This window comes from Pseudoramibacter alactolyticus ATCC 23263, assembly GCF_000185505.1.
GTDB lineage: Bacteria > Bacillota > Clostridia > Eubacteriales > Eubacteriaceae > Pseudoramibacter > Pseudoramibacter alactolyticus.
Map to the genome: position 1 here is coordinate 903,412 of NZ_GL622359.1, position 56,035 is coordinate 959,446.

Genomic DNA, 56,035 nt, shown 5'->3' on the forward strand with positions numbered 1-56,035 from the left:
CACCATACACAATGTATTTGCAATCCGGCCCAGTTTAATCTCATTGTGATGAAAAACAGCGTCAAAAAAAGTCTGGGCCGGCAACATGTCAATAAAAATTGTGATACCAACATATCTTTTTAACGGGATGCGTGAATAGGCAATTACTTCTTTCCCCAGATCCGTAACACTTACATCTCCCTTACCAATGAAATAACTGTCCCCTTTTTTTAACATGATTTCATAACAGCCATCTATACAATAATCGATCTGCAAAATCCCATTCCGCGCGGGGATTTCTTGATAAGATGAATTCATATTAAGATCGTTGAAACTCAGCTGAATCCCCTGCGATAAATCATAACATCGCATTTCACCAGCACCCGTTTTATTTTTCAGTCTATATATCTTGCAGTTCTCATCAATTTTCACTTCCGAAAAATGATAATTTTCATAGGCTTTATCGATTGCACTTTTATCTTTTTTGCGCACAAAATCACCTTCTTTCATTTTAACTCAGTTATTGTGTAGATTTTCGCCCGAAAAATGCCATCTTAACAAATATCAAAATCCGCATAATTTTACCTTTCGTATTGGTCAAACAAAGACAGAATATATCCTCGTTGTAAAGTTCCTTGTCAAATGCTGGTTTTGATTTCTCAGTTCATGAGAATCGTTAAATATTCAAATTCTACATTCTGAATCTCAATATGCTACTAATCGCGTATCCGGTTTTTGCAAATAGCACCACAATAGACAGAGCACAATAGCATTCGCAAAAGTTGAATCGCCGGAAATACGTTGAGGTTCATATGGAGTGATTGCGGCCAAACAAATTTTCTCACGAATCCTTTCTATTCGTCATCCTTAGCTAATGTGGATCTACACTAAAAAAGTGGGCCAAAAATAAAACTTGCCACATTAATCAAAACAAAAAATGGCGATACCATGTTAGCCAAGCAAATCAAAAATTTGCAGAAGCGAAATGCACAGCTTGAAGAGGAAAATCTTATCTTAAAAAAGCGATTGTCCTATTCACGCCACACGCAGACAACGATTAGAGGCTGCACATAAGCTCTGCTTTAGGTATTCTATCAAAACCCTTTGCAGAGTCTTAAATATTAACCGCAGCACATATTACGAGTACTTTTCAGATATCTCTGCTCCTCGTATCAAAGAAAATCAAGAGATTGCAAAAAGATTCTGAAAATATATTCTGACAAGAGGCTATCCTTTTGATAATGCCTGCCGTGAATCTTTCTTTAAATACCTGAAATGGGATTATTAACACCAAATGAAAAAGAAAGAACTTACTGGGAAAATTTATGCTAAAACTCTCAGTCAATTTTATTCAAATTCGTCAAATTCGTGTCTATTTACTTAACTATAGTCCAATGTCGAAACCTTTAAACCAAATTTTTCTTATATTCCTTGATTTGTGCATAAGTCGCTTTGCTTTCACCCCTTGTCAAATCAAGCTCATCCAGCTTAATTTCAACATCTATATGCTTATCGACATCAAATTTGGACAATAATGCTATCGTCTCCACATGGCTGGGAGTACGGCATTGATAAGTTTCAAAAATCAGATCATGAGAACTTGTTCAGAGATATTTTTGAACCAAAAATTGCTTACGCGTCGACTTGTTTCCATGAACTTCTGAGTACTGTCTCTGATGCAAACCGGAAGTTAGCATTCTAAAAAATCAAGGATATATCACCGTGCAGCGAAATCCTGATAATTCCAATAATGATAAGATGTGCCGGATAATATATATAGAAGAACCACTTCATACCCTTCCAATTTCCGCGCTGTCCGCTGTACATCGACAAGATTGGAATGGAGAGGAAAGTGAATATCTGCAGCAATCCATATGGCTTATTGAGAAATATAAAATAAACAGCAGCATATATGGCAGACCAAATTACGATATCCAATGCCTGCTTTTTAAAGTTATCACGGTGTAAATAAATAAAAAACGAAGCCATTACAGCTATGCTTGACCAGTCCGAAGGAAAAGACACAAGACATATTCCGATTATCGACATCCATTTCACTCCGTTATTTATCTTCTCATTACTACATATCACCATGAGCACAACGGCCCATGCCAATGACCACATAACGCTCGTTTGATTAAAAACACCAGTCGAAAAAGGAATCATAGGAATGCCGAATGCAAAATCATAAGCAAAGTGAGATATCACCGCAAAAACAAAGAGCCTTGAAATGTACTTTTTTATGTTATGCGTATAGTGATATCCCTCAGCGATAAAGAACCACATGATCGGTGCAGTCAGTCTGCCGATAATGTGTAGGCAATATACATACCAAGCGGTATTGAGTCCGGGAAAAAATGCCCACGTCAAATGATCTATTGTCATTGCCATAATGGCAATAAACTTTATTTGATTTGAATTTAAACTTACAGACTTCTTTATCTCTTCCATTCCAATCTCCAAAAATTCAAATTTATATACACACGTCCACTACCGATCTTATCCAATCAACGACGAACATTTTCCGCATCCCGAACAGCCGTTGCAGGCACTCCTCCATACCCCATTGCTGACAATGTTCCCCAAAATAGGGTTGATATCATCTTTCTCCCGACATTGGATAACCCCAGTCAGCCATGAGCCTGAAATCAATTGGTTTTCCCTGAGAACTCAGCCCGGATTTATATATGCCTGCTAATTTTGAATACCACCTTCCAATTGATAGAGTTTTCCATCTTTTACGAATCGTCTGCCCGCACCGCGAAATACAAAACTCACGTTGTAAGCCACATATTCATCCTTAAGTGATTTTACCCACTCATAATGACAAGGGCAGGCTCCATCATAATTCTCTCCATTATATTATGCAATAAGGATCACTTCGCTTTATGATTGAATTTCTAATTGTTCAGAGAGTACATCCGCATGTACTGCCTCACATCGGCTCCGACTTCAAGATATCGAAGCAAAATTTGAGCGCATGCCCGGCTGTCACTTGCCGCCTGATGGTGGGCAAGGTTTATACCGTAATAATCGCAGAGCACATTCAGCTTATGACTCATTCCGGGAATGATGCGCCTTCCCATTTGCACGGTACATAGATAACGTACGTGCGGTTTCCACTCTATCCGATAATCTCTCAGGCATCTTTTCAAAACGCCCATGTCGAATACCGCATTGTGCGCCACAAGCAGTCCGCTTGACAGCATGGGGGCGATCGTTTTCCATAGTTCCGGAAAGGTCGGCGCATTCCATACCGCATCTTCACAGATTCCGGTAAGTCGTGTGTTGAAATAATCAAAATAGGTTTCGGGATTAACCAGGGAATAGAACTCGTCTGTGATCTTTCCATCTTCAATAACGGTGATCCCGATGGCGCTCATCCTGCGGTTTTCCCGGTTCGGCGTTTCAACGTCAAACACAACAAATCGTGTCATTGCCGAACCTCCTCATTTTTTCAATGCCTCACTTAAAGAGCGCGGTATCTCTCTCGGCCTTCTGATTGCAAAAATGCCGTATTCATCCTTAAGTCTCTCAAACGAGAAAGCTGCAGGCTGATACGTTTTCTGAAGTGCTATCCGCATTAACGCGGTGATCGTCAGACTGCCATCACGATAGTCATACGGAATATCCGTCTCTGTGACCTTGCACTTATAGAGAATTGCCGAAACCGGTGCTGCCGCATACAGGAACACCACGTCTCCGGCTTTTATTCCCCGTCCCTGTTTACAGTCAATCACGTTTGTTTTATCAAAGGCATGCTCAATATCATAGTATTTTGGATTTGCCGGAACGATTCACTCTTTTACAGGCCGGAATGACCTGCTTTATTTTTTTAGATGCCGTTACAGCATGGCTTTCATCGATCCGTCGGCAGATTTCTTCCAATGGCACCGTATCATCAAGCAGGATCGAGCTGCGGCTGATATGATATCCATATTGCAGCGGTTTTTTGCGACATCTATGATCTCTGCCGGGTCAGTAATTCCGGGAAATTATCGGAGAGATAAAACATGTCGTCTGCACCCCAGCATCATAAAATATTTTCATGCGGCAAGACGTCTCTCAATACTGACTCCATGATCCATCGCCTTACAAAAGTCCCCATCCAGCGTGTTGATTGACCAGCTCACGCGGGCATTCGGAAATGTTTTGATCAGGTCGATATCGCGCAACACGAGATCAGACCGTATCGCGATGCTGACGCTGATGCCGCTGCCCTGCAGTTGTTCCAGCAGCGCCCGTGTTCTTCCGTATTTTTTTTCATACGGTTAATAAGGACCGGTCACAGAACCGATGAAGGCTTCCTTGCCTGCGTACTTCTGCGGATTCTCGATCTCCGGCCAGTATTTTACTACGTCCACAAAACTGACCCACGGCTCCGGATGATTGGTAAAGCGCTTCATAAAACTAACATAGCAATACTTGCAGCCGTGAGCGCAGCCAATATACGGATTGACCGAGAAATCCGCCGCCGGCAGATTGAATTTCGTCATGACACTTTTGACTTCAATTTCTTTAATAGGTATCGCAGATGTTCCTCCCGCTATAGCTTGTAATAATCCCGCATCGACTGAAACCCGATACTTTCATAAAGAGCTTTTGCCACATCGGAACTTTCAAGATATATCTTTCCCGTCTTTCTTATTTTTGCGTCCGCGATCAGGTATTCTATGATCTTTTTGCCGACTCCGCTGCCCCTTACTTCCGGAACAGTATAGATATTCATCAGATAACCGCAGGTGCCCGTCAGGTTGTCCGGTGACGGCATCTCCGTCTGATAGCAAATACCACCACAGCCGATGACACTGCCATTCTCATCGTACGCAAAGCATGGCGTGTGTGTTTCACTCTTCAAATGTTTCTTGTAATATTCAATATTCTGGGATCTGATGACATCCCAGTCTACATTCTCATAGTCGGAAAATACTTCTTCAAGAACCCTCATCCGCCATTCCATCAAAAGCGGAAGATCGAATATTCCGGCATTTCTGATTTTCACACTCATTCCCGTCACGCTTTCATCACCACCGGCATCCTGCCCATATCCGGCTTGCCATTTGAATTGAGCGGGATCTGAGGCATCTTTACGATAAACTCTGGGATCATGAAATCCACAAGGTTCTGTGAAAGTTCTTTTCTCACATCGGAAACCTTCAGATCCGCTTTCGCCGATACGATATACGCTGTCATATAAGAAAGCCCTTCTTCATCCGTGAACGCGCGCACAATCGCCTGCTCAACACCATGACACTGGTACATTTTGGACTCGACCTCCATCACCTCCACCCGCTTGCCGTAAATCATAACCTGGGTATCTTTCCGATGCAGGAAAGCGATGTTTCCGTCCGGAAGAATATAACCGAGATCTCCGCTCCGGTACATCGTTTCTCCGTCAGGAAGTTTTACAAAAGCTTTATTTTCCTCTGCGTGATCACCGATATAGCCCTTTGATACACCGTTTCCGAAAATACAGACCTCTCCGCTTTCTCCGTTCGGAAGCTCGCGTCCGTCGGGATCCAGGATCTTTATCACAGCGTCTTTCACAGCCTTACCGATGGGATAAGTGCCATCTTCCAATACGTTCCCGCCGTTGCAGCGGTAATAAGACGCGCAGACCGTAATTTCGGAAGGTCCGTAGGTATTGTATACGAGTGCCTGACCCAACAGACGGTCCACATGATGGCCGCGCAGCACATCGCCTCCGCTGATCAGCAGGCGGAGCGAGGAAGGAATTTTATCAAGGTGGTTCATTTCCGCAAGCAAGTATGGAAATCCGGAAAGCATCGTAACATTATGCTCTTCGACAAAGGCCATCAGACGGCCGATATCCGCTTTGTCGTCATCCGAGGGAATGGCGATGGCCGCTCCGTTTAGGAGGCTTGCGAACACTTCCTCCACAAAAATATCGAAAGAACACACAGAATACTGCAGCATGATATCGCCCTGCTTGTTGTCAAATTCATGATGGAATGCCCGTGCGTAGTGGCAAACGTTAGCGTTCGTCACCGAAACGCCTTTCGGCCTGCCTGTCGTACCGGAAGTATAGAGAACATAGGCAAGATCCTGTGCATTCCGAGTGTAGGTTCGTCTGGGTCTGCACTTGGCCGCTTCACAGATCTTGCAGTCGGTAAACTGGGTCTTAAGGCCGTCCAGCTTGTCCGCAAACTGCATGTCCGTCAAAACAAAGTCCACCTTTGCTTCCTCCATCATATAGTGAATCCTGCCCACCGGGAAGGATGGCTCCGCAGGGACGTACATGGCTCCGCACTTGAGTACCGCCAGCATGGCGGCAATCATTTCGGCGCGGTGCGTCATGACCATGCCTGCTGCCTTCAGATCATCGGGGAAGGTCTTGGCAATCATATCCACCATCCCGGACAAGTCAGCGAAGGACATCGTTCTGTTATTTTCTATCACAGCCGGCTGATCCGGGTATGTATTTACCACCTGCACGAATTTTTCGTAGATAATATTTTCCATTTTTATTTGCTCCTTTATCTGAGAATCGCCGCAATGCCTTTTGCGCTGCGAAGCGCCGCGTCCTTGAAATGATTTCCTTCATTTAGTTCAAAGACTGTTTCAATTCCTTTTTCCCGGTAATATCCGGCAAGGTACTCGGTATTATCCTGCACTGTCCTGATCACCGGATTACCGACTCTCGCTTCCCTGTCTCCGAGAGACATGTAAAGTCTGTCCGGCATTCTTCCAATCTTATGAGACACTGCATATTCCCTGAAGTCAGGGTACCAAAGCGACCCTGACATGCTGGCAACGCGAGAGAATCTGTTCGTATGGTACATCGCGTACAAAGCAAACAATCCTGCAAGGGAGTAACCGGCAATTCCGGTAAATGAAGGTGTTCCGGGCAGGTGCGCAAGCGTTTTCGGCAAAATGTCATCCAGCAGAACTTTTAGGTAGTCATCCGCTCCGCCGGTGCATGGCGTATCGTTCTTGCTGAGTGGTGGACAGTACCAGGGCGTCATATCATGGTCCCATTTCAGATTTCCGACAGACAGGATGCTGCAATCCACGCATCCGATGTCTTTCATTGCTTTTACCACGCTGCTGCCATCACCCGAATAATTATTCAGAACGATCAGCGGAGAGACTTCCTCATTCGCGAGATATAGTGTCGCCATTTTCCCGGCAACGCTGAAATCAATTTTTTTCTTCATACGTTTTCCAATTCTTTCCGCAGATTACCGATAATCCGACGCAGTACAGCATCCAGCTGCTGAATCTCAGTTTCATCAAATCCTTCAAAATATACGTTGTACATTTTCCTGGAGACCATTTCATATATCGGCTTTAGACGCCTTCCTTTTTCGCTCAGGCAGATCCTGTACTTCCGTCTGTCATTCTGATCGGGTTGGCGTTCGCATAGCCCGTTTTTCCCAATTCGATCGATCATGCCTGTCAGAGTATTCTGAGCAAGGCCGCTGCGGTTCGCCAGTTCCTGCATGCTGATGCCGTCCTCATTCCAAAGGATCGCAAGCACTCGTCCCTGTGCGGCACTGAACGAGTCAGTTCCGCTCTCGGCAATCAGCTTGTCAATAGTGCGTATCGTCATTTGATTGATTTGTGACATCAGTATTCCTGTCTCGCTCTTCATAGTTCACCTCCGATATTTAAATATATGATTATATCGTATATGAATTTTATTTGTCAATACTGTATTGTAAATATTTACAGAATCAAAATAAAAAAGCCGATCGCATTTCCGACCAGCACAGTGACACTCAAAAACGAAACCCCTGCGGTCAGGCAACCTTATTTTGCATCAAATTTTGCGTCTTAATTTCGGTTGCCGTGTCTAATTTGATACAATGTAATGAATTGCAATTTCTATCCCGTAACGATGCACACGCACATGATGCACCGTTACGGGGTAAGGGATTCGGTTTTAATGATGTCTGTGCGTACAATTTGCTCATAGAAAAAACTGGGATTTACAATTCAAATGATAAAGTTTACCACGCCAAAAATAACATGGCATACAGTAAATATCATAGCAAGGATCAGTGTGGGATAATTTCTACGGTATATCGCGAAAACTATGAATGCCAGGCTTGGAGCAATGCACAAATCAAGTATGGTCAGCAATCCGATATTTCCCATATAATATGCGATCCATCCTAAACCATACAAAACCACCAGCAAAACAATTATTAACAGAAGACTTCTCTTGCCGGGCTTGTCATTATCGGATCGCTTAATAATACACAGAGTAATTATCATGGTCACTTGAGCAATGGAGGCAATCATATCAATAACCGGAGTTATAGATTCCGTTCGCAGCACGTCATTCTCAGCCGGAACCGCAAACCATATAAAGTTTGGAATCATTATGATGAAGAACAGCACAAGGCCCCAGACATCAAATCCGAATCTATATTTATCAAGAACTCTCAAATATACACTCCTCTACAAATTCAAATCTGTATAGTTCAATCGTAATCTATGCGCTCTATCTTAAAAATGACAGGTCTTGTGCCGTCTGAACAGCAGGCTATCATCTCATTTTCTTTGTCCATCCAGTCCTGCATAATAGAGCCTCCCTGCAGCCCGGTATAGATATACCTGCTGATAGCATCCCAAAGTTCCGAACAGAACGGCATCTTTGGACCACCAGCAGCAGTATCTGGATCGCCATCCGTATGAATCAACGTATTCAGTCCGCAATGCCAGAAGTCATCCCGTTTCTCATCACGATAGAACTCAAACACGTCACCTACATTGTAGCAGGGGCAGGCACCAGAATTAGGATAAGAACAATACTCCTGCTGAAGTTCTGTATAAAGCTTTTTGTCAATAACTGTTAATCTAACCTTGTGTTTCATATTACCCTCCACAAATTCTGATGTGCTTTCTTGCATCTCTGCCTTTGAAAGACATCCCTGCAAATGTGCCGTATGCACCGTTACGGACTAAAAACAAACTATATTGCCGAGTGTACGCACCTCGTCCAATTTAAAAATTTTCGGGATGTCATTGTGCAGGCAAAACAGATGATCCGAAAGACGCTATCTCCATAAATTCATCGATTGCCTTCAACACCGGAGTCGCATACTCCCTGCCACCGAAAAGCCACTGCTCATGTTGCATATTGAACTCCCTGATTTCCGGATCATAGAAATACTTCCTGTAACGCTTGAGATATTTCTCTCCCATCCTGTTCGCATAAATAAAATGGACTTTCGTATTCTCTACGTTGATATCATTTTCAAGATGTGTAAGAAGATCTGTGTAATATTCATTGCGTATGGATTCCGGACTGAACTTTGCAAAGCACGCTATAAACAGACTGGCGTGTTCATCGTCCATCTCGAAAACCTTCTTAAGTTTGTCTTTTAATTTCTGTTGTTTCTTCTCACTACCCGTAAAACTTGTAAGAATCGGCACAACGAGCTTTGACTGGAGCCACGCGGAAAACTTTCCGCTCTGATCCAGATCCGGGCTTCCAAAGATTCCGTGATCAAGATGGACATTTCTTCTCTGTATGAGTTGTCCTACGAAGCTCGAACCTAAAGAGGAGCCGATGGCACCGTCGATTCTTCCGCCATGGGCTTCTTTAATATACTTCTCTATCTTCTCCGTGACAGTAATCATGTCGGGGAAAATCTTATCGCTCCCGTCAAATCCATCATAGTTGACACAAATTCAGATGATATTTCTTCGAGAGTTCGTCTATAACCGCGCCAAAATTCGTTTGATAATCACAGCACGTTCCCGGAAGGAGCATGAGTGTTTTTCCGTTATCAAGTCCCATTTCTTCAAATTGCATGTAATCTTCACCCCCTTACTCAAATCAGAATTTGAATTGCATTCATCAACTTTCTGAATCCCACCGCTCAATAAGTACTTTGATTCGTTGGTCAACATCCATACGGGTGTGTTTGCATTCCCTTGCATAACCCTTTGCTTCTTTGAAAACAACAGGAAGAACCAACCTGCCAAGGAATCCAGGAATCATCTTAGCAAGCATGGTCTCCGGGAAAATAAAGTGTGTGCAGTGTTCATAAGTATGAGCCTCGACCCGGCATTCGGAGTTTGCCTTTTCGATTCGGCTCTGCATTCTTCGGATACTTCTGCATGTGTCCCAAAGTACATCATCTTCACTTCCGGCAAGAAACAAGTATCCCTTAATATTCTCAACAGGAATAACCTCAAGTTCTGTCACAGGATGACGATTCTCAGCTTCATCAAACAGATTTCTGGCTGCTGTCAGATCTCCTCTGCGTTTTTTCTCTTTAACAGCTGCTTCCCAATATTCCGGATGTCGATATGGAGCAGGCATACAAGGAACCGGTTCGCCTCTCCAGGTAAAAGCAGATTCTCCCTCAGCCGGGCGTTCTCTGCTTCCGTCAAGGCCATCCTGCAGATAACCCCAAAGCACATAATCCACAGGAGTCAATGCAATCGTGAGAGTGATATCAGGAATACGGGATGCTGCATTGAGGGCAATATTACTTCCGGCTGAAATACCTGCAATCCCAAGCTTACCATAACCCTTCTTTTTCAGATATCCGACCGCTTTTTCAACATGCTCCAAAGGCCAGCTGTGAAGACCTTTTGTTTGTTTATTAGGCGACACAGAAAGCGCTGATATACCCATGCTCTGTATCCATTTAATTCCTGCCTTTGCCAAAAAATCATCTGCACTATCATCAACTGTCAGGATAATTGCGGCATTCGTTTTCAATGCAGGAAGGTAACAACCGTAGAAGCCTTCACTATGCTCGAGGCAAATATTATGTTTCATTTTGTTTTCTCCTACACCTCCGAATCAAAAAACATAAACACAGATTGCAGCGAATGCTGCACTAATAAGAGGGACTATTATAATTTTCGATATCTGGCTTTTTGCATTAAAGCCGAAGGAATCAAGACCTTTTGCCCCTTTCAAGGAAGGATACAGCTTCTCAATAAAATGCATCTTTGTCAGCATAAAGTAGTCAAAGAACACGATATCGTAAAGCTTATAGACCTCCAGCATAATCACAAAGCGCAGGAAGGTCTGCCAAAAATTCATATCCGTGCGCACCGCATCCCATCCGCCCCAGATAAAGAGACCGATAATACAAAACGCAATGAGTATAAACAGAACAGTCCCCAAGATGTTCTTCCATCTGGGCTGATCCGGCATTTCTTTTACCATTTCCTGGATATCAGAAGGCGCTCCAAAATGAGTCGCCCCGAACTTTGGAATCATTACGAGAAATACTGCCATGGCCGCCGTGGCCAGAATGCAAAACATAAGTGTCAGGAAGATTGTCAGTAACATTTACACGCTCCTATCTTAATAATTTATCGCTTTCTCTTCTCGAAACGAAACATTCCGTCAGGAAACTGCTCGTCCAATTCCTCTGCCATGTCGGGATCATTGGGATCCGGATAATGGCTGTTATAGAACTCCACGATATGGAATCCGCAGCGGTTCACATAAAAGTGGATGTTCCGCCTCTCGAAATACGGCGTTACCGTTTCCCATACAGAGACTTCCGGATGCAGCTTCTCAACGGCGCACCACGCAGCATAGCCAATGCCCTTGCTGTGCGCTTTCGGAGAAACGAACAGCAGATCAAGATCTCCTCGCTCTCCTGTAACCTTGATAACTATTCCGCCGACCGCATGACCGTCCTGTATGATCCGATAAGTTTCGCCGCCGTCAATAGACTCCTCAATGGTCTCGCGTGAAATGATATTACCGTCCTCTTCAAAGTGATCATCTCTGCGTCCGAATTCTTCTAATGCACCGTAGTTAAATGCTTCCTGATTATCCAAAATAAACTGTTCTCTGTCTTCGGCTTTCAGAGGAACAAGCGTTACGTCTGCCACCGGCTCCCTTTGATAACAGTTTTCTGATGGTGGTTCATAATCATTCTTCGTCCATTCACGAATTTTCGGCAGCATCTCCAAAAAATGCCTGCCAATCTTCTCTGCATCGTACCCATAGGCTTCGATGAGAAAGCGCAGACCGTCAGGAGTCAGAATACGGCCATTCAGTCTGTCGCGCTTATATTTTCTGAACTCGTCATATTCCTTGTTTGTTATTTGTTTCATCGTGAATCCTCATTCTCTTTTTTATCAATTCTCCTCGCGCTTTACATAGGTTAGTTGGATATCATAGCCGAGAGCTTCGAGCATCTGCACAAAGGTCTTATTCACAATGGAATCCTCCTTCTTGATAAGCCGATTTACATACTGCCGTGAGACAATGCCTTTGATGACAAAGGGGTTCGATTTTTTGAGTTTAGAAACCGTCCACGAAAAAATGCTTTTAGGGAAGTTGTCCACGAGCGTTCTACAGGCCGACAAACTGGAATTTTATTAGCTGCTATAATTTGACTGATTTTGTAGCTATATATGTTTTTATATTCATTTCATGAAGTCTTCCATAACCATTCGTATCCTCATATAGATCAAGCAACATAAAGCCTGCTTTCAGCTGTCCGCCTATCTGCTCCGTCATATTATGTGAAAACTGCATTCCGCAGTCTTCTTCTATCAAATGTTGTCTGGCTTTTTCGTCATTTAACGGATTAAATGGCATTTTCCAAACGATTTCCTTTTCGTCATCGTCTACCATATAATTGATTTCATTATTTAATCCTGCCAAAAACAATCCGCCTTTTTTCAATATTCTGTATGCCTCATTAAATACATGCTGCACATCTTCAACATAACAATTGGAGACTGGATGAAACACAATATCAAATGTCTCATCGTCATAAGGAAGAACCTTTGTCATATCCCCCTCTATGGCATCTACTTTGTATCCTTCACTTTTTGCAATTCTTAATTCTGACTCGATTTGTTTTGAAGAATAGTCTATCACACTGAACTCTGCACCCAGTGCAGCGAATATAGGTATTTGCTGTCCTCCACCTGATGCCAGTCCTAAAACCTTCTTGCCTTTTAAGTCCCCAATCCAATCATGGGGAACAGGTATCGTTGGAGTAAGCAAAACATCCCAGATGCCATTTTTGGCATTGACATACTCCTCATGAGAAATGGATTTTGCCCATTCCCATCCTTGTTCCACCCACTTATCAATCGTTTCTTTGTTTATATCCTGATATGATTTCATGATTTATTAACCTCTCAAATTCTAATATGTCAGTGTAATTCTAAAAATCTTTTTAAATGTTTCACCCATCTTATCTTAATCATATAGCTGGCATGGTTCTCTCCAGGTAATATGAGCATTTTACTATCAGCTATTGAACCTGCTATAAATTTTGCCTCGTCCACAGGCACGATTGGGTCTTTATCTCCACTTACAACCAGTACTGGACATTTGATATTGGCAAGTACCTTATTTGTTAAATCTGAACTTTCTGTCATCATCTTCTCGAACTTTTCGTTAGAAGCTTTTCCCGGATACCAGGGTATTTTCTCAAGAAATGAAGCATATCCTGGTTTTCTAATAATGCTGGTTCTAGCTAAACCACTGCAAATGACCAACCCTGATAGATTTGAAGAAAGCCTCATTGCAAGTAGTAGGGCAACTCTTCCACCTCCACTGTGACCTAAAATAAATGGCTTATCGATTTTTAAAGTTTTAATAAATGCTGAAATATCTTTTACCGTTTCAGAGTAGCTTAATTCACAATTTTTTGTGCTCTTTCCGCTTCCACGTCGGTCTATCACATATACTTTATATTCGCTCGCAAGTTCTTTTCGCATGAAATTCATATAAGAGGTATTTCGCATGTTGCCACCAAGTAACAATATTGGTCGTCCTTCGCCAAATATCTCGTAATGAAGAGTTATACCATTAACACATAAGTTCATTTCCCGTCCCCACTAAATTCAAATTTACTTAAATAAAATCCACTCTGTTTTTGGTAGGCAGGTTATGTGTTCTGTGCGAAGAACTCCTTCCAATGCGCATGGAACGTTCTCTTTTGTATGATGATAAAGAAAACCGCATTTTTCCTGAACCCTCTTTGACTTTGTATTGCCGTCAAAATAACCGCACCATATTTTTTCCAGATTCAGGTCATCAAATCCATGACGCATTATCTCACGAACTGCTTCTGGTATAAGACCCTGACCCCAATACGGAACTCCTATCCAGTAACCAATCTCCCCCTCAGTATCTGGAAGACCGATATTACTTGCAGAGCCTATCATCAATCCTATGCTGCCTACTGGCTGCATTGTCTCCTTCAAAACCACAGCGTAGGTCTCAGGTGCGGAAAGAACACTTTTTATAATCTCCCTGCTGTTTTCAACGCTGGTATGTATAGCCCAGCCTGCAATCGGGCCCACCTCCGGATTACCGGCATATTGAAACAAATCGTCCGCATCACTTTCTTCCCACGGGCGGAGAATCAGCCTTTCTGTTTCTAAAATCATTTTTCCCTCTACAAATTCAAGTTGCTAATTTAATCCTATAATCCATTTGTCAAGAAAAGCCATCTGCTCTTCTGGATGAAACCAATGCTCCCCATTTTCCATCACCGTAAGTGTCGCGCCGATTTTCTCGGCAAACTCAGAAATTTCTTCTTGAAGATATGAAACTATCTTTCTCGCCGTATAGAATATGGGTAGGCGTCTTCCAGTTTATTCGCTGATTCCTGGCATAAGAAAGATACTCTCAGGATATGTCGATCGTACCCGCTTCACGCAGTTCATCCTCACTCACATTTGCAAGCCGCATCATATTCTCAATGAGATTTTGCATGTTTACGACAGGGAAGATAAAAAAGGCTTCATCAATATTCTTCTCCGCCAGGGCACTTATAGCAAAATAAATCCAAGACTGCTTGCGATGAGCTTTACTGATTTATACTATCCGCAAACAGCATCAAAGAGCATGGGGAACTCCACCTTTGCTTCCCACAGAGTTATTGACTGATAGTTCAGACCAATGACTTCCCAGTTTTTAAAAAACAATGTGTAATGCCTTGCTTTTTCTGATTTTCCGCCTTGCCCATGAATGTATAGAACAACATAATCCATAACAATTTTCTCCATAGTCGATCTGGCATCTATCTCGAATATCTTGAACTCACAACCCTATGACATCTAATCCGCTAACTCAACCCCTGACATCTAATCCGGTAACCCAACCCTGTCATATTTTGACCGAAAACCAGCTTTGATAAGTTGCCCCAGAGCGATCAGCACATTGACCATTTAAAAGCGATCGAAACCCAGAAAGTGCCTGAGATAAAGGGCTTTTGCACATCTTAGTTATTCACCTTTAACATCAATACGACCGTCTCAACATGTCCGGTTCCAGGAAATAAATCAAAAGGCGTCACTTCTTCCAAACGGTAGCCAGCGTCGGCAAGACAGCGGCAGTCCCGCGCTAAAGTCGACGGATTGCAGGAAACATAAACGATTTTCGGCACACCGCTGGCGACAATGGTTTCAAGAAGTAACCTGGCACAGCCTTTGCGCGGCGGATCCACAACCACCACATCGGCCGCATCACCGGCGGCCAGGCGTTCCGACATGATTTTCTCTGAACGACCGCAAAAAAACTGAATGTTATCAATATTGTTTCGACGGGCATTTTCTTTCGCATCGGCAATCGCTTCCGGCACCGCTTCAATCCCCGTGACTTTTCGGGCGCGATCAGCCATGCAGATGCCGATGGTTCCCGTGCCGCAATACAAGTCAAATACCGACTCCTGCCCGGTCAAATTGGCATAACGAATCACCTGCCGATACAATTTTTCAGCCTGCTCGGTGTTTACTTGGAAGAAGGAAGCCGGCGATATCTGAAATTCCCGGCCGCATAACGTTTCTGAAATGGTCGGCGCACCAAAAATCACCCGGGTCTCTTCCCCCAAAACGCGATTGCCCCGATTAGGGTTGATGTTGATTGAAAAACTGACCAATTCCGAAAGACTTTCCTGCAGCCGGCGGGCCAGTCTTTCCGTATTCACGCCGGAAAGGGTTTTCGCGATTAATGTCACCATGATATCACCGCGGCGATTGGCGCGCACCAGGATTCCCCGCAAATTGCCTGTACCGCTATCTTCCCGATAAATCGGGATTTGCGAATCCTTTACCCATTGATTTAAGATCAAAATCAAATCATCATTCGGCGTCATCTGATTCAGACAGTGCGCAATCGGAATCACTTGATGGCTGCCCTTCGCATAGAAGCCGATCCCCTCTTCGCTGATTTTAAATTGTGCCTTGTTGCGATAATGCACAGCCGAATCAGCGCTCACCGTGGCGCACACTTTATCTGCAATATCCGTAAAACCGCCAATGTGCACGAGATCGCCCATCACCCGCCGCCGTTTTTGTTCGGCCTGAGCCGCGGCATTCAGATGCAGCCACTGACAACCGCCGCATTCGGGGAAATAATCACAAGGCGGCGTTTGCCTGACCGTCGTCCTCACTTGAATCGCTTCTAACGTTCCCACCAAATATTGCTGCTTAACCACGGCAACCCGGAGCTGAACCCGTTCTCCCGGCAAGGCGCCACCCACAAAAACAGTCAGCCCGTTGTGATGGGCGACCCCTTCACCGCGGGCTGTTAAATCTGTCACATCGACGACCAGACGATCGCCGATGCGATATGCGTTTTTTTTCGTTTTATGCTTCACTTTTCTTTGGATGATCTTTCATGAATTTTTTCATCTGACCAAAGGTTTCTTCGGAAATGATATGTTCGATGCCGCAGGCATCGTTTTCGGCCACAACCGGAGAAACGTTCAGCGCTTCTTCAAAAAATTTCGTGATGGTCACATGGCGGTCATACACACGCTTTGCCGTTTCAAGCCCTTCTTCTGTGATGTAAATCCGTCCGTAGCGCTCGTGTTTCACAAGGCCGCGTTCCTTCATCTTTTTAACCGCGTCCGTCGCGCTGGCCTTGGTCACGCTCATGGCTTCTGCCAAATCCGTGATGCGCACGCCTTCATTTCCTTTTCGGTAATTCACATAAATTTCTTCGATATAATCCTCGACCGACTCTGTATAGCTGCTGCTACTTCTTCCGCTTGTTTCTGGTTTGTAAACCATATCGCTTACCTTTTGTTTCCTTTCTTCTGATGCATTGCTTCCATATTTGGTTCTGATCTTAGCTGTCCGTTTTTCGTTTATCGTACTTTTTATGTTTTGGCTGATTCGTCTGAATGCGTCCCGGCGGTACCGGCGCGATCAATGCGTGTCATCCGCAGCCGATCAAGGCGGTTCGCCCGCAGGCTGTCAGCACTTCTTTAACCCATTGATAATTTCGAGGATCCCGGAACTGCAACAAAGCGCGCTGTAATTTTTCTCCCACCCTCTGGGTACGTGAATTTCCTCCATCGTGAGCGGATCGTATCCCGTGTAATACATCGCCGTCGATAAAGACCCCGGCGTCGGATAAAAATCCTGAACCTGCTCCGGTTCCAGATGATGATCCCGCAGTTATTCGCTGAGCGCCACGGCATCTGCCAATGTTGTCCCGGGATGGAAAGAAATGAAATACGGCACCAAGTATTGCCTTTTTCCGGAACGCGCATTGATCTTTTTAAACTACTCGATTTTGTGATCAGCCATTAAAAAATCATAACGAATGCCCGATCGCACAAACACTTTTTTACCCCGGGAATCTCACGCATTTGCTTTAAAAGATGGCAATATTCCCTTTCGTCAGCATTGATATTCGGGCAGACCTCGGGATACAGGCATTCGCGATGGCGGCACGCGCCAAACCGTCGCTGTTTTTCACAGGCCGGGCCGTAAAAATTGGCCGTCGGTCCGGGCGACCATTGCCGACCGGTATAGCCGCGGTCATAAACGTCATCCATTTCCATTTTGGTCAATGGCATTTGCGATGCATTCTGCACAAAAACCCGATGGTCACACCATTGATAGTAGGGAATTTCCATAAAGGGATCGTTGCAGGCATAAATGATGGCCGCCGCTTTCGCGAATGCTTTTTTATCCGCCGATACCGTTTCAAAAGATGGGATTTCAATGCCGTCGTCCGGCACATGATCCAACAAAACCGCCGTCCCTTTTATATAAGTGATGTCGCGGATGGCAAGCCCGGCATCCAAGGCCTCGGTCACCTCGACAATGGCCTTTTCTCCCATGCCATAAACCAACAGAGCGGCGCTGCTGTCGACTAAAATCGGACGCTGCACTTGATCCTGCCAATAATCATAATGCGCAAATCGGCGGAGACTGGCCTCAATCCCGCCGAGGATAATCGGCACCTTGCCAAAGGCTTCCCGAATCCGAACGCAATAGGTAATGGCGGTGCGGTCCGGACGCCTGCCCGTCTTGCCTCCCGGCGTGTAGGCATCGTCGTGACGACGTTTGCGGTTAACCGTATAGTGGCAGACCATCGAATCCATATTGCCAGAACTCACCAGAAAAGCCAGCCGCGGCCGTCCAAAAATTTTAAATGCTTCTGCATCTGTCCAATCGGGCTGAGCCAGCATCCCCACACAATAGCTGCGGTCTTTTAAAATGCCGGCAATAATCGCTGAACCATAGGACGAATGATTGACAAAAGTATCTCCGCTGACAAAAACAAAATCTACCTGCTCCCAGCCGAAAACGGTCATATCGGCAGTTGTCATCGGGAAAGGTTTTTCCGCTGCGACCGTCATGCCAAAAGGCCTCCTGTTATTTGTGTCAGCACAGGTGCCGCATCCGTCATCGCAATGGTCGCAACCATAAAAATCGCCTGAGTCATTTCAATCGTAAGGCCAATCTGATCGCCGGTAATCCCCGCGAATTTTCGGTTGCAGTACGCCATCAGCAACAGGTTTAAAACCACCGTAATCCCGAAAGCAAGCGATAAAATCGGCCGCAGCCACCAGGTCAAACCGCCGATGAGAATCAGATAAACCAGTACATGACAGGGCTTGGCAATCTCTGTGATCCTCTTGCCCAAACCGCCGCCGCCCTCGGCATAAGTCGAAAAAGCACAGGTCTGAACAGCACAATAGCGACCGATCACCGGCATGAGCAAAAGCGAGATCGGCAACGCTTTGATGAGAATTTGATAACTGCCCCACATCGTGAAAAGCAGCAGGACCAAGCCGATGGCACCAAATGCCCCAAGGCGGCTGTCCTTCATGATGGCCATCATCCGATCGCGGTCCCTCGCGGAAAACAACGCATCCACCGTATCCGCCACACCGTCATAGTGCAGGCCTCCGGTGATCCAGATATAAAAAATAAGCAAAGCCACCGCTGATAAAGCCGTCCGCTGCCAATGACCCAACAACCATCCGGCAGCAAACATCAGTGCCCCGATGAACACGCCAATAACTGGCATATAAAGCATGCAATGATAAAACTCATCTTCTGATACCGACTTCAGTTGAATGGGCACGCGCGTGTAAAAAGAAATCCCGACAGCCAACTCTTTTAAAAATTGACGCATAAACTCCTCATCTTTAAAATTTCGTTTGTACGTCCCTATTTAAAACAAAGGGACTACGGCAACATTATACCATAGCCCCTTTTTTATTCAAATTCTATTTAAATTTGTTCATCATTCACAGCGCGAATTTCCCGGCGGTCATTTACTCATCCGGCAGGCCAAATTTATTATTAATTAATGCTGTCAGGCGGTCCATAGCCGCTTGTTCATCATCGCCATTACATTCCAAGGTCACTTCATCTCCCTGGGACACTGACAAGATCATCACCCCCATGATACTCTTGGCGTTGACCCGGGTTGATCCCTTGCACACATAAATCTCGCTGGTAAACTCATTGGCCGTTTGCACAAAAAGTGATGCTGGCTTGGCGTGTAAACCGGCTGTGTTCTTGATGATAATATTTTCTGTTAGCACAATTACACCTCTCTAATTTATTCCCAAATCATTATACACGATTTCATTCGTTTGTTCAAGATTGTTTGTCATCTATTTCACATATTTTTTTAATAAAACAGCCTTTTTCAAATTTGTTTTTCTAAATATGCCCTCGTTTCAAAAAGATTCGGCAGAATTTGCTCTGCCAGATTCTCCATCTCTCCATCCGGCGCCACCTGATCTGGCACCATGATTGGCCGGGCGTTTGCCGATGCCGCCGCTCGGATCCCATTATACGAGTCTTCAATGATATAACAGCCGCTCGGCGGCAACTGAACGGCTTTGGCAGCACTCAGAAAAATATCCGGCGCCGGTTTGGAACGCGCGATCATATCACCGCCGACAACGATATCAAAATAACCGTCGATGCCCGCGTCCGCCAGTTCCCTTTGTGCTAACGCTGCCCGAGTGGATGTCGCCAAGGCGATCTTCACATTTCGCTGCTTTAAAAATGACAGGATCTCCGCCGCGCCGGGTTTTAACGGCAAATGCCCCAACGCTTCATAATACGGAGAAAAAATACGTCCGAACCTTCGCTTTGTGCACATCGTAGGGGAAATCGTCTCCGTAATGCTCGGCAAAGATTTTTCTTGGTCGCCGCCTCATTGGTGCCAAAGCATCGCACAAGCACCGCTTCAAAATCGGGGATACCTGCGTCGGCCGCCACCTGCTGCCACCCCTTCAAGATGAGCTTTTCCGAGTCGAAAATCACCCCGTCCATATCGAACAAAACCCCTTGCGGCTTTTTGATCACATGATTTTTCTGCATTGTTTCTCCTCGCGCTTTTCTCTTAAAAGGCCATCCGAATCTGTCCGTCTGTCCAAGAACGCTGATCCGCCTCGTGGATTTGATCTTCAGGATACGGGCGGCCGACCAAAAGCGGTAAGCCCGGATCGTGACGTGCCCGATTGCGGGCCACTGTTCTGGCATCGCTATTGGCATAGCAGTACCGACAGCCATGCCCACAGGTATTGTAGGCTCCAATGTCTGCGCCAAGTAAGCAACCACAACCTGCGCGGGTCGCCGCCTTTCCCCCGGGCACCTGCAGATAGATGCCGCAGGCCTTCTCCAATACACGACGCGTCATACAGCCGCCGGTATCCACACCGTCATTCATCAACTGGGTGCCCTCTGAGCAAGTCCGCAGCAACATGCCGTTTTCCCGGGTGATGGCAGCCATTTTCCTGACGAGAATAATGCGTTCTTCTGGCGTTACCTCACGCACCTCAAGGAATTGCCGGCGCGTTTTCCGATACAAATCGATAAAAGAGATTATGCCGACGTCGGTATAAGGAGCCAGAAGATGCGCCATTTGTGCAAAGGCTCTCAGATGGTACGCCACCGTGTATTTTTCTGAGATAAAAATCGGATCGTAACGCCAATGTACGGCTTTTCGGCCCACGATTTTCGACAATGCGGCAAAATCAGCCATCACCTGCATTTTATCCGGCACCTCTGGCTCAATTTCCCGGCCGTAAGGGGTAATGGTAACAAACCAGAAGGTTCGAAATGCCGCCAACGCTGTCAAATGCTTAAGCATCGGCCGGGGATTTTTAGTGCAGAAAGTCATCACATCCACAATCCTGGGATCCAGGCGATAGCGCGTCACCTGTCGGGCATTAAAAGGATTGCGTGCCATGACAAAGCCTGCCCGCACACGATTCATCAGCCAATCGCTGAAAAAAGCTGGAATGTCGGTCCGACTGCCGGTGTTCAAAATCATAGCCGCCTCCTTTTTGATCCATTTGCACCTTTCTGTTTGAAATGCTGCCATTATATCACAATTGTCAATGCCTGCCGTTTTTGCTATAATGTCTTTAAATCATTGCCAAAAGGAGCACGAAACGCGAAATGGATATTAAAATCACAAAAGATATGGGCATTCTGGATGCGATTCGACAATATCCCGAATGTGAAAAATATTTCTCCATGGTGGGGATGAGTTGCTTTGGCTGCATGGCCGCCCATTTTGAAGATATTGAACAAGGCTGTCTGGCCCACGGTATTGATCCGGATGTGTTCGTCCGCAATCTCAACTTCTTTTTGTCCGGCGATGCCCCGACAGAAACCAATATCCCGGAAGCTTGACCGGCAAAACAAAAGCAAAGAGGATAAAAAACTATCCAAAGCCCAGTTCAGTTCTGAATTGAACTGGGCTTTTGTATTGCAACGCAAGGCAGTCGCTCGTTATTGTAATAATCTACGAATGAGGCAGCCATTTGAGCTGCCGTCTCATATCTCTTGTGCCAGCCTTCTGAATAAATTTCATACTTTATTCATCCATTTAGGGCTTCTATGACAGGGTTGTCTGTTGCGTCCCTGCTCATGACATTGATCGAATTATTATGATAATCTTTGTAAGCTCTGTTAGCTCCTGCAGACAATTGAAATAGGGTCTGCGGTCCCAAGAAATATGGGAGAAATGACAGGAGATTATCTCGTTGTTAAATGTCTCCAATAAATAGGTCCATTCCTAATCACCGTCATGTCTGAAGCAATTAGTTTCATTGGCGCCAATGTGTTCCAACGGCCACGCACAATATCTGTTCTTAGTCTCTTTACGAGCCGCCCACTTGTCGTAGCCAAATCAATTAACGCCCATTCCTCTGCACAACTCTGTTATCGGGTATTTATCTTTAAGCGCGTCTATTATTTGAAATTCAAGTCTTTTAAAGTAACGAACGCCCTATCAGCGCCGACGCCTTTCGCGATGTAACTTTTTTAACCATTCGTTTTCAATCCGAAGCTTCTCAACCATGAGCAGTAGTCTCTCTTCTTCGGTCAGTTTTCTGCTCGTATGCAATGCTATAAATTTGTTTTTCCTGGATGGAGCTTTTCAGGATTAAGTGCATTTACGCCGCCGTTACGATACTTTCTAACCCAACCGTTTAATGTCCCGAATGGAATTCCTCGCTCTCTTGCCAATGTTTTCACTGGGTAACTTTCTTCTTCGCACATCAGCACATAGCGTAATCTTTCTTCGTTAATCCATTTTCTATTTTTGCCACCTTTTTTCAACCCACTCATAATCACCTCTAATGGAGTCATACCATGAAAAAAGTAGACATGTTTTTTTAACATGTCTACTTTTTTCTTAACTATTTCACAGGCCTGCGGTCTTTTATTTTGCCTTCATTCTTTGCCTTTTGCCAGAACACGGCCGGTCTTTTTTTCATATAAAGGAAATCCGTTTGCTTCTGTACAGCTGCCTTCCGTTATTATATCTTCTAGCTCTCTCTGTCCAATCGTCTACCCCGCGGGTCATCACCGCGTGATAGCAATCAGGAAAATGTCGACAACAATAGTAAAAACACTTTTCTCTGGACATGATGGTGCCCGCCTATCTTTACCTTTGAGGAATTCCAGCCTCTTCCAACGCAATCATAATAGCTTCAAAGGTATCCGACTGCCAGGCAGAGCGGCCGATAAATAGCCCATCGACATCCTGGCACTTTGCATATGGCACTGCATTGTTGATATTGACACTGCCGCCAAAGAGCAAGGGCACCGTCTGGCCTTTTTCTCCATAAAGATCTATTAAAACAGATCGCAAATAAATGTGGAGTTGATCCACCACCGGTGGTTCGGCCGGAATCCCCTCGACCCCAATGGCCCAGTAAGGCTCATAGGCCACCCAGATATGATCCAGATCCTCGGTTTTCACGCCGTGCAAAGCAATTTTTAATTGTCTTGCCAACACTTCCGCAGAGACGTCATAAGTCTTTTCCTGCATGCTATCGCCAATACAAATTAACGTCGTAAACTCATGGCGCAGTCCCGCCAGTACCTTTTGGTTGACCGTATAATCTGTTTCATTGAAATACTGTCGGCGTTCGCTGTGTCCAATTTCTAAAATATCAATACCGATTTTTAGTCAAAATACAATTCCAGCTTGAAACACCTTCTCTACAAATTCCCGCTACTGTATAGATGCCAATCGGCACTATAATTTTAATTTCATCGCTATTTTTCTTGGCCTGTTATATATTTAATTCTGTCATATGTTTTGCAATACAGGTATTAATGGTGTCAAAATTACCGGTCATCCCATCTTTTGTCACTACTATGTGCTTATCGGGAAAATCTCCCACAATAAGCACATCTTCGGCTGCTAATGGAACAGGTTCCGCAAGCAACTTTAATCCCAGTGTATGACATGCTTTACAAAATGCGGTCGTTATATCTCCTCCGCTGATATAAATACCTTATATTGAAGGTATACATTCGATTATTTTATGCGCTATTTCCGCTATAGAAAATTAATAATGTCGCTCACTTCATTCACTGTTTTATTCATTTTGTCTGCATAATTGTGATAAATTCAAATAACGATCAATATGGCCAACAACAATTTTGACGACACCATCAATTTCCTCCGATTTAGCTTCATCGCTTTCAATAAGCTTTTCAGTTTTGATATACACATTGAAAACCTGCTACGCAAGCCAGAAGTTTTCCCTCTGTGTTTTAGCAACTGAATTAACACTCCCTTGGATAATTAAGAACTAAGATTTTTTTATCCCTATTTGATTTTCTGGGCACGATCAATTTAGGTGCCAATGTTACTGTAAATGGCCCTGGATCAACAGAAATAAATTTAATTTTACTCAAAATAACCACTTCACTGATTGTATTAATATCTTTTTGTGTAATCGCATCGAAAATAATAATCCAATTTCTAGTATAGACCAAATGACTGATTTCATTCGACAACCATTTTTTGCCGCGATTCAAGTCTCTAGTGAATATAGACGCAACCGGATATTTTGTCTGCTGCTCAATTAATTTTTAAACTCTAGGATCTTGAATAGGAGTTTTCGGGTCTAAAGCGGCCTCTGTTTTATGCAAAATAACACCGCCGACAGTCATGATCCGCCAATAGTTACGCAACCCGATGCTGGTGTGAAAGGAACAACAATGGCCGTGTAATCATCTCCCAACGTATCTAACATAGCATCCGTCTCGGAGCCTAAATTTCCACGTAAAGTACTATCAATTCTCTTATTAAGAAACGCTAACTATTTGTTCTTAAATATTTTAATAATACTATAAACACGTTCATAGGCAGTGTCTTTATTAACTCCACGGCTACCATTGTAAATGTAAGACATTCTGTTGTTTTAAGTTTTTCGGCATCACCTTTTTTAAAATCTTGAATATACAATCTAAGTGCAACAAAAAATGATTCATAGTTTTCTGATAAAATAGTGTTTTCAAAGACATCTAAACATCAGGAGGAACTATAAAATCATTATAATCATTTTACACTAAAAGAACGCGAATCGCTTAAACATTTTCTTGACATAGGCAAGAATTAAATAGAAATTTCAATTTTATTAGGGAGAAACAAATCATCCATATCAAAAGAAATTAGAAGAAATAGCCAAAATAGTGAATACATTCCTTGTGAAGCTCACGCTATCATGCTATCTATAAAAAAAGACGCTTTTATTGTAGACCAAAAAAATTAGATAACCCAAATTTGTTTAATCGCGTAAAAGATTTGTTTTTGAATCATCAATGGTCTCCGGAGCAGATTTCTGCTCGATTGAAATTTGAAAATTCGAGATTTACTATTAGCTATAATACTATTTATCGAGAAATTTATAATGGTAAATTTGATGAAAAAGGATTGTCACATGGAAACCATGGAGCAATTCGCAAACTACGACATCGCGGTAAAAGTCGTCATACAAAGAATTCTGAAGAAAAGAGAGGTAAAATCCGGATTAGTAATTTAATCACCGGTAGACCGGAACCTGCAAATAATCGAGAACGGTTAGGTGATTGGGAAGCTGATACCGTCATGGGACAAACCGGTAAGGCGTGTTTAGTTATATTGACCGATCGAAAGAGTCGATATTTACTATGCAAGAAAATCACAAAAAAGCGTTCATCTTTAGTCAAACAAGCCATGCTTGAACTTTTAAACAATCAACCTTTAAGAACAATAACCCCAGATAGAGGAAAAGAATTTTCTAAACACGCAGAAATTAGACAAGCGTTGAATTTAGTAGCGTTTTATTTTCCATTTCCACATCATCCCATCCCTGGCAAAGAGGAACAAATGAAAACACCAATGGATTATTAAGAGAATATTTTCCAAAAGCTATGGACATTAATCAATCAGATAGCTATGTTGAAGCTAAAATGAAAGAAATAAATCTTAGACCTCGTAAATGTTTAAATTGGAAAACACCGTATGAGATGTATCATTCAGTTGAGTTGCATTTGACTTGATAATTTAAGATTTAAAATCGTAGACGTAGCATATCCTTGTTTTTTTAAGAGAACTCCCGTTGCGTTAGCGCCAGTCAAATCATCTGCAACAACTACACATTTAACCATCAAAAAGGCCCTCTTTCCTTAATCCATTATATCTAGAATATGTTTTTTAGGTATTGTATATTTTATCCGTAAATTACAATAACAAGTCGGATGCCTTTATTAATACTACAATCAAAAATTTAATAATATAAGAAATCCCCTTTTCCAGGTGCTGTCTGAAAAAAGGGATATCTCCGCAGTTATAATTTCGCGTCTGACTCTTTGTCGGTTTTTAATTTATTCCTCTATTCTTTCATTGTTTAGAGAATTCAAAACACAAAATCGATTCGATTATAAAGCATATAAATCTTTGCTATGACCGGCTCCATAAATACCCCACTTTTCGATAGCCACTTGCAGTTCTTTGGAACCATTTTGTGCAGCTTTATCTAATGGAATATCATTCATGCAAGCATCAATAGTTTCGCGGAAGGCCTTGGCACCAGCACGAGGTCCCATCGGATGTGCGTGGATACCAGCACCAACGCCTAAAAGAATATCATTGCCAGCATCTTCCATAAATTTAGGAACAAGACCAGGAACGACACCGCCACCAACAAAGGGTAACATGGGCTTAATATCATACATTTTAGCCTTTGCCGTGATCATGTTTTCGATATAATTGTCGAAGGTATTATCAAATTTTCCATATGGCGGTTGCGTCAGATAAATATCACACCCCATGATTCGACAAATTTTCGTGACAACCTTCGAACTCATTCCTTGATAAGGCGAGGACGTGAAAGCACCATTAAAGCAACTGTGACCCAAAATCGGCACAGTGATATCCGGATCTTCCGCCAACATTCTAACAGCAGTATAACCGACTCCGTGGACATCAACCATAACGCAGTTACCCCCATTTTCAATAACAGTCATAGCATTTGCTTTTAAACGAGAAGCTTCATCGGTGATATTGCAGGCATAGAGTGTTTTTTCGTGTTTAATGTCTTCTGCGCGATGCGCAGCATCCATATTCATTTTGACACGATCTGCCAACCTATTGAAGGAACGATTGCCGCCGATTAATTCGTCGTCTTTGATGATATCGACACCGCCAGCAGCAGCTTCAAAGAAAAGATTGGCACCAACATCCGGCGTATAACCAGTACAAGGCTTGATCATATTATTAAGAAGTGGTCTGTCGTAGGCATTAAGCATTTTCCGGATGCCTTTGAGACCGAATTTCGGACCCTGGAAATCTTTGATGAATTTTTCAGGAAAGTCAATATCAAGGAGCTTTAAATTTGGCATCGACATGATATTGCCACTGATACTACCGATAAGCAACGGTAAGTTATTTTCAATATTAGCTACGGGGAAACCGATGCGAACAACAAACCAACGATAACCATCAGGACCAATTGCATTAACTAAATCCGTTCTGTTTTCATAGGCAGGCACCTCATAAATACCAATAACTTTTGAGGCATATTTTGCACGAACTTCGTCTGTTTCGGCAGGAACATCAACCCAAGAACCAGTTGTCTGTTCAATCCCGATGCTGTTCATCTTGACAACGACATCTTCATCACGATGACAAGCGATTAAATAAGTGGCAACACAGAGATCGTTCATGTCACAACCTTCATAAATCGGGTTGAGCAATGTTCCATACATTCTGTTTTGTTGGATCATTTCTAATTTCCTCCTTTGCGGAATAATTACAATCCATTATTTGATGCTATTATTATAAAATAGGTCAATAATTCTTTCTAGATGGAAAATAATTTCAAGTTAGTCTACAAAGAATTTAATTCTCTCATGAAGTACCAGATGATTTAAATTATTCTTCAACGATCGCATATGCTCTTGTGGGAGAACCGCCGGCACCTCTAAGTTTCAATGGTACGGCACAGAATTTAAAAGTTTCGTATTTGGAGCCATACTAATTTGTTATTTAGCGCTTTTGGACATCATTTAGCATTAACATCGCGCGAAGCGATTAAATTAACATTTGTTCCACAAATATTCAAACAAATCACTGTACCGATGATCACCGGCGCATCAACTGAAATATTGCAGATGGCCTTCACACAATCAAAGATTTTATTCTTCGGAATCGCTTCCGCTGTACGCACCGGTAGCATCACAAGTTCCCCACCGTTGATACGGACGGTCGATGTCACCACACGTTTCGGCAGTGTGAATTCATCCTTTGCATAGCTTAAGCCGCGCTTGCATGTGTAACCTGTGACGTCTGTGATTTTCTTACCCTCATGCGTGACGGTGATCTGGCAACCCCGCGGGCAGCTCGTGCAAATGATTTTCGTTTGTTCGCTCATTTTTTCCTCCGCCTAGACTTCTTCCACCGAAACCGAAATACCCTTTTGACCCGCCGCGACGTATTTCGTCAGCAGCGGCACCATTTCCATCGAACCCGGCGCGATGATATCGCGTTTATACGATGCGAGGACGTCCCCCGCGTCGTTGGTCACAACGAGTTTGATGTGTTCTTTCGGTTCCCGCACACGCATGTACAACTTCACGACCTTTTCGTCTTCCGACGGTTTCGATGTGATCTGCTGCGGCACTACGTAAGTGATGTTATCGCCAGGCTTCACCGCGATAGCTTCGTCCAGAACATCGATTTCCCCCTTAACGTAACACGCCGCGCTACGCCCAGCCACCTGGGCTTCTGCCGAAACGTTATCCACCAGGTCGTGCACCTGCAGGACATTGCCGCAAGCGAAGATTCCCGGCACACTGGTCTGGCGGTTTTCGTCCACCACCGCGCCCTTGGTCACCGGGCTCATTGCAATGCCCGCGCCCTGGGACAATTCGTTTTCCGGAATCAGCCCTACCGAAAGCAGAAGCGTGTCGCAGGCCACAGTGATTTCCGTTTCCGGAATCGGCTGACGATTTTCGTCGACTTCCGCAATCGAGACCGCTTCGACCCGGTCCTTCCCGTGGATCTTCGTCACTGTGTGGTTCAGATACAGCGGAATACCAAAGTCGTCCAGGCACTGCACCTTATTTCGGATCAGGCCGGAAGAGAAGGGCATCACTTCAAGCACGCCCTTGACGTTGCAGCCTTCCAGGGTCATCCGGCGGGCCATGATCAGGCCGATGTCGCCGGAACCCAGAATGACAATTTCTTTCCCCGGCAAATAGCCGTTGATGTTGACGTAACGTTGGGCCGTGCCTGCCGTCATGACGCCAGCTACACGATCCCCCGGAATTGTAATGGATTCCCGGGTGCGTTCTCGGCAGCCCATCGCCAAAATCACCGCACCGGCTTCGACTTCGAAAAGCCCGTCTTCGCGATTTTCTGCCGTCACCACCTTGTCCGGTGTGATTTCAACGACCATCGTCCCGGTTTTAATGTCGATGTTCGGCTGTTTTTCAACTTCCTTGATAAAACGCGTCGCATATTCCGGACCGGAAAGTTCTTCTTTAAAATAGGTCAATCCGAAGCCATTGTGAATGCATTGTTCCAAAATGCCGCCCAAACGGTCACTACGTTCCAGGACCAAAATCCGGTCGACACCATTTTTGCTGGCTTCCAAGGCCGCCGCCAAACCCGCAGGGCCGCCGCCGATCACGACAATATCATAATTCAATTTTTTCATGATCGATGCCTCCTTCAAACAAGGATAAATCCTTCGTCTTGTCCAACAGAATATTGGAGCGTCCGCCGCGTTTCGTCACGTCGAGCGGGTCAATGCCCAGTTCTTCGTTAAGGATGTTGACCACCCGCGGTCCGCAAAAACCACCCTGGCATCTGCCCATCCCAGCGCGGGTTCTGCGCTTGATAGCGTCGATGTTGCGCGCCGGAATCAGCCGGCGAATCGCGTCGAGGATTTCACCCTTGCTGATGGTTTCGCAGCGGCAGATGATTTTGCCGTAGTCCGGATTCTGTTTGATGAGTTCACTGCGTTCTTCCTTCGAGAAATCCCGCAGGACAATCGGTTTCGGTCGGATCGGATTCCAATCCGGTTTTTCTTTGAGGATGAGTCCCGCGTAGCCGCTAACTTCGTGAACGATATCGTCCACCATGTCCGCCACGGCCGGCGCTGAAGACAACCCTGGCGACTGAATGCCCACCAGGTTGATCATCGTCGGCACGGATTTCGCGTGACCGATGATGAAATCTTCCGTACTGGACGCCGGACGCAGGCCCGCGAACGCCGTGATGACATCGCCGACACGCGGTAGTGCCGGGAACAACTTGTGGATATCTCTGGCGTAGATGTCGTCCAGGCCCTCCTGAGTCGTGGAGAAATCGGTCTTATCGTCAATTTCCACCGCGTTGGAGCCGCAGAGGAGGTTGCCTTCCGTCGTCGGGACGATGATCATCCCCTTGGAGACCGGTGTCGGCGGGGAATAGATACAGTGATTCACGTAGCCACCCCATTTTTTATCGTACAGGAAATATTCGCCCTTGCGCGGGTGGACGTAGAAATCAATGTCTTCCACCATCGCCGCGATCTTGTCGGAATACAGGCCCGCGCAGTTGATGACAATCCTCGACTCAAAGGTGCCGACTTCCGTGTCGACACGAGCGATCTTGCCGTTTGCTGTGTGGATATTCGTCACACCGGCGTTGAGCAAAACCTTGACGCCATTCATCGCCGCGTTTTCCGCCAAGGCCATCGTCCATTCAAACGGGTTGATGGTGCCGGTATTCGGGTCAAACAGGCCGAACTTGACATCCGGGTTGATGTTCGGTTCCAGCTGCATCATTTCGTCGTGATCGACGATACGCACACCTTCCAGCCCATTTTTCTTCGCATTGTCAACTTCTTCCTTCATCGTCTTCAGATGACTTTCTTCAAAGCCGGCAAATACGGAACCCGTGTGGCGGAAATCAACGTTTAATTCCTTGCAGAACTTGTCATAAACTTTTGTATCGGACTTCAGGCACATTTGACCCTTCAGCTTGCTGCCATCGACGTTATAGCCGCTGTGGATCATGGAAGAATTGGCCTTACTGGTGCCCATGCAAACGTCACTCTGTTTTTCCACCAAAGTGATGTCCAGATCGTACTGGGAGAGCTTTCTCGCCACGGCCGATCCGATGACGCCAGCGCCGATAATCAGAATATCGGTTTTCATGTTTCCCCTCTTCTCATGATTGAATGCTAACTTTTATCTTCATCTCTATTATAGTAGAGATATGATAATTATCTCTAGTAGGAAAATATTTTCCGTTTTAAGTGGCTTCACAAATCAGTCGTCGCCGTATTTTTTGCGGATTTCCTGCGTCCCTTCGCCCCAAACTTTCAGGGTGTTGATGCAGTTCATCCAGCCGGCATAAAGTTTTTCTTTCTGTGCTTCCGGCATTTCCGGTTTGAAGATCTTTTCCGATTCTCTGGCCTTCTTAATGTCGTCGAAGCTCGTCCAGAAATCCACCGCGAGGCCCGCCATAAAGGCCGCGCCCGCCGCCGTCATTTCGACACTCGTCGGACGGTCGACATCGATACCACAGATGTCCGCGTTAAACTGGGCGATCAAATCGTTCTTCGCCGCGCCGCCGTCGATCTTCAAAATCGTGATGGGTTTGCCCGTATCGCGCATTGTCGCGTCGACCATATCCCGGGTCTGATAACCGAGGGAATCCAGCGCCGCCAAGATGATATCGTTCTTGTCGATCCCGCGGGTCAAGCCGAAGAGTGCCCCTTTCGCGTTAGCATCCCAATACGGTGCACCGACCCCGGAGAACATCGGCAGGAAGTACGCCGTGCCCCTGGGCATTTTCGCCTTCTTCGCAAAGAATTCCGAATCCGACGTCCCTTCAAGGAAGCGCATTTCGTCCCGCAGATACTGAATCGTCGAACCGGAATTCATAACGACCCCTTCGAATAAGTAGGTAATCTTGCCGTCGATGCCCCAGGCGATACTAGTGAGCAAGCCGGATTCCGATTTTTTCGGTTCGTTGCCAATGATGGAGTCGAAAACGCCAGCGGTCCCGAACGTCATCTTGCAGTCGCCTTCTTCGAAGCAAGCCTGACCGAAAGTCGCAGCCATCTGATCGCCGAGAATCGCCGTGATCGGCAACGGTTTCTGAAACGTCGTCCCCATGTGGACTTCACCGAAGTTGCCCATGCTGTCGCAGACTTCCGGCATCATTTCCCGAGGAATATCGAATTTGTCCAGCAGTTCCTGGTCCCAGTCGAGGGTCTTGATGTTAAACAGCGCCGTACGGGATGCGTTACTGTAATCGGTCTTGTGAGCTTTCCCTCTGGTCAGGTTCCACAGAATCCAGCAGTCAATGTTGCCGTAATACAGTTCGCCCTGTTTCGCGCGGTATCTCGTCTCTTCGACATTGTCCAGGATCCATTTGACCTTGAGCGCGGAGAATTCCGGGTCACAGACGAGGCCGGTCTTTTCCTTGAGCACTTCTTCGTAGCCATCTGCACGCATGGCATTGTAGCCATCGACGATTTCTTGGCGATTGTCCCCCCAGACGATCGCGTTGTAAACCGGTACGCCCGTTTCCTTGTCCCAAACGACACAGGTTTCGCGCTGATTGGTGATGCCGACTGCGAGAATATCGTCGTCGTCCACGCCAGCCTGTTTTTTACATTTGTTGATGACTTCCGTCGTCGTCGCCCAGATTTCCTTCGGGTCCTGTTCAATCCAACCCGGATACGGGTAATACTGATTGAACTCGTTCTGCGCGATGCTGACCGGCATGCCATCGTGGTTGAAGAGGATCGCTCTTGCGCTGGTCGTACCTTCGTCAATCGTTAAAATGTACTTCTTTGCCATAATCGTACTCCTTTGCTCTCCATGAATATTGATGGTTTTATTTCTAAAAGCACCCCTCTGATGCTAATTAGACTTTTTGTAGGGCATCAATGCCCGATCCGGATCATCAAAATCCGCCAGCAAACTCTGGATGATTTTCAATTCCCCGTCATCCGTACAGCTAGCCGTTTCGTATCGGCAGATGGCCTTGACTATATCCCGGGCATTTGCGACCGCAACGCTGTATGCTGCCTGCTTTAACATCTCCACATCATTGAGATTGTCCCCCACGGCAAAGGTCTCTTCCAGCGCGATGCCAAAGCGCTTCTGAATGGCCGCAATCGTCGTTCCTTTCGACACCTGTTTGGACATGATGTCCATCACACGTTCACCGGAACAGGCGATGGACAGCTTTGGCGTCCATTTCGGTATGAAAGCGTCCGCCAACACTGCTTCGATGTGATCTCTGCGGTAGATCGTGAATTTGATGCACGGCTGTTTCAGTACGAGCAGATCCTCCACCATTTCGCAATCGAAATGATAAACGTCCCGCATGGCCTCAAAGCCTTCTTCGTCGCCCCGCTCAAAATAACAAATCTCCCCCGTGTCGTACATGCTAGCACAGCCGTCCAGCCGCCGCACGTCACGGACAACCCCCGCCACGTCCTCCGCCGCTATGGATTCCAACAAAATATTCTCGCCCCGATACGCTGCATAAGCGCCGTTTTCACACACAAATAAAATATCTTTCGTAACCGGTCCGAACACTTTTTCGAGATTCCCTTTCGGCCGGCCACTGCAAACACCGAATAACACCCCTCGATCCATCAACTCGCGCAGCGAATCGAAAAAGCAATCCGGCAGTTCCTGACCGTATTCCGGAAACAGTGTGCCGTCCACGTCCGTTAAAAATAATTTGATCATGTGTTTCTTTCCAGGCCGCTTAAAGCTGCGGCAAAATCGTTTCCCACACCAGATCCAGGATTTCCTGAACGTCGTGGTGCATGGCCTGCACCGCAATGACGACGTCGCGTTCCGGCAGCACGATGATAAACTGCCTTTCCCTGCCGTAGGCCCGGTAAGTGCCCGGCACGCTATTCATCCAGATGTAGTAGCCATAACCGCAGTGTTCGTCCGCCGCTTCCCCCCGTGGGATTGATCACATCGGAAGCCACATGGTTTTGTGTCGCTGCAACCACCCAATCTTCCGATAGATAACGATGCCGCTCAAAGGCATCCTTCCCGAGATAAATCTGCCCGAGCTTGATCATATCCTTGATATCCAGAAACAAGTCGCTCGCGGCGAAGGTGCGCCCCGACGGGTCCGTATCCCAACACGGTTTTGTCACGCCCAGGGGCTACCAAAACTTTTCGAACAAATAATCCTGAATGCTCATTCCCGTGATTTTTTCCAACATGCGACCCGCGACGTAGGGCGCAAGATTCCCGTAACAAAAATGCTCGCCAGGCTCGTAAATCATGGGGCAAGCAAAGGCGTAACGCAGCCATTCATTTTTCACGGCTTCTGACATCGCCTTATCCGTTTCGCTCCGCAGATATTTGCGCTCCGCCGCCATCATGTGGGCCGCGCCGTGTCCGGAGGTCATAGTCAAAAGATGTTCTAAGGTCACGTTCTGCCAACGCGGGTCGGTGTTTTCCGAAAACAAGCCTTCAAAGCAATCCGCCGGTTTGTCGGAAAGGTGCAAAAGCCCCGCGTCGACCGCCATGCCGATCCCCGTCACCGTGAAGGTCTTGGCGACGGAAAAGACGTTGTGAAGCACCGGCCCACCGATGTGTTCAAAGCCCAAGGTTTTGCCGTTCTGAACCACCATGACGGCGTCAATGTCTAACTGCCGCATTGTATTCTCATGAATGAAATTTTCTAATGTAAACACGATTTATTGGTCAAACTTTGTATAAACATTTTTCCTGAGATCCTTTTCCCGGTGGTGCAGCTCCAGAATCTTTTCCGCCAGCTGATTATCGACGATGAGGGTATCGATGAGGCCGCCCTTGAGGGCGCTGTAGGCCGTGTAGGCCTTTTCTACCCCGGAAGCCACGGTGATTTTCTGTTTGATATTTTTGAAAGCATCAAAATCCATCGACAGCGTCCGGTCGATAAGATCCGTCCGGCATTCCCGGCCTTCCGTGTCGAAGAAGTGCAGCGCGATATCACCGACGACGTGCTGCCGCTGAAGTTGTTTCAAATCGTCTGGACTCAGATAATCCGGCTTGGATAAAATAGAATTCAATTCCGGATAAAGCGAACCCATGCCCGCGATGGAAATATTGATTTTGTCGAACATCTCGTAAACTTTGGCAACGTTCTTTTCTTCCCGCAAAAGTTTCGCCAAAACTGGCGAACTGACCATCGCATTGGTCGGCAAGGAGTAGTTCTTGCCGCTGAAGGCCTTCGCGATGCGCCGGATCAACACCCGAACATCCCATCCGTTCACGTAATACGACAGACTGCCATGGAGCGTGACAAAGGTCGCGGGAATGCGTTGTGCCGGATTGAGGTAATTGATCATGTGGTAAATCGTGCTGCCCCAGGTGATGCCCAGTACATCGTCCTTCGTAATGATGCGCTGCAGGTAGCGCGCCGCTTCCAGCGCGACGAGCTTTTTGACAACTTCCCCATCGCCAGGATCATTGAGGGATTCTTCGCCAATGATTTGTCCATCGACCGCCGGCGCGATCACTACATCTGTGAGCCCGAAAATCTTTTTGAGATCCTTCTCTAGTTTTAAACATTCGACGTAAGGATCTCGTATGACAAATTCAATGATATTTTTTTCCCGGCCCTTTTTTTAGCAGGCGCGACACTGTCGTGACGGAAATACCCAGATCCTTCGCGATGCGTCTCTGGGACCTGCCGGAAAGGTAATACATATACGTAACTTTGATGATTAAAAAAGAAGATTGTTCGTACTTATCCAGTTCCTTTGCCATCAATAATCTCCTTTTCCCAAAAATTTATACAACTACTTGTTTATATTATGAACCGATTTTTACAATTTTCAAGATAGAAAAAAATTTCGACTCAAAAATTGAAAAAACAGAAATTTGAGGACAAAAATTTTCTATAGAAAATAATTTCCCAGTGGTAGGAAAATCGTTTTCTGTTGTATACTAAATATAAACGTTAACACAAGATTGTGTTTTTATTATCATATTTTTTAACGATCATTATAAATATAAATAAATACAACAACTTTTTTAAAAATAACCAAATACTTTAGAAAGAAGGTGCTTCGAACGTGAAGTTAAAAGACATGCCCATCAATGAGCTTATCACGGTTGATCACAACTGCAGCTGCGGGCGGCATCACCACATGGCCATTGATCACCTGGCAATCGGCAAAGGCACGGTGAACAAACTGCCGGAATTTTTGGCAGACCAAAAGCTGGCCGACGGCACGCCTCTCACCAAGAACGACAAGATCTGCGTTGTCGCCGATATTCACACTTGGCCGGTCGCCGGTGAACAAGTCTACAACCTCGTGAAAGCCAGCGGTTACCCCGTCACTTCTTACATTTTCCAACACGAAATCATGCACACCACCGAAGTGTTCATTGACGAACTCGAAAACGCCATGCCAAAGGATGTGTCTCTACCCCTTGCCGTGGGTTCCGGGACGATCAACGACTTAACGCGCATGGTCTCCTTCCACCGGAATATCCCTTATTACATCATCGGCACGGCTCCGTCAATGGACGGCTTTGCCACCGACGTCGCCCCGGCGACAATCAAGGGGCTCAAATGCAGCCTGCCGGCTCATTGTGCCAGCGGCATCATCGGCGATACGGATTTTCTCTCTACGGCGCCGGACAAAATGATCGCGGCCGGCATCGGGGACATCATTGCCAAGTACATCGCCATCAACGACTGGCGCCTGTCCTACCTCATCAACGACGAATACTACTGCGAAGAAGTCGCGGAACTGATGCTCAACTCCACCGACAAAGTCGCAAATAGCGTGAACGGCCTGGTGAACGGCGAATCCAACGCCTATCAGTATTTGATGGAATGCCTTGTGCTCATCGGTATCGCCATGGGCTACGTCAACAATTCCCGTCCGGGTTCCGGCGCGGAACACTCCATGGGCCACGTGCTGGAAATGAAGGCCGCCCTCAAGGGAGAATACGGCGAACTCCACGGCACTTCTGTCGGGATGGCGACCTGTGTAATGGCTGAAATGTACAAGAAATTCCTCACCCTGGACATCGACTACGACAAAGCCAGAGCCCACGCGGAACAATTCGACTACGACAGTTGGGCGGATGAAATCCGCCGAGTCTTTGGCACCAGCGCCGATCAAATCTTCAAGGTCTACGAAAAAAACCAGCAGTCCGATCCGGCAAACGTCAAGCGCCGCATCGACCGCATTGAAGCCAACGAAGACCAAATTCGTGCGATCATCACGGAAACCGTGAAAAAAGTGGAAAAAGCCCCAGAATACATCGACGCCATGCACGGCATGACCTCGCCGAAACAATACACCCTCTTCAGCGAAGACGAATTCCGCGACATTCTTTCCTACACGAAAGAACAACGCGACCGCTACGCCGGCCTGCAGTTCTTCTACGACCTTGGCGTCCTGGATGAACTGGTCGACTACATCATCGACAAATACTACGACTGATCATTTTAAATAACAATAAATAGTACACCATTTTGGAGAATATGGAGAAAGGAACTTTTTATGGCAAACTATTTTATGGGGATTGACGCCGGGACCGGCAGTGTCCGCGTCGCGATTTTTAACGATCAGGGCCGCATCATGGCATACGACGTCAAGGATTATCCGTCCTACTATCCGAAGAGTGGCTGGGCCGAACAGGATGACAGAGACTGGTGGAACGCGCTGACTGCGGCGATTCCGGCCTGTGTCGAAAAATCCGGTGTCAACCCGAACGATATCATCGGCATTTCCTGCGACGGGACCTGCTCGACAACCCTGTTCTTGGACGCCGACGGCAAATCAGTGCGCACGCCGATTCTCTGGATGGACGTCCGCGCGTCGGAAGAAGCCCAGGCCATCACGGAACTCGGCAAAGACTGCGACGCTATCAAATTCTACCGTTCCGGCGTCCCGGCAGAAAGCCTGATCCCGAAATGCATGTGGGTCAAGAAACACGAGCCGGAAAACTGGGCAAAAACCAAAACTATTTTTGAATTCACTGACTGGCTCCACTGGAAATTGTCCGGCGTCAAAACCGCGAATCGCTCTGTCGCCGCCTTCCGCTGGCTCTACGATGACAAAAACGACGGCTATCCGTTAGACCTCTACAAAGCCATCGGTCTCGAAGACATCACCGCCAAACTGCCGAAGGATGTCCTCAAAACCGGCACGCCCATCGGTAAAATCGATCCCGACATCGCCAAAGAACTCGGTCTTGGCCTCGACACGATGATCGTCGAAGGCGCCTTGGATGCCGTCTCCTGCATGGTGGGCATCGGCAGTGTCAAACCCAACGGGATGGCCCTCATCGGCGGCACTTCCAGCTGCCTATTTGGCCTTTCTATTGACGATTTCCACGAAGTTGGCGTCAACGGCACCTATCCGAACCTCCTCTACGACGGCACAAGCCTTGTCGAAGGTGGTCAGGCGTCCTCCGGCGGCATTTTGAACTGGTTCCGCCAGAACCTCGTGCCGAAAGCCTGGGAAGAACAAGCCAAAGAACGCAACATGGGCATCTACGACTTCATCGCACGACAAGCGGAAGACATTCCCATCGGCAGCGACGGGCTCATCATGATCGACTACTTCCAGGGCAACCGCGCTCCCTATTCCGACTCTGACGCCAGAGGCATGTTCTGGGGACTGTCCCTGGGGCACACGACGGCGCACATGGCCCGGGCCGTCATGGAAGGCGTGGCCTACGGCGCGAACCACTGCATCCTGTGCATGAAGGACGCTGGCTACGACGTCAATGAAATTTACGCCTGCGGTGGTCTCGCCGAAAGCGACATCTGGATGCAGATGCACGCGGACATCATCGGTGTACCGATGTACACGACCCAGGAAAGCCAGAGCGCCGGCTGTCTCGGCGACTGCATGATCGTCGCCGCCGGCTGTGGAATTTACAAGGATCTAAAAGAGGCCGCCGAAAACATGGTTAAAGTCGACAAGAAATTCATCCCGAACGAAGAAAATCACAAGACCTATCAATATTACATGGACAGCTACGTTGAAACCTGGCCGCTGATGCAGGATCTCGTGCACCGCATGGTCAAACACATTAATCAGTAACCATTGTTATTTATATAATTAAGGGGATAATAGCATGGCAAAATATTACATCGGTTTTGACGCAGGCACCCAGAGTGTCAAGGTCGTCATCTACAACTTGGACATGGAATGCATCGCGGAAGCGGGCTATCCGACGAAAATCGACTACCCACAGCCTGGCTGGGTACAAATGGACATCAATGGCTATCTCAAAGCTGTCAAACTCGGGATGCGCGACTGCGTCAACATCATGAAGGAAAAGGACGCAGACCCGAAGGACATCCGTTCTATTTTCGGCGACGGCATCATCTGTGGGATCGTCGGTATTGATGAAGAAGGGGACGCCATCACGCCGTACATCAACTACATGGATACCCGTACCCAGGAAGATGTCGACGCGATCAACGCCATGGGTCTTGACATCTGGGCCAAAGAAACCGGCAACGCCGTGGCGAACAGCATGTTCCCAGCGATGTTCGCACGCTGGTTCCTCAAAAACGACAAGGACTTCCAGGAACGCGGCGTGAAATTTATCCACAACGCGCCATACGTTCTGATGCACCTTGCGGGCAACAAGGCAGCAGACGCCGCCGAAGACTGGGGTGTCATCAGCGGCTGGGGCCTTGGCTACGACATCTACAAAAAAGAATGGTCCCCGGAACAGCTCCAGATTTTGGGCATCGATCAGGCTTACATGCCGAAGATCGTCAAACCTTGGGACATCATCGGCGGCCTGACAAAAGATATCGCAGAATTTACGGGCGTGCCGGAAGGCACACCGATCTGCGCAGGCGCTGGTGACACGATGCAGTCTATGATCGGCTGCGGCCTGACAGACATCGGCAAAGCTGCCGACGTCGCCGGGACGGCTTCCATGTTCTGCGTCTCCACCGACGGCATCAAACCGGAGCTGTCCACACCGGATTCCGGCCTGATCTTCAACAGCGGCACCCTGCCAGACACGTATTTTTACTGGGGATACATCTGGGGCGGTCTCGCGTTGCAATGGTTCCGCGACAAAATCACCAAACAAGTCAGCAACGGTGCTTACTACGACGTGATGTCCGACGAAGCCAGCAAGATGGCACCAGGAGCGGGCGGCGTGCTCTTCCTCCCCTATCTGACGGGCGGCGACGATGATTTGAGCAACGCGTTCGGCGGGTTCGTCAACGTGACAGCTGACACCAACCAGGCTACGTTGTGGCGTGCGGTGCTTGAAGCCATCGGCTACGAATACATGGGTGTCACGGATACCTACCGCACGGGCGGCGTTGATCTCTCGCAGATTACCGTGACAGAAGGCGGCAGCCGCAGTGATCTATGGAACCAGATCAAAGCCGATATGCTCGACAGCATGGTGACAACCCTGCAAAAATCAGGCGGCGCCGTCATGACCAATGTCGTCATTGCCGCTTACGCCGTTGGCGACATCACCGACCTCAAAGGTGCCTTTGACACATGGCTCGCTGTGAAGAAGGTTTATAAACCCAATCCGGAAAACACGGCCTACTACCGCAAGATTTACAACATGCGGACCAAACTCGTTCACGAAGAAATGCAATCGAGCTTCAATCTGCTCGAAAAAATCAGGAACGAAAAAATCTAACATTTTGGTTTTGGTTAGAGGGGAGAAATTATGATTCATTCTGTCGCTATTTCTGAAATGGTCGGCACCCATTATTTTTCACCGCTCAAAGGCGATTTTAAAACCTGCATCGACCAAGCCGCGCAAATCGGCTACGAAGGCGTTGAAATCCACGTGCGTAATCCATTTGCCGTGGATTTTAACGAACTGCACGATTACGCCCTGAGCAAAGGCGTGAGCATCACCTCCATCGGCACGGGCATGGCCTGCGGCTACGACGGACATTATTTCACCAATCCCGACGCCCTCGCCCGCAAAGAATGCCAGCGCGTTTTCAACGGATTTTTGGAAGGGGCAAAAATCTGCGACAACGCCATCGTCCTTTTCGGCCTGATGAAGGGCCCACTGCCTGACGACCGCCTGCGGGAACTGTACAAAGACATTTTGTTCGAATCACTGCAGCCCTGCGTTGAAACAGCGGACAAACTGGGCTGTGACATCACCATCGAAGCTATCAACCGCTTCATGGCCGCTTATTTGTGGTCCGTCGAAGAAACAATGGAATTCGTGGAACGCTTCGACTCGCCCCACGTCACGATTCATCTGGATACCTTCCACATGAACATCGAAGACAAGAGCATGCGCGACGCGATCATCCGCAGTAAAGACCGCCTCGGGTATTTCCACATGTCGGATTCCGATCGGTGCTATCCGGGTCACGGCCACATCGACTTCAAGGAAATCGTCGACACACTCTACGAAGTCGGCTTCTGCAAAGGCGACGACGTCTGGGCCTTCGAATACGAATCGATTCCGGACACTGTCACCTCGGCAAAACTCGGTCTCGACTGCATCAAAAGCTACGAGCACTGACACATGACGCATTGTAATGAGAAAAGGAGAAACAAATGGCTCAATATATCTGCGGCATTGACGCCGGCACCACTGGTACAAAGATCATGATTTTTACGGTTGACGGCATTCCGGTCAGCCATGCTTATAAAGAATATTCGTGTAAATATCCCCATCCCGGCTGGGTGGAACAAGACCCCTGGGAACTATGGCACGCCATCTGCGAAATCACACCGAAGGCTATTGCTAAAGCGGACATCGATCCGAAGGAAATCGGCTCTATCGCCATTTCCAGCCAGCGCGGCACGTTTTTCGCCATCGACAAAGACTGGAACCCCATCGAAGATTCCATCGTCTGGAGCGACAGCCGCGCCATCAAAGAAATCAAATGGATCGGCGATACTCTCGGCGCGGAACACTACCACGAAATTTCCGGCGCGGCCATGACTTCACTCTGGGCCTACGCGAAATACAAATGGGTGCACGACAACAAACCCGCCCTCTACGACAAGGCGTGGAAATTCGTCAACGGTCAGGAATGGCTGTTACACCAGCTCGGCTCCGAAGAACTTTTCACCGACCCGTCATCCCTGGCCCTCAACGGCATGATGGACGTCAAAACCCTCGACTGGTCGGACGAACTGCTCGACGCGATCGGTGTCAGCCGCGACAAATTGCCGCCAATCAAGGAACCAGCACGCCAGGTTGGCGTCGTTTCCGAAATCGCTTCTGAATTGACTTGTTTTGCCCAAGGCACGCCCATCTGCGTGGGTGGCGGCGACCAGCAGTGTGCGGCTGTCGGCGCGGGCGTCATTAAAGAAGGGCTCGCAGAAATCTCCATCGGCACTGCTGCCGTCATGGTCGCGGCAGTCGACAACATTTACCCGGACCCGCAGCAGGAAGTGCTCTTCTCCGGCCACGCTAACCCGGGCAAGTGGGACATGGAAGGTCTCGCCTATTCCTCCGGTGCCTCCCTGAAATGGTGGCGCGATACCTACGGCGACACCGAAGCAGCCGTCGCCAGAGCCACAGGCACGGATGTCTACACGATCATCTCCGATAAAGAAGCGGCCAGAGCGCCAGTGGGCTGCAACGGCTTCATGTTTCTGCCGTTCCTCGCAACGCAGGTTTCGCCGTACTACTGCGACACGGCAACCGGCGGCTCCATCGGGCTCACCAACGGCCACGACCGACCAATGATGGCGCGTGCTGTCCTCGAAGGTGTTGCCTTTGAACTGCGCATGATTGTCGATGCGATGCAGCACGTTTTGGGGCGTCCCTTCGACACCATTCTCCTCTCCGGCGGCGGTTCGAAGTCCCCGACCTGGCGTCAGATCCAGGCGGACATGTACGGCTGTCCGGTGGAAGTGCTGGAAACCGCGGACTGCGGCCTCGTCGGCGCAGCAGCTCTCGGCGCGACGGGCGTGGGCATTTACAAGAATCTCAAAGAAGCCTGCAACCAGATGGTCCATCCGAAGAATCTCATCGAACCAAACATGGCCAACTACAAACTTTACACGGATATGTTCGAAATTTTCAGAGACACGTTCCTCACGCTGCGTGACGTAAAGATCTACGATCGCTTGAACGCGCTATCTATCAAATACTGGGGTTAATGATTTTACTGAGGGGAAAAGGTAATAATTATGTTTGAAGTTTCGCTCAAAGGAAAAGTCGGTTTGATTACCGGCGCAAGCCAGGGCATTGGCCGCGCCTGCGCGTATAAACTCGGGGAAGCGGATATCGACGGCCTCGTCATTGTCGATCTGGCCAAAGGAGAAGCCGGTAAAGAAACGCAGAAAACGCTGGAAGACATGAACGTCGATGTCAAATACGTCATCGGCGATGCGTCGTCAGAAGACGTCATCAAAGGCGCCATCGATCTCGCGGTGAAATCCTGGGGGCACCTAGACGTCATCGTCAACGTCGCGGGGATTTCCTACATGACGAATCTCGAAACCACGAGCTTCGATCAGTGGAACAAGGTCATGGCCGTCAATCTGCGCTCGGTGTTCTTGACCATGAAATACGGCAGTGAGCAAATGAAAAAGCAAAAATCCGGCTCTATCGTCTCGATGTCATCCATTTCCGGCGTCACCGGAGGCAGCACAGGCCCGGAATACGGCGCATCCAAGGCCGGCATCATCGCCCTAACCAAATTCGCGGCCAAACAGCTCGGGCCCTACAACATCCGCGTCAATGCAGTGGCCCCGGGGACGATCGGGACGGACATGATCAAGCGCAACTATTCCAAACTGACGAACGAACAGCGTCAGAAAAAGCTCGACGCGATTTACATGAAGCGTCTCGGGAATCCGGCGGAAGTCGGTAAAGCGGTGCTATTCCTCGCCTCCGATATGGGCAGCTACGTCAGCGGCGACACGCTCATGGTCACCGGCGCGCGAATGAGCTGACATGATGACCACACTTTACCTCGTTCGCCATGGTGAAACCTACGAAAACAAGAACCATATTTTCCAAGGGGTGATGGACTCGCGCCTCACCCCCTTTGGGGTTGAAACAGGCGGATGCCTTGGGCGAATTTTTCGCAGACATTCATTTGGACGCTGCTTCCACCAGCCCCCTGAGCCGGGCGCGGCGCACCATGACCGGTGTGCTCGCCCATCATCCGGACATCACGCCCGTCGTACGGGAAAAACTCCATGAAATTAAGGGCAGAAAGATAACGGATCTATCGTTTGACGAATACAATGAGCGCTTCGACAACATCCTGATGACCTTTCAAACCCGGCCGTCTGCCTTTACAGCAACAGAAAGCAAAAGCATTCCGGAAGTGTACCGCCGGTTCACCATTGAGACTTGCGCGATCACTGAGGAAAACATCTGCAAAGATTTCATCGTCGTCTCCCACGGCACCGCAGTTCAGAGTTGGCTGTTCTACGCTAAAGACATTGATGAAGGTCATATCCGATTTGATTTTTTGCCAATAGGAAATCGTTACAGATTACACTGGGAAACTGCCAAAATAATATAACCACCAAACCTATCCACGCATCAAATGTGTGGTTTTTTTCGCACAATTAAAGTAACCTCCCCTGAAAAGGGAGGGAAAACCACATAATGGCGTACTACCTGTCAAGAGGCAATGAATTTTGCTGTCAAATGTAGATACAACTGGCAGTATTCTTTTGCCGTTACATGGTGCTATTCATGATACTCTACTGGTGTGTCAGCAGATTTAGGTTCCATTGAATTCGCCATATGTTTTGTAATGGCAGTGTAAAATATTTTACACTGCCTAATTTTAAGCCTTAAGCGCTAAAGTTATAATGAATTTATATTTGTAGAAGGGATGGATCAAAATGAAAAATTTTATTATTGGATCTGGTTGGAAAATGGAGTTATCCTATCAAAAAAGCATAGAAGTTGCCAAACAACTTGATAAAAATTTAGCAAATTTTCATGACTTTCCTGTTGTCATCTTCCCATCATTTACTGTCCTTTCAGCTATTAAGCAGACGATTTCTCCCCACTCGGCACTTAAAATCGGTGGTCAAGATCTTTCTTGGAAAGAATATGGTCCCTATACCGGGGAGATATCAGCCGCTATGCTGTTAGATGTTGGCTGTGAATATGTCGAAATTAACCATCAAGAAAGGCGGAAATATTTGCATGAAGATAATCAAATGGCTAATTTAAAATTAAAAGCAGCCCTCCGAAATGGCCTGAAACCATTCCTATGTATAGGTGAAGAAGAAAAAGGGAATCAAAATCAAACAGAAAATTTTATTAGTTCACAGCTAAAAGAGCTTTTAAATACTATTCCAAAATTCGAAGCAACAAACATTATATTTGCCTATGAGCCAAAATGGGCAATCGGGCAATATGGTTTGATTGAATTAAAACATATTCAAAATATACATGCATTAATTCGCAATTGTCTTTCATTTTTATATGATGATGCCTTTGCTCAGGACATAAAAATTGTTTATGGCGGCGGAATCACCATGGAAAGATATAAGGATATTTCCAAATTGCCGGACGTGAATGGACTCTTCACAACACGATGTGGCATTAATCCAAAAACTTATACTGAACTAATTTTACAATCTGCCCAAATAATAAATTGAGTCCGAAGATAGGGATGCACGAACAAAAAAAGTATTCAATTCTTTCAAAATATTACAAGGATTTTCACCAAAAATTCTGGTATGATATACAAAGAAATTCATACATTACAAAACAAATAATTTTATAAGGAGCGTCTATGGCAAAAACAGGAATGATCATTGTGTCCCATAGCGAAGAGATTGCGCGCGGCGTTGTAAAACTTGCCGGTGAAATGGCCAACGATCAGGTAATCATCAAAGCAGCCGGCGGCACCGGCGACGGGCGGCTTGGCACCAACGCCCTGCTCGTTCAAGAAACCATCGAATCTTTGGCGGCCTGCAAGAGCATTCTCATCTACTGCGATCTCGGCAGCTCGGTGATCAGCAGCGACACCGCCATCGACATGCTGGATGACGATGACTTGCAGGATAAATGTCGCATTGTCGACTGTCCGCTGATTGAAGGAGCATTTTACGGTGCGGTGCAGGCGTCCATCACTGACGATCCCGATGCCATTATCGCTGAAGCCGAAAAAGCCCGCGAACTGCACAAGGACTGATCACCAAGGTTTTCTTTGTTTGAATCGGATCTGTTCCGTTCATGTATTAATTATTTTGGGAGGTAATTTACTATGGTTATGAAACGTCTCATCAACGATCCCTATGACGTCGTTGAAGAAATGCTGGAAGGCTATTGTGCCGCACATGCATCTTACGTCAAAATGGACGACACCGAAGAAGCTCAGGGCCGCGTCGTTCTGGCGAAGGACGCCGGCACGAAAGACAAAGTCGGCGTGGTCATCGGCGGCGGTTCCGGCCACGAACCGCTGTTCCTCGGCTATGTGGGCGACGGTTTTGCCGACGGCGCCGTCATCGGCAACATCAACACGTCTCCCTCGCCGGACCCGTGCTACGCTGCTGCCCGCGCTGTGGATAATGGCAAAGGCGTCATTTTCCTCTATGGGAACTATGCCGGCGACGTGATGAACTTTGACATGGGCGCAGAACAAGCAGATGAAGACGACGATATTCGCGTGGAAACCGTACTCGTCACCGATGACGTGGTCTCCTCCGACAACATCGCCGACCGCCGCGGCATCGCCGGAGACTTTTTCGTCTTTAAAGCGGCGGCCGCCGCCGCCGCCATGGGCAAGGATCTTGATGACGTTGTTGCCGCCGCATCCAAATGTAACGACGTGACCCGCTCTATGGGCGTAGCCATGTCCTCCGCGACTTTGCCTTCCAAGGGAGGCCCGATCTTTGAAATGGAAGACGGCGACATGGAAATCGGCATGGGCATCCACGGGGAACCGGGGATCCGCCGCGGTAAAATCGAACCGGCCGACGCCGTCATCGACGAAATCATGAAACCCATTCTCGAAGATCTGCCCTATCAGGATGGCGACGAAGTTTATGTTCTTGTCAACAGCCTGGGCGCAACCCCGCTGCTCGACCTGCACATCTGCTTCCGCCGTGTGGCCCAGATCCTCGAAGAAAAAGGCATCAAGCTTTACAAAGGGCTGGTCGGTCCCTTCGCCGCCTCCATGGATATGGCCGGCATGTCCGTCACGCTGGTCAAACTGGATGACGAATTAAAAGAACTGCTCGACTATCCCTGCGACGCCCCGTATTTCACCCAAGTTTAACCTTTCGGCAAATCACCGGGATCGGCGACCTTCGGTCCCGGTTTCTTTGTATTCTTAAAATTTACATTCAAAGGAGATCCATATGGCTGAAGCACTCAGCAAACAATATTTTATCAACGTCATCAAAGATCTGATTCCCTGGTCAGAAGCACGCAAGGAATATTTTACCGATCTGGATTCCGCCATCGGCGACGGCGACCACGGCATGAATTTATCCATCGGCTTCCGGGAAGTCGGTGCTCATGTGGACGAATGGTCTGCCGAAAGCGTTGCGTCTTTCTACAAAAAGGTCGGCAAGGCCCTGCTCGACAAGGTCGGCGGCTCGGCCGGCCCGCTCTATGGCAGTTTTTTCATGAAGTTCGGCGTGCCCATTAAGCAAAAGGGATCTGACGAAGGGGCCAGCTTTGACGAATTTGTTGAGATGATGGACAAAGCTGTCGCCATTATTCAAAAGCGCGGCAAATCGACCATTGGCGAAAAAACGATGAACGATACCCTGATGCCGGCTTTCGACGCGCTAAAGGCGGCTCATGATGCCGGCGACGACATTAAAACGGCCATGGGCAAGGCCGTTGAAGCCGGAAAGGCCGGTCTCGAATCCACCCGCGACATGATTGCCACCAAGGGCCGTGCCATGCGTCTGGGTGAACGCGCTATCGGCCATCTTGATCCCGGCGCTGCCTCAACCGCGGAAATGCTCGAAATTTTCTACAAAAACATGCCCGACGCTTAGATCGATCTCAAAAATACGGCGAAACCCCGAACGCCATTTCAAGTGTTCAGGGTTTTTTAATGCGCAGACATTTCCATCCGCGTGAATTTTATTTTTTAACAAAAACCGCGCTTCAGGGCGGATTGTCAGAATGACAATCACCAGGACCCAACCGGGCGATGGCCGTTATTTCCTCATCCATCACGCCCTATTCCTCTGCATCTTTTGGAAATGGCCGACAGACAATGTTGTGATGCTCGTCATTGCCGGTTCACTTCTTTCGCCGATGGATATGCTTTCCTTCTGCCGCACAATGATTCCGCAGATTTTATCCGCGCATAAAAAACACATCGGCTTCCCGCGACGAAGGCGATGTGTTTCTTTGACAATCTATTATTGGTCCAAACGGGTGCGCATGCTGCGTCCCAAGCGATCAGCCTGCAAAATCGCTTCTATCAGTACTTCCGGTGCCGTGGCTTTGGGCACCGCAGCAATGTGCTTTGTGGTAAACGCCTTTTGAGCCACCCGCATCAAACGCGCTTTGTCATCCGATGATAAACCGATATCGGCAAGGGTCACCGGCAGACCCACCGCCAGGTTAAAATCCATCACCTGATGGATGGTTTTGCGCGGCCAGTCTTCAAGCACGAGCTCGCACAGCGTGCCAAAGGCCACAATTTCCCCGTGACTGGCATCCTGACATTCCGACAGCGCGGAAAAACCGGAATTCAGCGCGTGCGCCGCCGCACAGCCCGCCGATTCCACGCCGATGCCCGACAATAACGTGTTCACCTCGATAATGTCCTCGACATCCTGGGTCAGACGATGAGCCACCACATCCTGATAGGCCTTGACACCCTTGGCCATTAACGTGGTGTAGCATAATTCCGACAGCGCCATGGCCGCCAATGTGGTTTGATAGCCATCCCCCACGCGGTTTTTCACATCGTGATCAACGTGTGCCTTCGCTTCAAAATAAGTTGAAAGCGCATCCCCCATGCCGTAAGCGAAAAACCGGGCCGGCGCATCCACAATCACCTGGGAATCCACCACAATCACGTCTGGGTTGCGCTTGTAGTAGATCGAGCCGGCGTGCTCCCCGGCCGCCGTATACGTCGCCGAAAGCGCCGAGGTCGGCGCGTCGGTGGAAACGATGGTCGGAACCATCACAATGGGCAGCGTCAATTGAATGCCCACGTATTTGGCCGCATCAAGCGCTTTGCCGCCGCCGATGCCAACCACAGCTTCGGCGCCGGCTGCCTCAGCTGCCACTGTCAGGCGCTTGAGCTCTTCCATATCGGTCTGCCCGCCAAACTTTTCGCAAATCAGCGCGCGATCCGCTTTCTCAAATTCAGGAACCAAGGTCCTGCGAACCCGATCCACAAAAGACGGTGTCGTCACGGCATAAACCGTCTTACCGTAATCCGCCGTATACGCTTCCAAATGCTGCATTTCGCCCGGCCCCTGAAAATATTTTCCCGGACTCTCAAAGGCGCGCGTTTTCGTTGTCATAAAAAACCTCCCTCATTTTTTATTAGTATATCATCAATTTTGATGCGGCTAAACATCTGTCATGCAATCTTATTTTTATTTCATTCACAATCACTGTTTTTTGCGCAGGATTTGTTTGCGTGCTATAATGCATGCGCGCCTTCTCCAAGGCAAAAGAAGTTTTTTGTTTTCGCTTTTGATATCAATCACTGAGGAGTTTTTATGACAACAACTACGCTTTTTCTCGTCCGCCACGGCACAACCGCTCTGAATGACCGCAATATCTTTCAGGGCGCCATTGACGAACCTTTGAACGCCTTGGGCCTGTCCCAAAGCCAGTTATTAACTGAATATTTTAAAGATATTCCCATCGATTTGGCCATCAGCAGCCCCCTGACCCGCGCTCGGCAGACCCTGGACTTTATCGTCGCCGAGCGACCGGAAATCCCCGTGATCGTCGACGCCGGTATCAGCGAAATTAACGGCGGCGTGCTCGAGGGCCGGCCTTTTCAGGAGCTCAGTGTGTTGACGCCAGAAATTATCGATGCCTTAGACCATCATCTCGGCCGCATCGATACCCGCTTTTATGGCGGTGAAACCGGAGAAATGGTCTATAACCGTGTGCGCGACACCATTTTAAACATCATTGATGCCCATCTTGGAAAAACACTGGTGATGGTTTCCCATGGTTATGCCCTCGGCGCCTGGATCAACTTTGTCCGCGGCGTTCCCGCTGCCGAGATGACGCCCATTCCGCTGGAAAACGTCTCCGTCTGCAAATTCACCTTTAAAGCCGACGGCAATATTCGCACCGATTTTATCGGCGACCACCATCACCTCACAAATGACGCCCGCCGCGTGTTCGACTGGGAAGCCTTGACCCGCCCGTTGCCGATTTTCATTCACTATCCAAAATGCAGCACCTGCAAAAAAGCCCGCCGCTTTCTGGATGACCACGGTGTCGCCTATCAGACTCGGGATATCGTGGCAGAAGCCTTGCGCAAAGAAGAACTTTTGGTTCTGATGAATCGCTACCCCGGTGAAGACCGCCGCTTCTTTAACACCAGCGGCCAGCTATACCGTCAGCAACGGCTTAAAGACCAAGTGCTAACGATGGATCGAGACGCCAAGGCCACCAAACTTGCCGAAAGTGGCATGCTCGTTAAACGGCCACTGCTCGTTTTTAAAGACCGCGTCTGCATCGGTTTTAAAGAGGCCGAATGGCGCAAGGCCTTAGATCTGGATTAATCATCATTACTGTCATCAAAAATAAACGCCGGCAGACTACCGGCGTTTATTTTTTATTCTCCTGCAAACAACGCCATGGCCCGCTCCACATCGGCCTGCATAGCCAAGCGGGCCGCTTCAGCCATTTCATCAAAGCGAACCCTCTCCCCTTTCTCCTGCAGGAGGGCATGCACGCCCGCCGCCCCCGCCAAAGACATATAAGTAAAATAATTGACCTTGGCGATACCGTTTTGAATGGCCCTGCGATAATCCGCCGGCGAAACCCCTGAGCCGCCGTGCATCACCAACGGCAGACCGACCGCTTCGCGAACGGCCACCACCCGGCCGACATCGAGCTCCGGCTTTACCGCATAGACCCCGTGGGCTGTGCCGAAGGCGATAGCGAGGGCGTCGATGCGCGTAGCCACTGCGAATTTTACGGCCGCTTCCGGATCGGTATACGCAGCGTCCGGCGGCAAATGAACCGGATCATCACAGCCGCCACCGCTTGCCGGACGGATTACCCGACCAAGCTCTGCCTCCACCGAAGCGCCGTATTGCTCCGCCAGCACAACGACTTTTTGCGTGATAGCCACATTTTCCTCGAAAGATTTTGCAGAGGCATCAATCATGACAGAGGTAAAGCCCAAATCCAGCGCCTGTTTTAAATATGCCAGGTCCTCACCGTGGTCCAGGTGGACACACACCGGCACCTGGGCGCGCTTAGCCGCGTCGAGCATGATCGGCCCGATAATGGTCAGCGGAGCTATGGTCTCGTGCAGCTCGGCATGTTGAAGAATTACCGGTTCGCCGCGTTTTTCCGCCGCGTCGATCACCGCGCGTACGCTTTCAAGGTTCACCGTGTTAAAGGCCCCGACCGCCCGATGCCGCCGTGCTGCTTCGTCTACCAATGTTTTTAAATCAACCAGCATGACTTACCCTACCGTCTTCGATGCCACGACGTCGATCCCGCAGCCGACCACATCCGGGATGAGCACCTCACCGATGGCAACCGGATGATCGATTGCCGTCTTCCGGATGGCCGCCATGGCATCCATCATGCGATCACGCGGCATGGGGGCGGCGGATTTCACCGGAATAGACAATGCTTCCCGGCCGGTCCGTCTCAGAATCATCGTTGAGGTCAGGGTGCGTACCGGGTTAATCCATTCCTGTTCGGCAAAATCAACGCCCCGTTTGCAAAGGTTGCCCGTCACCGCGACCATTTTGTCGCCGTCGACAGTCGCCACCATTTCACAGCTGTTGGGGCAGGTGGTGCAGCTCATTTTAACGTCTTTCATCGCGCTTCTCCTTTCCCGGCCATGGTTTCATCGCCGACAATGCCCACCTTCAGCTCGCCGATGCAGCCTGCCAAAGCCTCCTGCGCCAAGGTAATGATTTCCATATGGCTGGGCAGGTAGCGGTGAGCCTTTCGCTCTTCAAAAATCACCCGATCGCCACAGCGCACCTGCGTGCGGCCGCTTGTAATCGGCGCCCCTACCCGGAATTTGACGGGAATCGACGCTTCGTCGCCGTCAATCATCGCCGGCACCGTGTAGCGCACCGGCGCTTCGGCGTGCAGATTCAGCGCAGCATCGTGTTTCGGCCCCGCGCCGGCTGCATAATCCGCCGCTTGGCGTCCGGCTTCAAAGGCCTCCTCCGTGACATAGTCCACCACGTCGTGCACATGCAATACATTGCCGCAGGCAAAAATTCCCGGCTGTGACGTCTCCAGCACGTCGTTGACCAGCGGCCCGCCCGTCACCGGATCCATCGCCACGCCGGCTTTGCGGCTCAGCTCATTTTCCGGGATCAATCCGACCGAAAGCAGCAGCGTGTCGCAGGGGATTGTGCGCGCCGTCCCCGGGATAGGTTGCCGCTTGGCATCCACCTGACTCACCTCGACCGACTGCACCCGGTCTTTCCCATTGATCCGGGTTACCGTGGTCGACAGGTGCAGCGGGATGCCAAAATCGTCCAGACAGCCTATAATATTGCGATAAAGCCCGTTGGGATAGGCCATGATTTCGTAAACCCCTTCGACCTCGATGCCTTCCAAAGCAAAGCGGCGCGCCATGATGAGGCCGATATCGCCGGAGCCCAAAATCACCGCCCGATTACCCGGCTTCATATTTTCCAGATTCACATAGCGCTGGGCGATGCCCGCTGTAAAAACGCCGGCTGGCCGGTCCCCCGGAATGCGGATGGCGCCGCGGGTGCGTTCCCGGCAGCCCATGGCCAGCACCACCGCTTCTGCCGTGAAAATCATCATTCCCTTTTCATTCATCGCCTGGACGGTTTGTCCCGCTTCGCCGTGAGTGATATTCAGCACCATCGTGTCGAGATAAACGGCGATGTCTTTGCCGGCCAGCTGATCGATAAAGCGCTCGGCATATTCCGGGCCGGTGAGCTCTTCCTTAAAATGATGCAGGCCGAATCCCGCGTGAATGCATTGCTCGAGAATGCCGCCAAGCTCGCCGTTTCGCTCAATAACCGCGACCGATGCCTGCCTTTCTCTGGCGGCCAGCGCTGCCGCGAGCCCCGCTGGGCCGCCGCCAACCACCACCACATCATAATGAACTGTTTGCATTTTGTTTCCCTTTCTGTCTTTCGCTATTTGATCCGGCCGAACAGCACCGGCGAAATTTTCTCTTCAAATTGGACGGCCTCTTCCGGCACGCCCAGCTCCCGAGCCAGAATCTTCATCACCTTGAACTGGCAGAAACCGCTCTGGCAGCGGCCCATGCCGGCTCGGGTACGCCGCTTGACGCCTTCAACCGTTCTCGCGCCCAGCCGTTGGTGAATCGCCGCGACGATTTCGCCTTCCGTCACGGTCTCACACCGGCACACAATGCGTCCATAGGCCGGATCTTTTTGAATCAGCGCGTCCTGTTCTTCAAGGCTCATCCGATCAAAATCCGGCGGCGCCTGCCGATACCGCTGATAGCTCGGCCGGGGCTTGAGTTCAAGATCCGCATCGGCCAGAAGATCCCGCACGTATTCGGCGATGGCCGGCGACGACGCAGCCCCCGGCGACTGAATCCCCGCCGCATGAATAAAGTGCGGCAGGGCAGGCGACGCGGCAATCCAAAAATCGTTGCCGTTATCCAGGGCGACCGGGCGCTGCCCGGCAAAGGTGCGGATCACACTGCCATCCTGAAATTCCGGAATCAGATGATGAGCCCCTGCTAAAAGCTCGCCGATGCCTTCGGCGTCATTGCTGGTGTCTTCTTTGTCCTCGCGCATGGTTGCCGTGGAGCCGATGATCGTATTGCCGTGGGCCATCGGAATCAAGGCGATGCCCTTAGTGTCCGGGCTCGGGCAGGGAAACATCACCGTCGAAATCGGCGTCGGCATGTTTTTATCCAACACGCAAAGATTACCATGACGCCCCTGGACCCGATATTCGTGCAGGCCGGCCAGTGCCGCCACATCGTCGGCGTGCACGCCGGCTGCGTCCACGATATAGCGCGTGCGGAAGCGATCCGTCGGCGTCGTGATGGTAAAAGCCCCGTCTTCGTCCGCATGGATCCCCGTCACCGGCTGATCGACCAGAATATCGGCGCCGTTTTCCGCCGCGTTTTCCGCAAAGGCCACCGCGACCTCAAAGGGGTCGATCATCGTCGTCGTGTGGGCCAGCAGCGCGCCAAGCGCCGCCTTGTTGATAAAGGGCTCGCGATTTTGCAGCTGCGCCGCGTCAATGCGCTCCACCTGCGCCACCCCGTTTGCCCGGGCATTGTCGCAGAGCTCATCCACTTTTTTCAAATCCTGATCGGAGTAGGCCACCACCAGCGTCCCCGTTTTGCGGATATGAAAATCCAGATCACGGGCCAGCTGCGGATACATCCGCGCGCCCGCGGGATTGAGCTTCGCCTTCAGCGTTCCGGGATGGGGATCATAGCCCGGGTGCACCACGCCGCCGTTGCCCTTGGTCGCCCCGACACCGATATCCGGTTTGCGTTCCAGTAAGGCCAGTTTTAAATCGTATTTCGCCAATTCGTGCACGATGCCCGTCCCGGTGATCCCCCCGCCGATGACCATCACATCGTAAATTGCTTGTTCCATTTTGTCCTCCCTCTTTTCTTGACGCATCACACTGCCATCAGCGCATCAGCATGCCGCCGGTCACATCCACCGTGGCGCCTGTCATATAAGCTGCCGGCTGCGATGCGAGAAAAACGATCACATCGGCCACTTCCTCCGGCTTCGCCACATGGCCGACGGGAATCCGGCTTTCGTAATACCCCGGATGCGCCGCCATGCTCGCCGCGATCATATCCGTCTCGACAATGCCCAGCGCCACCGCATTCACCGTGATGCCCTTGGGCGAAAGCTCCCTGGCCATCGAAACGGTCATCGCTGCCATGCCGGCCTTGCTCGCCGCGTAGTGCACGTGGCCGGTGGTCGAGCCGTGAAAGGCCGCCTGAGAGTTCACATTGACAATGCGCCCGCCGCGCCCGGCCGTGAGATTAACTTTAGCAAAATACTGAGACGCGCGAAAGGCCGCCGTCAGATTCACATCCAAGGTGCGCTGCCAATCATCGAGCGTGATGTCCTGGCACCATCCCTGCAGAAAAATCCCGGCGTTGTTGATGAGGATATCCATCTCGCCAAGCGCGACGCGAGCCTGCTCCATCACAGCCGTTACGGATGAGACATCGGCAAAGTCCGCCGCCAGCGGCACCGCCCGCACGCCAAAGGCCTCGCAGACCGCCGCCGTTTGAGCCGCCCCGTCGAGGTGGCCGGCCACCACGCCCAGATCCGTGCCCTCTTTCGCCAGAGCCAGTGCTACCGCCCGGCCGACCCCGCGGGATGCCCCGGTCACAATCGCTCTTTTTCCTTTTAATTGAAGATCCATAATTGCCTCTTTTCCTGCTTCTGTCAACTTTTATACATCCCAATCATCCCAGACGCCGTCCAGTGCGTCAATCACCTTGCGGTAGCGCACGTATTTCTTATCGTAAATCGCCTTCTTCGCCGGATCGGGCTTCGCGGTGTACATCACATCCACCATTGACGTCGACGCTTCTTTAAAGGACGCGAACACGCCGGTGGCCACACCAGCGCAGATAGCCGCCCCCAAAGCGCCCAATTCCTGGCTGCGCGCCACCTCGATAGGCGTTTGCAGCACATCGGCAAACATCTGAACCCAGATTTCCGATTTGGCCACGCCGCCGGCCATTCGGATGAGCGCCGGCTTATCGCGATATTTAAGTAACTTTTCGATGTGATAACGATGACTGAACACAATCCCTTCGTAAACCGCGCGCAGCATATTGCCCCGGGTATGCCAGGACTGCAGCCCCACAAAAGCCCCTTTGGCATTGACGTGCACATTCGTCCCGAAGAGAAAGGGCAAAAACACCAGGCCGCAATCCTGTTCACCGATTTTTTCGACCGATGCGTTGGAAACCTCATAA

Annotated in this window: 65 protein-coding genes and 2 pseudogenes (1 of these 67 cut by a window edge); 15 read left to right on the forward strand and 52 right to left on the reverse strand. The window is 48.5% G+C overall.

The window, feature by feature from the left end:
• The 29 genes and pseudogenes from HMPREF0721_RS12070 to HMPREF0721_RS04365 all read right to left on the reverse strand — a co-directional run.
• A pseudogene (locus HMPREF0721_RS12070) lies at nt 1–489 on the reverse strand (AraC family transcriptional regulator); the annotation flags it as partial.
• Nucleotides 490–1,385: 896 nt separating this feature from the next.
• On the reverse strand, nt 1,386–1,511 hold the full coding sequence (locus HMPREF0721_RS04230; protein WP_006598340.1) for a hypothetical protein: 126 nt from the start codon (nt 1,509–1,511) through the stop codon (nt 1,386–1,388).
• A 166-nt stretch (nt 1,512–1,677) separates the two neighbouring features.
• A complete protein-coding gene (locus tag HMPREF0721_RS04235) occupies nt 1,678–2,430 on the reverse strand; it encodes a TraX family protein (protein ID WP_006598341.1) in 753 nt (250 codons plus the stop codon).
• Nucleotides 2,431–2,879: 449 nt separating this feature from the next.
• A complete protein-coding gene (locus tag HMPREF0721_RS04240; RefSeq protein ID WP_006598342.1) occupies nt 2,880–3,416 on the reverse strand; it encodes a 3'-5' exonuclease in 537 nt (178 codons plus the stop codon).
• Nucleotides 3,417–3,428: 12 nt separating this feature from the next.
• Entirely contained in the window at nt 3,429–3,674 is a 246-nt protein-coding gene (locus HMPREF0721_RS04245; RefSeq protein WP_083798136.1) for a hypothetical protein, read from the reverse strand.
• A gap of 576 nt (nt 3,675–4,250) precedes the next feature.
• A complete protein-coding gene (locus HMPREF0721_RS12235) occupies nt 4,251–4,475 on the reverse strand; it encodes a radical SAM family protein (RefSeq protein ID WP_006598345.1) in 225 nt (74 codons plus the stop codon).
• A gap of 50 nt (nt 4,476–4,525) precedes the next feature.
• Nucleotides 4,526–4,987 carry a GNAT family N-acetyltransferase gene (locus HMPREF0721_RS04255; RefSeq protein WP_006598346.1) on the reverse strand — a complete coding sequence of 154 codons (462 nt, stop codon included), beginning with the start codon at nt 4,985–4,987 and terminating at the stop codon, nt 4,526–4,528.
• 5 nt (nt 4,988–4,992) lie between these two features.
• Entirely contained in the window at nt 4,993–6,462 is a 1,470-nt protein-coding gene (locus tag HMPREF0721_RS04260) for an amino acid adenylation domain-containing protein (RefSeq protein ID WP_006598347.1), read from the reverse strand.
• Between the two features lie 14 nt (nt 6,463–6,476).
• Nucleotides 6,477–7,157, reverse strand: coding sequence for an alpha/beta hydrolase (locus tag HMPREF0721_RS04265; protein ID WP_006598348.1), 681 nt, complete (start codon nt 7,155–7,157; stop codon nt 6,477–6,479).
• A complete protein-coding gene (locus HMPREF0721_RS04270) occupies nt 7,154–7,594 on the reverse strand; it encodes a MarR family winged helix-turn-helix transcriptional regulator (RefSeq protein WP_006598349.1) in 441 nt (146 codons plus the stop codon). The genes HMPREF0721_RS04265 and HMPREF0721_RS04270 overlap by 4 nt, the downstream gene beginning before the upstream one ends.
• A 344-nt stretch (nt 7,595–7,938) precedes the next feature.
• Nucleotides 7,939–8,394 (reverse strand): hypothetical protein, encoded by a 456-nt coding sequence (locus HMPREF0721_RS04275; protein ID WP_006598350.1) that lies wholly within the window; start codon nt 8,392–8,394, stop codon nt 7,939–7,941.
• Nucleotides 8,395–8,429: 35 nt separating this feature from the next.
• The gene (locus tag HMPREF0721_RS04280; protein ID WP_040639900.1) at nt 8,430–8,822 is read right to left on the reverse strand and encodes a TIGR04076 family protein; all 393 of its coding nucleotides are present in this window, start codon (nt 8,820–8,822) and stop codon (nt 8,430–8,432) included.
• Nucleotides 8,823–8,970: 148 nt separating this feature from the next.
• Complete coding sequence (locus HMPREF0721_RS04285; protein ID WP_006598352.1) at nt 8,971–9,591, reverse strand: hypothetical protein; 621 nt, start codon at nt 9,589–9,591, stop codon at nt 8,971–8,973.
• 220 nt (nt 9,592–9,811) lie between these two features.
• On the reverse strand, nt 9,812–10,744 hold the full coding sequence (locus HMPREF0721_RS04290) for an acyl-CoA thioester hydrolase/BAAT C-terminal domain-containing protein (RefSeq protein WP_006598354.1): 933 nt from the start codon (nt 10,742–10,744) through the stop codon (nt 9,812–9,814).
• Between the two features lie 24 nt (nt 10,745–10,768).
• Nucleotides 10,769–11,266: a hypothetical protein gene (locus HMPREF0721_RS04295; RefSeq protein ID WP_006598355.1), complete on the reverse strand. Its 498-nt coding sequence runs from the start codon at nt 11,264–11,266 to the stop codon at nt 10,769–10,771.
• Nucleotides 11,267–11,289: 23 nt separating this feature from the next.
• The gene (locus HMPREF0721_RS04300; protein WP_006598356.1) at nt 11,290–12,045 is read right to left on the reverse strand and encodes a GNAT family N-acetyltransferase; all 756 of its coding nucleotides are present in this window, start codon (nt 12,043–12,045) and stop codon (nt 11,290–11,292) included.
• Nucleotides 12,046–12,319: 274 nt separating this feature from the next.
• Nucleotides 12,320–13,072 carry a class I SAM-dependent methyltransferase gene (locus HMPREF0721_RS04310; RefSeq protein WP_006598358.1) on the reverse strand — a complete coding sequence of 251 codons (753 nt, stop codon included), beginning with the start codon at nt 13,070–13,072 and terminating at the stop codon, nt 12,320–12,322.
• Between the two features lie 29 nt (nt 13,073–13,101).
• Nucleotides 13,102–13,779: an alpha/beta fold hydrolase gene (locus HMPREF0721_RS04315; protein ID WP_040639901.1), complete on the reverse strand. Its 678-nt coding sequence runs from the start codon at nt 13,777–13,779 to the stop codon at nt 13,102–13,104.
• Nucleotides 13,780–13,803: 24 nt separating this feature from the next.
• The gene (locus HMPREF0721_RS04320; RefSeq protein WP_006598360.1) at nt 13,804–14,346 is read right to left on the reverse strand and encodes a GNAT family N-acetyltransferase; all 543 of its coding nucleotides are present in this window, start codon (nt 14,344–14,346) and stop codon (nt 13,804–13,806) included.
• Between the two features lie 435 nt (nt 14,347–14,781).
• Nucleotides 14,782–14,952, reverse strand: a complete 171-nt coding sequence (locus HMPREF0721_RS12710) for a hypothetical protein (RefSeq protein WP_314605305.1) — start codon at nt 14,950–14,952, stop codon at nt 14,782–14,784.
• A 230-nt stretch (nt 14,953–15,182) separates the two neighbouring features.
• Nucleotides 15,183–16,559 (reverse strand): 23S rRNA (uracil(1939)-C(5))-methyltransferase RlmD, encoded by a 1,377-nt coding sequence (gene rlmD, locus HMPREF0721_RS04330; protein ID WP_006598362.1) that lies wholly within the window; start codon nt 16,557–16,559, stop codon nt 15,183–15,185.
• Nucleotides 16,549–16,974, reverse strand: a complete 426-nt coding sequence (locus HMPREF0721_RS04335) for a metal-dependent transcriptional regulator (protein ID WP_006598363.1) — start codon at nt 16,972–16,974, stop codon at nt 16,549–16,551. Before HMPREF0721_RS04335 ends, rlmD begins: the two co-directional genes overlap by 11 nt.
• Nucleotides 16,975–17,122: 148 nt before the next feature.
• The gene (locus HMPREF0721_RS12780) at nt 17,123–17,236 is read right to left on the reverse strand and encodes a DUF3362 domain-containing protein (RefSeq protein WP_423219049.1); all 114 of its coding nucleotides are present in this window, start codon (nt 17,234–17,236) and stop codon (nt 17,123–17,125) included.
• A gap of 259 nt (nt 17,237–17,495) precedes the next feature.
• Complete coding sequence (locus HMPREF0721_RS04340) at nt 17,496–18,557, reverse strand: radical SAM protein (RefSeq protein WP_006598364.1); 1,062 nt, start codon at nt 18,555–18,557, stop codon at nt 17,496–17,498.
• Nucleotides 18,554–19,339, reverse strand: coding sequence for an adenosylcobinamide-GDP ribazoletransferase (cobS, locus tag HMPREF0721_RS04345; protein ID WP_006598365.1), 786 nt, complete (start codon nt 19,337–19,339; stop codon nt 18,554–18,556). Before cobS ends, HMPREF0721_RS04340 begins: the two co-directional genes overlap by 4 nt.
• A 142-nt stretch (nt 19,340–19,481) precedes the next feature.
• Complete coding sequence (locus HMPREF0721_RS04350) at nt 19,482–19,754, reverse strand: HPr family phosphocarrier protein (RefSeq protein ID WP_006598366.1); 273 nt, start codon at nt 19,752–19,754, stop codon at nt 19,482–19,484.
• 107 nt (nt 19,755–19,861) lie between these two features.
• Complete coding sequence (locus tag HMPREF0721_RS04355; RefSeq protein WP_006598367.1) at nt 19,862–20,323, reverse strand: HAD family hydrolase; 462 nt, start codon at nt 20,321–20,323, stop codon at nt 19,862–19,864.
• Nucleotides 20,254–20,544, reverse strand: coding sequence for an HAD family hydrolase (locus HMPREF0721_RS12080; RefSeq protein ID WP_006598368.1), 291 nt, complete (start codon nt 20,542–20,544; stop codon nt 20,254–20,256). The genes HMPREF0721_RS04355 and HMPREF0721_RS12080 overlap by 70 nt, the downstream gene beginning before the upstream one ends.
• Nucleotides 20,545–20,566: 22 nt before the next feature.
• Nucleotides 20,567–21,499, reverse strand: coding sequence for a DUF1848 domain-containing protein (locus tag HMPREF0721_RS04365; protein WP_040639902.1), 933 nt, complete (start codon nt 21,497–21,499; stop codon nt 20,567–20,569).
• Nucleotides 21,500–21,627: 128 nt separating this feature from the next.
• Here HMPREF0721_RS04365 and HMPREF0721_RS04370 point away from each other — a divergent pair, with 128 nt between their 5' ends.
• Entirely contained in the window at nt 21,628–21,864 is a 237-nt protein-coding gene (locus HMPREF0721_RS04370) for a DUF1858 domain-containing protein (RefSeq protein WP_006598370.1), read from the forward strand.
• Between the two features lie 717 nt (nt 21,865–22,581).
• Here HMPREF0721_RS04370 and HMPREF0721_RS04375 read toward each other — a convergent pair.
• The 4 genes from HMPREF0721_RS04375 to HMPREF0721_RS12790 all read right to left on the reverse strand — a co-directional run bounded on the left by HMPREF0721_RS04375 (nt 22,582) and on the right by HMPREF0721_RS12790 (nt 24,728).
• Entirely contained in the window at nt 22,582–22,857 is a 276-nt protein-coding gene (locus tag HMPREF0721_RS04375; RefSeq protein WP_050786962.1) for a transposase, read from the reverse strand.
• A 265-nt stretch (nt 22,858–23,122) separates the two neighbouring features.
• Complete coding sequence (locus HMPREF0721_RS04380) at nt 23,123–23,644, reverse strand: triose-phosphate isomerase (protein ID WP_083798139.1); 522 nt, start codon at nt 23,642–23,644, stop codon at nt 23,123–23,125.
• A gap of 611 nt (nt 23,645–24,255) precedes the next feature.
• Nucleotides 24,256–24,510 (reverse strand): hypothetical protein, encoded by a 255-nt coding sequence (locus HMPREF0721_RS12785; RefSeq protein ID WP_006598375.1) that lies wholly within the window; start codon nt 24,508–24,510, stop codon nt 24,256–24,258.
• 131 nt (nt 24,511–24,641) lie between these two features.
• Nucleotides 24,642–24,728, reverse strand: coding sequence for a hypothetical protein (locus HMPREF0721_RS12790; protein ID WP_423219053.1), 87 nt, complete (start codon nt 24,726–24,728; stop codon nt 24,642–24,644).
• Nucleotides 24,729–25,079: 351 nt separating this feature from the next.
• Between HMPREF0721_RS12790 and HMPREF0721_RS11470 the strand changes: the two are divergent.
• A pseudogene (locus HMPREF0721_RS11470) lies at nt 25,080–26,016 on the forward strand (IS30 family transposase).
• Here the strand turns inward: HMPREF0721_RS11470 and HMPREF0721_RS12795 are convergent.
• The 12 genes from HMPREF0721_RS12795 to HMPREF0721_RS11755 form a co-directional block, all read right to left on the reverse strand.
• Nucleotides 25,993–26,124 carry a four-carbon acid sugar kinase family protein gene (locus HMPREF0721_RS12795; RefSeq protein ID WP_156788695.1) on the reverse strand — a complete coding sequence of 44 codons (132 nt, stop codon included), beginning with the start codon at nt 26,122–26,124 and terminating at the stop codon, nt 25,993–25,995. The pseudogene HMPREF0721_RS11470 and the gene HMPREF0721_RS12795 sit on opposite strands and share 24 nt — an antisense overlap.
• A 270-nt stretch (nt 26,125–26,394) precedes the next feature.
• Nucleotides 26,395–27,741, reverse strand: coding sequence for a RuBisCO large subunit C-terminal-like domain-containing protein (locus tag HMPREF0721_RS04390; protein WP_006598379.1), 1,347 nt, complete (start codon nt 27,739–27,741; stop codon nt 26,395–26,397).
• A 278-nt stretch (nt 27,742–28,019) separates the two neighbouring features.
• Complete coding sequence (locus HMPREF0721_RS04395; protein ID WP_006598380.1) at nt 28,020–28,388, reverse strand: DUF1667 domain-containing protein; 369 nt, start codon at nt 28,386–28,388, stop codon at nt 28,020–28,022.
• Between the two features lie 12 nt (nt 28,389–28,400).
• Complete coding sequence (locus tag HMPREF0721_RS04400; RefSeq protein WP_006598381.1) at nt 28,401–29,675, reverse strand: NAD(P)/FAD-dependent oxidoreductase; 1,275 nt, start codon at nt 29,673–29,675, stop codon at nt 28,401–28,403.
• Complete coding sequence (locus tag HMPREF0721_RS04405) at nt 29,656–31,161, reverse strand: NAD(P)/FAD-dependent oxidoreductase (protein ID WP_006598382.1); 1,506 nt, start codon at nt 31,159–31,161, stop codon at nt 29,656–29,658. Before HMPREF0721_RS04405 ends, HMPREF0721_RS04400 begins: the two co-directional genes overlap by 20 nt.
• 114 nt (nt 31,162–31,275) lie before the next feature.
• On the reverse strand, nt 31,276–32,817 hold the full coding sequence (locus HMPREF0721_RS04410) for an FGGY family carbohydrate kinase (protein WP_006598383.1): 1,542 nt from the start codon (nt 32,815–32,817) through the stop codon (nt 31,276–31,278).
• Nucleotides 32,818–32,880: 63 nt separating this feature from the next.
• The gene (locus HMPREF0721_RS04415; protein ID WP_006598384.1) at nt 32,881–33,720 is read right to left on the reverse strand and encodes an HAD family hydrolase; all 840 of its coding nucleotides are present in this window, start codon (nt 33,718–33,720) and stop codon (nt 32,881–32,883) included.
• Nucleotides 33,721–33,739: 19 nt separating this feature from the next.
• Nucleotides 33,740–33,889, reverse strand: a complete 150-nt coding sequence (locus HMPREF0721_RS11750; protein WP_156788696.1) for a hypothetical protein — start codon at nt 33,887–33,889, stop codon at nt 33,740–33,742.
• A gap of 1 nt (nt 33,890) precedes the next feature.
• On the reverse strand, nt 33,891–34,145 hold the full coding sequence (locus tag HMPREF0721_RS04420) for a hypothetical protein (protein WP_006598386.1): 255 nt from the start codon (nt 34,143–34,145) through the stop codon (nt 33,891–33,893).
• Nucleotides 34,146–34,154: 9 nt separating this feature from the next.
• Complete coding sequence (locus HMPREF0721_RS04425) at nt 34,155–34,655, reverse strand: serine hydrolase domain-containing protein (RefSeq protein ID WP_006598387.1); 501 nt, start codon at nt 34,653–34,655, stop codon at nt 34,155–34,157.
• A 39-nt stretch (nt 34,656–34,694) separates the two neighbouring features.
• Nucleotides 34,695–35,585, reverse strand: coding sequence for a sugar-binding domain-containing protein (locus HMPREF0721_RS04430; protein ID WP_083798141.1), 891 nt, complete (start codon nt 35,583–35,585; stop codon nt 34,695–34,697).
• Nucleotides 35,578–35,748: a sigma factor-like helix-turn-helix DNA-binding protein gene (locus tag HMPREF0721_RS11755; protein WP_006598389.1), complete on the reverse strand. Its 171-nt coding sequence runs from the start codon at nt 35,746–35,748 to the stop codon at nt 35,578–35,580. Before HMPREF0721_RS11755 ends, HMPREF0721_RS04430 begins: the two co-directional genes overlap by 8 nt.
• A gap of 308 nt (nt 35,749–36,056) precedes the next feature.
• On the opposite strand from HMPREF0721_RS11755, the gene HMPREF0721_RS04435 reads away from it, so the two are divergent.
• The 12 genes from HMPREF0721_RS04435 (at nt 36,057) to dhaL (ending at nt 47,918) form a co-directional block, all read left to right on the forward strand.
• Nucleotides 36,057–37,442: a sn-glycerol-1-phosphate dehydrogenase gene (locus HMPREF0721_RS04435; protein WP_006598391.1), complete on the forward strand. Its 1,386-nt coding sequence runs from the start codon at nt 36,057–36,059 to the stop codon at nt 37,440–37,442.
• A 60-nt stretch (nt 37,443–37,502) separates the two neighbouring features.
• Nucleotides 37,503–39,053 carry an FGGY-family carbohydrate kinase gene (locus HMPREF0721_RS04440; protein ID WP_006598392.1) on the forward strand — a complete coding sequence of 517 codons (1,551 nt, stop codon included), beginning with the start codon at nt 37,503–37,505 and terminating at the stop codon, nt 39,051–39,053.
• 34 nt (nt 39,054–39,087) lie between these two features.
• Complete coding sequence (locus tag HMPREF0721_RS04445) at nt 39,088–40,638, forward strand: FGGY-family carbohydrate kinase (RefSeq protein WP_006598393.1); 1,551 nt, start codon at nt 39,088–39,090, stop codon at nt 40,636–40,638.
• A gap of 30 nt (nt 40,639–40,668) precedes the next feature.
• Entirely contained in the window at nt 40,669–41,490 is an 822-nt protein-coding gene (locus tag HMPREF0721_RS04450; RefSeq protein WP_006598394.1) for a sugar phosphate isomerase/epimerase family protein, read from the forward strand.
• A gap of 35 nt (nt 41,491–41,525) precedes the next feature.
• A complete protein-coding gene (locus HMPREF0721_RS04455) occupies nt 41,526–43,085 on the forward strand; it encodes an FGGY-family carbohydrate kinase (RefSeq protein ID WP_006598395.1) in 1,560 nt (519 codons plus the stop codon).
• A gap of 30 nt (nt 43,086–43,115) precedes the next feature.
• Nucleotides 43,116–43,883, forward strand: a complete 768-nt coding sequence (locus HMPREF0721_RS04460) for an SDR family NAD(P)-dependent oxidoreductase (RefSeq protein ID WP_006598396.1) — start codon at nt 43,116–43,118, stop codon at nt 43,881–43,883.
• A 4-nt stretch (nt 43,884–43,887) separates the two neighbouring features.
• Nucleotides 43,888–44,136 carry a histidine phosphatase family protein gene (locus HMPREF0721_RS12800; RefSeq protein WP_423219054.1) on the forward strand — a complete coding sequence of 83 codons (249 nt, stop codon included), beginning with the start codon at nt 43,888–43,890 and terminating at the stop codon, nt 44,134–44,136.
• Complete coding sequence (locus HMPREF0721_RS04465; RefSeq protein WP_423219050.1) at nt 44,030–44,464, forward strand: histidine phosphatase family protein; 435 nt, start codon at nt 44,030–44,032, stop codon at nt 44,462–44,464. The genes HMPREF0721_RS12800 and HMPREF0721_RS04465 overlap by 107 nt, the downstream gene beginning before the upstream one ends.
• A 328-nt stretch (nt 44,465–44,792) precedes the next feature.
• Nucleotides 44,793–45,560 carry a triose-phosphate isomerase family protein gene (locus HMPREF0721_RS04470; RefSeq protein ID WP_006598398.1) on the forward strand — a complete coding sequence of 256 codons (768 nt, stop codon included), beginning with the start codon at nt 44,793–44,795 and terminating at the stop codon, nt 45,558–45,560.
• A 137-nt stretch (nt 45,561–45,697) separates the two neighbouring features.
• Nucleotides 45,698–46,099 (forward strand): dihydroxyacetone kinase phosphoryl donor subunit DhaM, encoded by a 402-nt coding sequence (gene dhaM, locus HMPREF0721_RS04475; protein ID WP_006598399.1) that lies wholly within the window; start codon nt 45,698–45,700, stop codon nt 46,097–46,099.
• Between the two features lie 72 nt (nt 46,100–46,171).
• Complete coding sequence (locus HMPREF0721_RS04480; RefSeq protein ID WP_006598400.1) at nt 46,172–47,185, forward strand: dihydroxyacetone kinase subunit DhaK; 1,014 nt, start codon at nt 46,172–46,174, stop codon at nt 47,183–47,185.
• 82 nt (nt 47,186–47,267) lie between these two features.
• Nucleotides 47,268–47,918, forward strand: coding sequence for a dihydroxyacetone kinase subunit DhaL (dhaL, locus tag HMPREF0721_RS04485; RefSeq protein WP_006598401.1), 651 nt, complete (start codon nt 47,268–47,270; stop codon nt 47,916–47,918).
• 372 nt (nt 47,919–48,290) lie between these two features.
• Here the strand turns inward: dhaL and HMPREF0721_RS04490 are convergent, their stop codons facing one another.
• A complete protein-coding gene (locus HMPREF0721_RS04490) occupies nt 48,291–49,409 on the reverse strand; it encodes a glycerol dehydrogenase (RefSeq protein ID WP_006598403.1) in 1,119 nt (372 codons plus the stop codon).
• A 201-nt stretch (nt 49,410–49,610) separates the two neighbouring features.
• Between HMPREF0721_RS04490 and HMPREF0721_RS12395 the strand changes: the two genes are divergently transcribed.
• Complete coding sequence (locus HMPREF0721_RS12395) at nt 49,611–50,636, forward strand: Spx/MgsR family RNA polymerase-binding regulatory protein (protein ID WP_006598404.1); 1,026 nt, start codon at nt 49,611–49,613, stop codon at nt 50,634–50,636.
• 53 nt (nt 50,637–50,689) lie between these two features.
• Here the strand turns inward: HMPREF0721_RS12395 and HMPREF0721_RS04500 are convergent, their stop codons facing one another.
• The 6 genes in view from HMPREF0721_RS04500 to HMPREF0721_RS04525 are tightly spaced (at most 37 nt apart) and all read right to left on the reverse strand, a layout consistent with a single transcriptional unit that may run on beyond the window.
• Nucleotides 50,690–51,547: a class II fructose-bisphosphate aldolase gene (locus HMPREF0721_RS04500; protein ID WP_006598405.1), complete on the reverse strand. Its 858-nt coding sequence runs from the start codon at nt 51,545–51,547 to the stop codon at nt 50,690–50,692.
• Nucleotides 51,548–51,550: 3 nt separating this feature from the next.
• Complete coding sequence (locus HMPREF0721_RS04505) at nt 51,551–51,916, reverse strand: DUF1667 domain-containing protein (protein ID WP_006598406.1); 366 nt, start codon at nt 51,914–51,916, stop codon at nt 51,551–51,553.
• Nucleotides 51,913–53,205: an NAD(P)/FAD-dependent oxidoreductase gene (locus tag HMPREF0721_RS04510; RefSeq protein ID WP_006598407.1), complete on the reverse strand. Its 1,293-nt coding sequence runs from the start codon at nt 53,203–53,205 to the stop codon at nt 51,913–51,915. The genes HMPREF0721_RS04505 and HMPREF0721_RS04510 overlap by 4 nt, the downstream gene beginning before the upstream one ends.
• A gap of 23 nt (nt 53,206–53,228) precedes the next feature.
• Complete coding sequence (locus tag HMPREF0721_RS04515) at nt 53,229–54,680, reverse strand: NAD(P)/FAD-dependent oxidoreductase (RefSeq protein ID WP_040639906.1); 1,452 nt, start codon at nt 54,678–54,680, stop codon at nt 53,229–53,231.
• Nucleotides 54,681–54,717: 37 nt separating this feature from the next.
• Nucleotides 54,718–55,473, reverse strand: coding sequence for an SDR family NAD(P)-dependent oxidoreductase (locus tag HMPREF0721_RS04520; RefSeq protein ID WP_040639907.1), 756 nt, complete (start codon nt 55,471–55,473; stop codon nt 54,718–54,720).
• Between the two features lie 30 nt (nt 55,474–55,503).
• Nucleotides 55,504–56,035, reverse strand: the final stretch of a protein-coding gene (locus tag HMPREF0721_RS04525; RefSeq protein WP_040639908.1) for an FGGY-family carbohydrate kinase. The gene runs 974 nt beyond the window's last position; 532 of the gene's 1,506 nt are visible here — the last part of the coding sequence; its start codon lies off the right edge, out of view — the gene reads right to left on this strand; its stop codon occupies nt 55,504–55,506.

Bases quoted from the DNA above. Each gene is read 5' to 3' on its own strand.
- HMPREF0721_RS04235 (WP_006598341.1), bottom strand. From the start codon at position 2,430: ATGGAAGAGATAAAGAAGTCTGTAAGTTTAAATTCAAATCAAATAAAG.
- HMPREF0721_RS04240 (WP_006598342.1), bottom strand. From the start codon at position 3,416: ATGACACGATTTGTTGTGTTTGACGTTGAAACGCCGAACCGGGAAAAC.
- HMPREF0721_RS12235 (WP_006598345.1), bottom strand. From the start codon at position 4,475: ATGACGAAATTCAATCTGCCGGCGGCGGATTTCTCGGTCAATCCGTAT.
- HMPREF0721_RS04255 (WP_006598346.1), bottom strand. From the start codon at position 4,987: ATGAGTGTGAAAATCAGAAATGCCGGAATATTCGATCTTCCGCTTTTG.
- HMPREF0721_RS04260 (WP_006598347.1), bottom strand. From the start codon at position 6,462: ATGGAAAATATTATCTACGAAAAATTCGTGCAGGTGGTAAATACATAC.
- HMPREF0721_RS04265 (WP_006598348.1), bottom strand. From the start codon at position 7,157: ATGAAGAAAAAAATTGATTTCAGCGTTGCCGGGAAAATGGCGACACTA.
- HMPREF0721_RS04270 (WP_006598349.1), bottom strand. From the start codon at position 7,594: ATGAAGAGCGAGACAGGAATACTGATGTCACAAATCAATCAAATGACG.
- HMPREF0721_RS04280 (WP_040639900.1), bottom strand. From the start codon at position 8,822: ATGAAACACAAGGTTAGATTAACAGTTATTGACAAAAAGCTTTATACA.
- HMPREF0721_RS04285 (WP_006598352.1), bottom strand. From the start codon at position 9,591: ATGATTACTGTCACGGAGAAGATAGAGAAGTATATTAAAGAAGCCCAT.
- HMPREF0721_RS04290 (WP_006598354.1), bottom strand. From the start codon at position 10,744: ATGAAACATAATATTTGCCTCGAGCATAGTGAAGGCTTCTACGGTTGT.
- HMPREF0721_RS04295 (WP_006598355.1), bottom strand. From the start codon at position 11,266: ATGTTACTGACAATCTTCCTGACACTTATGTTTTGCATTCTGGCCACG.
- HMPREF0721_RS04300 (WP_006598356.1), bottom strand. From the start codon at position 12,045: ATGAAACAAATAACAAACAAGGAATATGACGAGTTCAGAAAATATAAG.
- HMPREF0721_RS04310 (WP_006598358.1), bottom strand. From the start codon at position 13,072: ATGAAATCATATCAGGATATAAACAAAGAAACGATTGATAAGTGGGTG.
- HMPREF0721_RS04315 (WP_040639901.1), bottom strand. From the start codon at position 13,779: ATGAACTTATGTGTTAATGGTATAACTCTTCATTACGAGATATTTGGC.
- HMPREF0721_RS04320 (WP_006598360.1), bottom strand. From the start codon at position 14,346: ATGATTTTAGAAACAGAAAGGCTGATTCTCCGCCCGTGGGAAGAAAGT.
- HMPREF0721_RS12710 (WP_314605305.1), bottom strand. From the start codon at position 14,952: ATGGATTATGTTGTTCTATACATTCATGGGCAAGGCGGAAAATCAGAA.
- HMPREF0721_RS04335 (WP_006598363.1), bottom strand. From the start codon at position 16,974: ATGGTTTACAAACCAGAAACAAGCGGAAGAAGTAGCAGCAGCTATACA.
- HMPREF0721_RS04340 (WP_006598364.1), bottom strand. From the start codon at position 18,557: ATGACGGTCGCAGCGGAAAAACCTTTCCCGATGACAACTGCCGATATG.
- cobS (WP_006598365.1), bottom strand. From the start codon at position 19,339: ATGCGTCAATTTTTAAAAGAGTTGGCTGTCGGGATTTCTTTTTACACG.
- HMPREF0721_RS04355 (WP_006598367.1), bottom strand. From the start codon at position 20,323: ATGTGCACAAAGCGAAGGTTCGGACGTATTTTTTCTCCGTATTATGAA.
- HMPREF0721_RS12080 (WP_006598368.1), bottom strand. From the start codon at position 20,544: ATGCAGAAAAATCATGTGATCAAAAAGCCGCAAGGGGTTTTGTTCGAT.
- HMPREF0721_RS04365 (WP_040639902.1), bottom strand. From the start codon at position 21,499: ATGATTTTGAACACCGGCAGTCGGACCGACATTCCAGCTTTTTTCAGC.
- HMPREF0721_RS04370 (WP_006598370.1), top strand. From the start codon at position 21,628: ATGGATATTAAAATCACAAAAGATATGGGCATTCTGGATGCGATTCGA.
- HMPREF0721_RS04375 (WP_050786962.1), bottom strand. From the start codon at position 22,857: ATGTTAAAAAAACATGTCTACTTTTTTCATGGTATGACTCCATTAGAG.
- HMPREF0721_RS12790 (WP_423219053.1), bottom strand. From the start codon at position 24,728: ATGTTAGATACGTTGGGAGATGATTACACGGCCATTGTTGTTCCTTTC.
- HMPREF0721_RS12795 (WP_156788695.1), bottom strand. From the start codon at position 26,124: ATGGTTAAATGTGTAGTTGTTGCAGATGATTTGACTGGCGCTAACGCA.
- HMPREF0721_RS04390 (WP_006598379.1), bottom strand. From the start codon at position 27,741: ATGATCCAACAAAACAGAATGTATGGAACATTGCTCAACCCGATTTAT.
- HMPREF0721_RS04395 (WP_006598380.1), bottom strand. From the start codon at position 28,388: ATGAGCGAACAAACGAAAATCATTTGCACGAGCTGCCCGCGGGGTTGC.
- HMPREF0721_RS04400 (WP_006598381.1), bottom strand. From the start codon at position 29,675: ATGAAAAAATTGAATTATGATATTGTCGTGATCGGCGGCGGCCCTGCG.
- HMPREF0721_RS04405 (WP_006598382.1), bottom strand. From the start codon at position 31,161: ATGAAAACCGATATTCTGATTATCGGCGCTGGCGTCATCGGATCGGCC.
- HMPREF0721_RS04410 (WP_006598383.1), bottom strand. From the start codon at position 32,817: ATGGCAAAGAAGTACATTTTAACGATTGACGAAGGTACGACCAGCGCA.
- HMPREF0721_RS04415 (WP_006598384.1), bottom strand. From the start codon at position 33,720: ATGATCAAATTATTTTTAACGGACGTGGACGGCACACTGTTTCCGGAA.
- HMPREF0721_RS04425 (WP_006598387.1), bottom strand. From the start codon at position 34,655: ATGCGGCAGTTAGACATTGACGCCGTCATGGTGGTTCAGAACGGCAAA.
- HMPREF0721_RS11755 (WP_006598389.1), bottom strand. From the start codon at position 35,748: ATGGCAAAGGAACTGGATAAGTACGAACAATCTTCTTTTTTAATCATC.
- HMPREF0721_RS04440 (WP_006598392.1), top strand. From the start codon at position 37,503: ATGGCAAACTATTTTATGGGGATTGACGCCGGGACCGGCAGTGTCCGC.
- HMPREF0721_RS04445 (WP_006598393.1), top strand. From the start codon at position 39,088: ATGGCAAAATATTACATCGGTTTTGACGCAGGCACCCAGAGTGTCAAG.
- HMPREF0721_RS04450 (WP_006598394.1), top strand. From the start codon at position 40,669: ATGATTCATTCTGTCGCTATTTCTGAAATGGTCGGCACCCATTATTTT.
- HMPREF0721_RS04455 (WP_006598395.1), top strand. From the start codon at position 41,526: ATGGCTCAATATATCTGCGGCATTGACGCCGGCACCACTGGTACAAAG.
- HMPREF0721_RS04460 (WP_006598396.1), top strand. From the start codon at position 43,116: ATGTTTGAAGTTTCGCTCAAAGGAAAAGTCGGTTTGATTACCGGCGCA.
- HMPREF0721_RS12800 (WP_423219054.1), top strand. From the start codon at position 43,888: ATGACCACACTTTACCTCGTTCGCCATGGTGAAACCTACGAAAACAAG.
- HMPREF0721_RS04470 (WP_006598398.1), top strand. From the start codon at position 44,793: ATGAAAAATTTTATTATTGGATCTGGTTGGAAAATGGAGTTATCCTAT.
- dhaM (WP_006598399.1), top strand. From the start codon at position 45,698: ATGGCAAAAACAGGAATGATCATTGTGTCCCATAGCGAAGAGATTGCG.
- HMPREF0721_RS04480 (WP_006598400.1), top strand. From the start codon at position 46,172: ATGGTTATGAAACGTCTCATCAACGATCCCTATGACGTCGTTGAAGAA.
- dhaL (WP_006598401.1), top strand. From the start codon at position 47,268: ATGGCTGAAGCACTCAGCAAACAATATTTTATCAACGTCATCAAAGAT.
- HMPREF0721_RS04490 (WP_006598403.1), bottom strand. From the start codon at position 49,409: ATGACAACGAAAACGCGCGCCTTTGAGAGTCCGGGAAAATATTTTCAG.
- HMPREF0721_RS12395 (WP_006598404.1), top strand. From the start codon at position 49,611: ATGACAACAACTACGCTTTTTCTCGTCCGCCACGGCACAACCGCTCTG.
- HMPREF0721_RS04500 (WP_006598405.1), bottom strand. From the start codon at position 51,547: ATGCTGGTTGATTTAAAAACATTGGTAGACGAAGCAGCACGGCGGCAT.
- HMPREF0721_RS04505 (WP_006598406.1), bottom strand. From the start codon at position 51,916: ATGAAAGACGTTAAAATGAGCTGCACCACCTGCCCCAACAGCTGTGAA.
- HMPREF0721_RS04510 (WP_006598407.1), bottom strand. From the start codon at position 53,205: ATGCAAACAGTTCATTATGATGTGGTGGTGGTTGGCGGCGGCCCAGCG.
- HMPREF0721_RS04515 (WP_040639906.1), bottom strand. From the start codon at position 54,680: ATGGAACAAGCAATTTACGATGTGATGGTCATCGGCGGGGGGATCACC.
- HMPREF0721_RS04520 (WP_040639907.1), bottom strand. From the start codon at position 55,473: ATGGATCTTCAATTAAAAGGAAAAAGAGCGATTGTGACCGGGGCATCC.